A 47,855-nucleotide genomic window follows, 5' to 3' on the forward strand; every position below is an offset into this window, starting at 1 on the left:
CTTTGTGTCTTTCGCGTCTAATCTCACCAATCCCTCGGCAAACCCCGGGGCCCCCGACCCCCGGGTGCTGGGGGCCCTCGGTGTCGGCAGCACGGAGGGCCGCCGGCTTGGGAGCAAGGAAGGGCCCCTTGTCAACGCCTGAGGTGGAGAGGGCTTCCCTGCTCACCTCCCGCGCCGGCACCGGGTGCCGGCGGGTGCGACGCGACTGCGGGTCAGGGGCGCTGGCGGCGGGCGCTGGGCGTGGCGGGGCGGATACGGCGCGGCTCGATGCGTACCGGCTCGATGCGTACCGGACGGGTGGTGGCCTCCGGTGCGACCGGCGGCCAGGCCGGCGGGCCCGGTAGAGCCGACGATGCCGGCCCGGACCACGACGCCGAGCGGGCCGACGACGCCGAAGGGACCGGCGGGGACGGCGGCGGGGTCAGGTCCGCGAGGGTGGCCGGGCGCCGGGCCGGGGCCGGCCCCAGCGCGGGCCGGAGCCGGTCGGCCGACGCCCCCACCGCGACCAGCTGCCGGTCGGCGGGGACCTCCGGGGTGGGCTCGGGGCGCGCGCCCAGCCCGCCGAGCGAGGTCACCCCGAGCCGGCCGGCGAGCACCGGGACCTGGTCGGGCTCGACCACGAAGACCACCTCGCGCGGTCGCGCCGGGCGCAGGAGCAGCGCGGCGGAGGCCACCAGCAGGACGCCGAGGGCGGCCAGCAACCAGGCGGCCGCCGGGAACCAGTCGGCGGCCTCCCGCGCCTGGAGGGCGACCGCCCCGAATCCGACGGTGAACCCGCCGGCGGCGTCGGGCTGCCGGGACAGGACGCCGAGCGCGCCTGCGGCCAGTGTCGCCGGAATACCGATGGTGAGCAGCAGCATGCCGACGAGCGCGCGAGCGATCCGCATCCGTGTCGTCCCCTTCCGTGGCCTGAGTACCCGGCCGACCTTACCGGCGCAAAAGGAGCAATCAGCCCAATATCGTGAGCAACGGCGCAGGAGGGTGGCCGGAAACGGGCCGACCCGCCGGGTGGACCGGCGGGCCGACAAGCAGAGCAGGCCGACAGGCAGGGCGGACGGGGAGGCGACAGGCAAGGTGGCAGGGATCAGCTCGTCTCGGCCGGGCCCCGCCTCGTACGGGCGAACGCGAGCCCGCCGAGGACCAGCCCGGCCAGCCCGGCGACCAGCCCGGCGACTCCGAACGCGAGGCCCGCCCCGCCCTCGGAGTCGTCGTCATCGTCCGCCGCCGCGACCGGGGCGGCCGAGGCCGAGGCCGGGACGCCCGCCGACGGGGCGGCGGCGGTCAGGGTGAGCACCGGGGCCGGCTTCTCCGGCTCCTCGGCCCCGGCGGTCGGCTCCTCGATCCAGCGCACCACCGTGCCGTCGGAGTACGTCTGGAGCGCCTTGAACACCATCGTGTCCACCTGCGGCAGCGGCCCCATCGACACCGGGAACTCCTGGAACTGGCCCGGCTTCACCGCCGCGTCCCCGGTCGCCGTCCAGGTGATCTTCGCAACCGCCTCGGTGACCTCGCTGCCGTGCACCTGCACCGGTGGGTCGACCTTGCGCTTCTCCACCGCCACCGTCCAGCCCGGCACCGGCATCGTCGACACCGAACCGACCGGCGCGTTCTCCGGCAGCACCACCTCGATCTTCGTCGTCGAGGCCTCGTCGCTCTCGTTCGGCACCCGGAACGCGAACCGGCCGTAGCCGCCCTGCGTCGCCTCCTTCGGGTTGACCGAGACGTGCGCCGAGGCGGGCGCGGCCACACCGAGCACCACGGCGGCGACGGCACCGAGGGCCAGGGCGGCGGCGGTTACGGAACGCCGGTGACGGAGCATGGGTGGGACCACCTTTCGTTAACGGATCGGCACGGTGGCGCTCACCGTGGCCTGGTCGATGTCCGAAATCCGGACGGTGAAGCGGAACTGCCAGTCCCCCGAGGCGGGCAGGTTGATCTCCCCGGACGCGTGGTTGTCGGTCAGCGGCAGCAGCGGGATCTCGATCGGCTCGATCCCCGCCGACGGCAGCGCGGCGGTCGCCTTCCACTCGGCCACCGGCTGCGGCCGGTTGTCCGACGTGTACGCGTACAGGTGCATCGAGTTGTTGCCCCGCCCGGCCGGGTCCAGCTCGACCTGGAGCGAGTAGAGCGGACTGGACAGCGTGGTGGTGAAGAAGGTGTCCTGCGTACCGGCCACGTCGGCGGCGGTGGTGCGCGCCGGCGGGGTCTGCACCAGGGTCGCCGTCACGCCGAGCACCACGGCCGTGATCGCCAGCTCCACCCAGACCGCCCGCCGCACCGGGGCCGGCCGGGCCGCGGCGGTGCGCCGACGCACCAGCGCCCGGGAGTACGCGGCCACGGCGATCACCAGCGCGAACAGCCCGATCTTGGCCAGCACCAGCCGCCCGTACGTGGTGTCGAGCAGGGCCGCCGGGGTGGCCACCTCGATCAGCGCCTGCACGGTGCCGGCGAGCAGCAGCGCCGCGACCGACAGCGCCGCCCAGCGCGACCAGACGGGCAGGATCGCGCCCAGTTCCCGCTCGTCGGCCAGGCGCAGCAGGAAGCCGCCGAGCATCGCCAGCCCGCCCAGCCACACGGCCATGCTGCCCAGGTGCACCGCGTCGACCACCACCGACACCGCTGGCGCGGGCGAGGCCGCCGGGTGCCCGGCCAGCGGCCAGGTGAACAGCGCAGCCCCGCCGAGGACCGCCAGGATGATCGCGTCGGTGCGCCCCACCGGCCCGGCGAAGAGCGGGCGAAGCAGGAAGACAGCCGCCGCGAGCAGGCCCAGCCGGACCAGGTGCGTCGTCCCGTACGTGCTGCCGAGCACGTCGCCGAGGCCCGCGCCGGTCACGTCGAAGAGCCCCCCACCGGCGGTGTAGGGCACCTGGAGCCACAGCTCGGCCAGCGTGGCGAACGCCAGCACGCCGAGCCCCGTCCAGGCGAGCCGGGCCGGGCCCCGGCGCTCGAGCCGGCGCGGCCACAGCGCGCCGAGCACCAGCGCCGGGCCGACCAGCAGCAGCAGCCCCGCGTAGCCCAGGTACTTGGCGACCTTGACCCCGGTCTCCACCACCGGGTCGGCCCGGGTGTCCGTCCCGCTGTCCGTCGGCGGGGTCGACGGTGCGCCCACCGACCAGGTGAACGCGCCGGAGACCGGGTGGCTGTCCGCCGAGATCACCCGATAGCTGATCAGGTACGTCCCGCGCCCCGCGGACGGATCCACCGGCACGGTCACCACGGTGCCGGAGAAGGACGGCTCGCCCCGGTCGGCCCGCGCCCCGTCCGGGGCGATCACCCGGATCTTCCCGGCCACCTTTCGCACCGGCTCGCTGAACGTCAGCACCACCTCGGACGGCCCGCTCGGCACCACGGCGGAGGCGACCGGGCTGCTGCTCACCAGTACCGCGTGGGCGCTCGCGGGGGTGGCCGGGGCCAGCAGCAGGGCGACGACGGTGACCAGCAGACCGGCGAGCGCGCCGAGGCGCGCGAGGCCGCGGGGTGGCCGGAGATTGGCAGCAGTCATGCCGGCCATGCTCGCCGATGAACAGGTAGATCGGCGAGCCCGTCCCGCCCGCGCGCCTCCGAACTTCCGCCGTCGCCGGCCCGCTGCGGTCGGCCTCACCCGCGTCCCACCGGGAGAGCGGTTCGCGTCATCCGCGCCCCGCCGCGACGGCGAGCCCCAGCGGGCGGTCCGGCTCGCCGCCGGTGCGCCCCAGCGCCCAGAGCAGGCCCGCCTGCACCACTGCTGCCAGGTGCCCGGCCTCGTGCACGAGAGCGGTGGTCGAGTTGGCGATGTCCAGCGCGCTGGTGGCCGCCAGACAGATCGCCAGCACCAGCGCCACCGGCAGGAAGGCCCTGGCCCGCTCCGGCCGCCACGCGGCCAGCGCGAAGCCCACCGCGAGCGCCACGTCGAAGGAGGCCATCTCGCGGCCGGTGTGCGCGTCCGCGCCCACCCCGAACCCGCCGACCAGGACGGGCAGCGCGACGGCCAGCTGGGCGACCGCGGCCACCGCCACCGCCACCCGCAGCAGCTGGCGCCGGGCGCGCACGGTCGCGGCGGCGGTGGCCCGTGCCGTGGCCCGCTCGGCGGCGGCCGCCGCCAGCACGGACGCGGTGAGGTCGGGCACCCGCACCGGGCGTAGCCGGGTGAGCCGGGTGACCTGCTCGGCGCCGGCCAGCCAGGACCGGCAGCCCGGGCAGGAGCCGGTGTGCGCGTCCAGCGCCGCCGACGACGCCTGCGGGTCCTCGCCGTCCAGCCGCGCCGACAGCGCCACGCGGACGTCGTCGCATGTCATGCGGGGGTAGTCGGACAGCGCACCGGAAAAGTTCCCGGAGTGGGCCACGTCATGGCAAGGGTCGAAGGACCCTGCCCGCCGCCGGTACGCCGCGTACCGTGGTCTGACGTGATCCCCGCGCCGCGCGAGCCCGCCGCAGTCGGTCCCACCGACCCGGCGCACAGTCGTGCCCGCGGCCCGGCGGCCGGGCGTGAACCCGACCCGGCGACCGGCTGGGCGCTGGCCGCCCGCGACGGCGATCCCGCCGCCCAGGCGGCGTTCGTCCGGGCCACCCAGGCCGAGGTGTGGCGGTTCGCCGCCGCGCTGGTCGACCCCGACAACGCCGACGACCTCACCCAGGAGACCTACCTGCGGGCGTTCCGGGCGCTGCCCGCCTTCGCGGGGCGGTCCAGCGCCCGCACCTGGCTGCTCGGCATCGCCCGCCGCGCCTGCGCCGACCACCTGCGCGTCGTGGTCCGCCGGCGGCGGCTCGCCGAGCGGCTGGCGAGCCACGCCCACTCCGACGTTGCGCACCCGGACCCCGCCGGGCAGCTCGGCGCCGCCGACCTGGTACGCCGGCTGCCCGCCGAGCGGCGCGGGGCGTTCGTGCTCACCCAACTACTCGGCCTGTCGTACGCCGAGGCCGCCGCCGTGGAGCGGGTGCCGGTCGGCACCATCCGCTCGCGGGTGGCCCGGGCCCGCCACGACCTGGTCGAGGCGGCCGGCGACGCGCTGGCCGGATGACCGGGGACATCGCGCATGCATGACCGGGAAGACCGCGCATGACCGGGAACTTCTCCGCGACCGGGAACCTCCGTCGGGCGAGGGACGACCAATGACCGTGATCACATCGAACAGCGGCGCCGCCCGCTGGGCCGTCGTCCGGCCCTGGCTCGGCGTCGCCGCCCGGCTCGGCCTGGCCGCCGTCTGGCTGATCGCCGGCGGGGCCAAGGTCGGCGACCTGGCCGCCTCCGGGCGCGCCGTCAACGCGTACCAGGTCATGCCGTACGACGTCGCGACCGTGATCGGCGCGGCGCTGCCCTTCGTCGAGCTGGCCCTCGGGGCGCTGCTGCTGGTCGGCCTGGCCACCCGCCTGGCCGCCGGGATCTCGGCGGCCCTGCTGGTGGTCTTCGTCGCCGGCATCGCCTCGGCCTGGTCGCGCGGCCTGGCCATCGACTGCGGCTGCTTCGGCAGCGGCGGGCAGCTCGCCGCCGGGCAGTCACCGAGCTACCTCCCGGAGATCCTCCGGGACCTGGGATTCCTGGCCCTGGCCGGGTTCCTGCTGACCTGGCCCCGCACCCCCGTCTCCGTCGACGGCTGGCTCGCGGGCGCACCCGTGGAGGACGAGGATGAGTAGTCGCAAGGGGCAGAAGAACGCCGCCCGCGTGGTCCGGGAGCAGCTGGCCCGGGAGCGCCGGCGCAAGCGGACCCTCTGGACGTCGCTGGTGGCGGTCGCCGTGCTGGTCATCGCCGGTGGGATCGGCTGGGCCGTCTGGTCCGGCCAACGTTCCGACACCTTCACCGCCCCGCCGGGAGCGACCGAGGCCGGCACCGGCATCGCGTACGGGACCGGCCCGGTCACCATCGACCTGTACGAGGACTTCCTCTGCCCCGCCTGCAACCAGTTCCAGCAGGCCAGCGGCGCGACGATCGACCAGCTCGTCAGCGAGGGCAAGGCGCGGGTGGTGTTCCACCCCGTGGCCTACCTCAACCGCTACTCCACGACCGAATACTCCACCCGCTCCTCCGCCGCCTCCGGCTGCGCCGCGAAGGGCGGCAAGTTCCCGGAGTACGCGAAGGCGCTGTTCGCCAAGCAGCCGCCCGAGGGCGGCGCCGGGCTGAGCGACGACGAGCTGGTCGACATCGGTGCGGGGGTCGGGCTGGACCGGGACGACTTCGCCTCCTGCGTCTCCGACGGGACGTACAAGGCGTGGACCGAGCACGTCACCGAGGACGCGAGCCGGGCGGGGGTCACCGGCACCCCCACCGTCAAGGTCGACGGCGCGGAGGTCCAGGACCGCTCGCCTGCGGGCCTCACGGCGGCGGTGGCGGCGGCCGGCAAGTGATCCCCGCCCGGCTGGGCGGCGTCCTCGCCGGGCTGGTCGCCGTCCTCGCCACGGCGACACCGGCCGCCGCGCACGGCGGGGAGTCGCCCGACGGCACGGACTACCGGGCCGGGGTGACCGGCATCGCGCCGGCCCGGCCCGGGCTGACCGCCCGCGTCGTGGAGGGCGGGGCGCGGCTGGAGCTGGTCAACCGCACCGGGCGGCCGATCGAGGTGATCGGCTACACCGGCGAGCCGTACCTGCGCGTCGGCCCGGACGGGGTGTACGAGAACAGCCGCTCCCCCGCGACGTACCTCAACCGGACCCTCGCCGGGGACACGGCCCTGCCCGCCCAGGCGGACCCGGCCGCCGCGCCGGACTGGCGGCGCGTCGGCGACGGGCCGGTCGCCCGCTGGCACGACCGGCGCGCCCGCTGGCAGGAGCCCGCCCCACCGGCGGTGGTACGCGCCGACCCGACCCGCGAGCAGCGGGTCCGGAACTGGGCGGTGCCGCTGCGCGACGGTGCCGAGCCGGTGGAGATCCGGGGCACCCTCGACTGGGTGCCGCCGCCCGACGCGTACCCCTGGTGGGTGGCGGCCACGCTCGGCTTCCTGCTGATCGGCTCCGCCGGGCTGCTGGCGGCCGGCACGCCGCTCGGGGTGCGGACGCTGGCCGGGGCCGGCGCGGCGCTGGCGGCGGGCGGGGCGGCCGCGATCGTGTTCACCGTGGGCCGGGAGCTGGACGCGGGTGCCACGGGCGTCGGCGGGGTGCTGGTGGGCCTGCTCGGCGGGCAGGTCTGGGCGCTGCTCACCGGCCTCGGCGCGCTCGCCGCGGGCGGGTACGCGCTGGCCCGTCGCCCCGCCGCCGACTTCGCCCTCGCGCTTTCCGGTGCCTGCCTCGCCCTCTTCGCCGGGGTCACCAACGTCGCCGTCCTGGCCCGCTCGGTCCCCCCGGTCCCCTGGCCCGGTCCCCTGGCCCGCGCCCTGCTCGTCCTGATCCTGGCCACGGGCGCCGGTGCCACGGCGGCAGGCCTGCTCCGCCTCCGCGCCGCCGCCCACCCCGCCACCACCGCCCCGGCGGAGGCGGTCAGGGGGTGAAGCCCTGGGGGAGTTCCAGGCGGTGGGTGGACAGGAGGGGGGCGTTCCTCAGCAGGATGGGGGTGTCTGCGTCGGCGACGATGCGGCCGGCGTCGAGGATCACCGAGCGGTCGCACAGCTCCAGCGCGTAGGGCAGGTCGTGTGTGACCATCAACAGGGTCACCGGCAGGCCGCGCAGGATCTCGGCCAGCTCCCGGCGGGCCGCCGGGTCGAGGTTGGACGACGGCTCGTCCAGCACCAGGATCTCCGGATGCATCGCCAGCACGGTGGCCACCGCCACCCGGCGGCGCTGCCCGAACGACAGGTGGTGCGGGGCCCGGTCCCGGTGCTCGCCCATCCCCACCGCCGCGAGGGCCTCGTCCACCCGGGCGGCCAACTCGGCCCCGCGCAGCCCCAGAATGGCCGGGCCGAACGCCACGTCCTCGGCGACCGTGGGCAGGAAGAGCTGGTCGTCCGGGTCCTGGAAGACGATCCCGACGCGGCGGCGGATCTCCGCGAGGGTGTCCCGGTCCCGGCTCACCGTGAGACCGCCGACGTTCACCGAACCCGAGGCGGCGGTCAGGATGCCGTTGAGGTGCAGCACCAGGGTGGTCTTGCCCGCGCCGTTCGGCCCGAGCAGCGCCACCCGCTCGCCGCGTGCCACGGTCAGGTCCACCCCGTGCAGGGCGACGTGTCCATCCGGGTACGCGTACCGGACGCCGCGCACGTCCAGGGAGGGGGGAGCGGGATTCTGCACGTACCCGATCATGTCAGGGCGACGGCGGTCGCGGCGATGCCGGCCGCGACCAGCGGCACCGTCGCCCCGACGAGCCACTGCCCGGCGCTCGCCGCGCCCGCGCCCTGCCATACCGCCGGCATCCGGCCGGAGTAGCCGCGCGACAGCATCGCCAGGTAGACCCGCTCGCCGCGCTCGAACGCGCGCAGGAACAGCGCGCCGACCCCGGCTGCGAAGCCGCGCAGCTGCCACAGGAAGCGCGGGTCGTCGCCCCGGGAGACCCGGGCCACCCGCATCCGGCGGGCCTCGCCGACCAGCACGTCCAGGTAGCGGAGCATGAAGGTGGCGATCTGGGTGACGATCTGCGGGCAGCGCAGCCGGTCCAGGCCGACGATCAGGTCCCGCGTCGTCGTGGTCGCGGCCAGCAGGAGCGACGCGAGTACGCCCAGCGTGCCCTTCGCGACGATGTTCCAGCCGCCGAGCAGCCCGTCGACCGACAGGGCCAGCCCCGCCACCTCGACCCGCTCCCCCGCCCCGAGGAACGGCAGCGCGAACGCGAAGAGCACGAACGGCAGCTCGATCGCCGCACGGCTCAGCAGCCAGCCCGGAGCCACCCGGGCCAGCACCGCCACGGCGGCGACCAGCAGGGCGTACCCGCCGAACGCCCAGAACGCCGTGCGGGGGGTGGCCACCACGGCGAGGGTGAACAGCACCATCGCGGCGATCTTCACCTCCGGCGGCAGGCGGTGCACCGGGGAGGCGGCCTCCCGGTAGAGCACGTGCGCGTGACCGGCCCCCATCGTCGGGCCGCCTACCGGGACCGCGCCGCGCGCGACGCGTCGCCGGCCGGGCTCCCGGCAGCCCGCTCCTCCGGCTGGTCGGCGGCTGGCCCACCGCCGGACCGGTCGGAGTCCAGCCGTTGAGGATCAGCGGTCGACGGCTGCGGGCCACGGCGACGCAGCAGCCAGAAGACGCCGCCGCCCACGGCGAAGGTGAGCAGCACGCCGAGCACCCCGGACAGGCCGGTGGAGAGGAAGTCGTTGTCGAGGCCGCGCACGCCGTAGTCGGCCAGCGGGCTGTCGGCCAGCTCGTGGTCGCGCTCCCGCTGGGCGGGGCAGCTGCCGCCCGTGATCTCCCCCTCGGCGTCGACCGTGCAGCCCGTGAGCAGCGACGAGTCCAGCCCGTCGGGGTGCGCCGAGGCGTAGTTGCTCACCACGCCCGCCAGCAGCAGGGCGACCAGCAGCCCGCCGACGACGAAACCCCAGGGACGCTTGCTCATCGGGCACCTCCGGCGACCGGGACGACGGGAGCCGGCGCGGCCGGCTTCAGGGCGCGCAGCGCGTACACGAGATCGGGGCGCACCTTCGCGACGGTGACCACCGTGGTCGCGGTGATCAGGCCCTCGCCGATGCCGATGAGCAGGTGGACGCCGGCCATCGTGCCGGCCAGGCCGGCGAGGTTGCCGCCCAGGTCGGTGGTGCCGCCCAGCCAGTACTGGAGCACGAAGCCCTGGGACGCCACCACGACGCTGACCAGCGCCGAGACGAAGGCGGTCACGCCGAGACCGGCCGGGGTGCGGGGCAGCACCCGCAGCAGCAGGGCGATCAGCAGGTACGCCGCCGCGGTGCCGAGGACCGCCATGTTGGTGACGTTCAGGCCGAGCATCGCCACCCCACCGTCGCCGAAGACCAGCGCCTGCACGACCAGCACGACCGCCACGCAGAGCGCGCCGACCCACGGGCCGACCAGCAGCGCGGCGAGCGCGCCGCCGAGCAGGTGGCCGCTCACCCCGGCGGTGAGGATCGGGAAGTTGAGCATCTGGACGGCGAAGATGAAGGCGGCGACGAGGCCCGCCATCGGGGCGAGCCGGTCGTCGAGGTCGCGCCGGCCGCGCAGCGCGCAGAGGGTCAGCACGGCCAGGGCGAAGGCGGCGAAGACCGCGGCGACCGGGCCGTTCACGATCCCGTTGGAGATGTGCATCGCCAGGGTTTCCACTCGACCTCCCGGAGCCGGCGGGAGGGTCCACGCCGGCTCGGCCCAGCCTATTTCCAGCGACATGCTGTTGCCAATGGCTGGCAACAAGGCGGAGGCGTTGATCACTCGCGGGCGGGCCGTCGCGCGCGGCCGGGCCGCCATGTCGGCGACATGGGACCATCACCAACCCAGGATCCCGCGATGTCGCCGACATGGCGGGCGGCGTCGGCCCGGCTGCCCGGGGCAGCGGTAGGGTTCGGCCATGACCGCGCCCGCCCGCCTCAGCCCTGGTGACCCCGCGCCCGAGTTCACCCTGCCGACCGACACCGGCGAGACCCTCTCCCTGGCCGACCTGCGCAGCCGCACGGTGATCCTGTACGCCTACCCCGCCGCGATGACCCCCGGCTGCACCAAGCAGGCATGCGACTTCCGCGACTCGCTCGCCTCACTCCGGTCCGCCGGCTACGAGGTGGTCGGCATCTCCCCGGACAAGCCGGAGAAGCTGGCGAAGTTCCGCGAGCGGGACGCCATCACCTTCCCGCTGGTCGCCGACGCCGACCGGGCGGTGCTCACCGCCTACGGCGCGTACGGCGAGAAGCAGTCCTACGGGCGCACGGTGACCGGGGTGATCCGGTCCACCTTCGTCATCGACCCGGACGGGAAGATCGAGCGGGCGCTCTACAACGTCAAGGCCACGGGCCACGTCGCCAAGCTGCGCCGCGACCTCGGCCTCGACTGAGCAACCGGGCGAGCGGGCGAGCGGGCGACCGGCGACGGCTTCCCGCCCGAGACCCCGCACCGGGGCACAACGGCAAGCAGCGAGATAGCCGGGCGGTCACCCACTGCCGATACTTTCCTGGTAGCGATCAGACTACGGCCGGTGACGCCGAGGGTCGCGGGCCCCGTCGTGAGTGGGCACCGGGGCGAAACGGCTGCCGGCATCCGCGCAGGGAGGGGCAGCTGTGGACTACGCCGAGATCGTGCACCTGGTGAACACCGATCCGGTGGCGCAGACGTTGTTGGAGTCGCCGGTCGCGATGCGGCTCGGCTACGTGGGCCTGGACGGTCACCCGCGCACGGTGCCGGTCGCGTACCTGTGGAACGGCGAGGCGTTCCAGTTCGCCAGCCCGACGACCGCGTACAAGGTGCGGGCGATCACGGCACACCCGCAGGTGTCCTTCAGCGTCGACACGTACTCGGCCGAGGTGCGGCAGAAGATCGCGGCGAAGCTCGGCCCGACCGTCTCCGACTACACGCCCGTCGTCATGCTGGTCCGCGGCACGGCATCGATCGAGGTCCACCCCGGGGTCCCGGACGTGCACGTCAAGGCGTCCTGGCGGATGTTCGCGGACAAGAGCCTGGCCCCGGGCTGGGAGCAGCAGAAACGCGCGCACACGACCGACATGGCGGTGATCACCATCAAGCCGACCCACATCACGCTGTGCGACTTCGTGACCCGCTTCCCGCCGCCGGTCGAGATCAACGCACCCGCCCACAACCCGGCCCACGGCACGGGCGACAGCGCACCGGTCGGCGTCAGCTGACGCTGGCGCGTAGCCGGACGACCCGCCTGCCGGGCAGCGCTAACCCGAGGGCGGCCGGACCCTCTAGACTCCTCGGGCAGGCGGGAGTGGTGGAATCAGGTAGACACGCAGGATTTAGGTTCCTGTGTCCGTGAGGACGTGGGGGTTCGAGTCCCCTCTCCCGCACCAAAGTCTGATCGCACCTCAGCAACGGCAGCCGGCCGAGTAGTCGGCCGGCGCTGTCGTTCCTCCGGGGGGGGCTTGCGACCAGGATCAGCCATGTTCCATGCGGCTGTTGCGCGTATCACGATCATGAGGTCACCGGGGGGCGGCGGGGCCAGGATGGCGGCGTGAGCCTGCGTATCGTCCTCGACCCCGACCTCACCGCCGAGCTACGGGAACAGGTCGTCGCCCTGTGGGTGGACGTCACCAACGCCGGCGGTGCGGTCGGCTTCGTCGCGCCGGTCAGCTCAGCCGACGTCCGCCCCGTGGCCGAGGCGACGTTCGCCGGCATCGTCGACGGCCCGGACCGGCTGCTCGTCGGGTACGACGGCGAGCGTCCGGCCGCCGTGCTGGTCTTCGCCGACAACCGGTTCGACCTGAAGGCACACTGGTGCGTGCTCAAGCGGGTGATGGTGCACCCCGACGCCCAGGGCCGGGGGTACGGGGCGGCGCTGATGCGGGAGGCCGAACGGCTCGGCCGGAAGCTGGGCCGGGCGGCGCTGCACGTGACCGTGCGGGGCGGGTTGGGGCTGGAGCGGTTCTACGCGCGGCTCGGGTACCGGGAGGTGGGCCGGCTGCCGGGCGCCCTGCGGGTCGCCCCGGGCGACGACCGCGACGAGATCCTCATGTGGCTCGACCTCGCCCCCGGCAGCCCCGAACCTAGCCCAAAGACGTGACCCGCGGGTCAGTGGCCGCCGCAGCGGTCCGCGGGCGCGTCGACGGCGAGCGGCACCACGGCCGCATCCACCCCCGTCGCCTCGGCCGACGGGGCCCGCGACGGGGCGGCCGACGACGGGGGCGGTGACGCCGAGCCGGGCGTCGGTGAGGCGCTGGGCCGGGGCGACGCGGGACGCTTCGGGGCCGTCGGCCGGCCGCTGCCGGTCGCCGCGCCGCCGTACATCCTGACCGTGCTGCGCTGGACCTGCCCGGGGGCCAGCCGGATGCCGGCGGCCGTGACGCGGTGGCCGTAGACGTCGGTGACCCGGATCGAGTACGGGCCGGGGCCGGCACCGGACTCGATCAGCCAGTAGTTGTAGTCCTGCCGGGCGGCGGCGCGCCACCCGCCCGAACTGCCCTGCCGCACCTCCACCGCGCTCAGCGGGTTGCCGTGGTCGGCGACCAGCACGGCGAACCACCACTGCGAGGAGCCCTCCTTGATCCGGAACGTGAGCGGGCCGGGCAGCGGCGGGTCGACCACCGCCCGGTAGCTGACGGAGACGATGCCCTGCACCGGGTCGGCGATCCGCGCGAACGCCTCGCGGGAGAGGTCCAGGTGACCGGCCGCGCACTCGGGGCACTGGTCCATGACGAGGACGCGGACGGTGCCCTTCGGGCCCGTCACGTCGAGGTGGCCGCCGCAGGCCGCGCCGGCGGCGTACTCCGACGGGCCGAGCGCCACGTAGAGCCGGTTCGCCGGGGCGCTCGGGTAGGAGCAGTTGCCGCCGGCGCCCTTGGAGTCGTAGAAGGTCGCCTTGCCCTGGTGGACGGTCCCACCGACCGGCGGCGCGGCGGCGACCGGCGCGGCGACACCGAGGGGGGCTGCGACAGTGGGCGGGGCGGCGCAGGCGGGGGCGGCCCCGGCGCGCAGGGCCAGGGTCAGGCCGACCACGCCCGCGAGGGCGGCCACCCCGCCGGCGGCGAGCCAGCGGGACAGCCCGGGGCGCGGGGCGCGGCGGCGTCCCGGGCCGGCGGGGTGGAGGGCGTCCGTGGGTGCGCTTCCGTCGGTCACGCCGGTCGATGCTGCCGGACCCACGGCGTGCGGGACAAGCCGGCTAAGCCAAAGCTAAGACATGGTCGGGCCTCACCAGGCCGCCCCGATGCCGTCGCCCGGGTACCAGTGCCGGGCCGGGGTCTCCCGGTACGCGAGGAACCGCCGGCCGGTGCGTTCGGCGTGCTCGGCGAGGACGTTGGTGCTGGTGACGTTGTCGGTGAGCAGCAGCGCGCCGGGGGCGAGCCTCGGCTCGACGGCGTCGAACTCGCGCTTCTCGTGGCTGCGGCTGTGGTCGCTGTCGTGCAGGAATAGGTCGACGGGCCGGTCGAGCGCGCCGATCGAGGCGATGGAGTCCCCGACCACCAGGTCGACCACCCCGGACCAGGGCGCGGTGCCGGCCAGGTAGCCGGCCTCGGGGTTGATGTCCAGCGAGGTGACCCGGCCGGGGTGGCCCTCGGCGGCGTTGCGCAGCAGGGCCGCCGCCAGCACGCAGCTGCCCAGCCCTTTGTCGACGCCGGTCTCCACCACGTGGGCGGGGCGGGTGGCGCGGACCATGGCGTACCAGCCGATCCGGCGGGCGTAGCGGACCTGGCGGTCGGCCAGGCCCCGGCGGGACGCCTCGGCGGTGGCCCGCTCGATGTGCCGACGCAACTCGTCGTCGCCCTCGATCTCGGCGAACCAGCCGCGCACGCGGGCCACCGGCACGTCGCAGACGACGCTGACGAACCAGGACAGGTGGTGCCGGCTCAGCGTGGTCAGCTCGTACGTGTAGTTGTGGTGCTCCCGGGAGGTGACCAGCCAGCGGGCGGAGGCGCGCAGCACCTTGGCGTCGTGCCGGGCCACCCGGGCGAGCCGCTTGGGAAAGGCGGCGACCGGGGCGAGCCGGGTGCGGGCGATGGCCCGCCGCAGCTTCGTTGCGTCCACGGGAGGGTTGTACCAGTTCTCGGGAAACAACGGGTGGCGAACTTCACGGTCGCCCCGGCCCCGGCCGGCCGGTACGGGCACGTACGCGGCGCGGCGCGTCGATAGCATCGCCGCCATGTCTCGTCCCGATCAGGTCGCCGAACCGACCCAGGACGGCCCGCCCGCCGCCCCGTCCACACCGGAGGGTGCGGGGCCGCGCCCGAAGCGCCGCCGGTGGAGGCGGATCGCGTTGGTCGTGGTGCTGGCGGTGGCACTGCTGGGTGCTGGCGGCGCGGTCGCCGGAGGGCTGTGGCTGCGGTCGGTGGAGCGGGGCGTCGACCGGGTCGACGCGTTCGCCGAGGTGCCGGAGCAGGAGCGGCCGGCGGCGGTGGCCCGGGGCGCCCTGAACGTCATGGTCCTGGGCAGCGACTCGCGGGACCCGGACGGCACCGGGGGGTCGCGCGCCGACACCATCATCGTGGCGCACCTGCCGAAGGACCGGTCGAGCGCCGAGCTGATCTCGATCCCCCGGGACACCTGGGTCCCGGTCCCCCGGTCGGGCGACGGCCGGCACGGCGGCCGGGCGGCGAAGATCAACGCCGCGTACGCCTGGGGCGGGGTCCCGCTGATGGTACGGACGGTGGAGCAGTTCACCGGCGTCCGCATCGACCACGTGGTGCTGGTCGACTTCGCGGGATTCCGGGAGATCATCGACGCCCTCGGCGGGGTCGAGATCACGGCGGAGAAGACGTTCACCTCGATCCACCCCCCGTTCCGCACCTTCCGGCAGGGGTCGCAGCTGATGGACGGCGAGACGGCGCTGGACTACGCCCGGCAGCGCAAGCAGTTCGCCGACGGCGACTTCGCCCGGATCCGGCACCAGCAGCAGGTCATCAAGGCGATCCTCGACCGGGCCGCGTCCGGCGGCATCCTCGCCAACCCGGGCAGGCTCAACGCGTTCGTGCGGGCCACGTCCGACTCGGTCTCCGTCGACCGGGACATGTCGCTGCTGGACATGGCGACCCAGCTGCGCGGGCTGCGCGGCGGCAACCTGTTCTTCTTCACCTCGCCCACCCGGGGCACTGGCACCGTCGGCAGCGAGAGCGTGGTCTTCGCCGACGACCGCCGGGCGCACACCCTCTACGACGCGGTCCGCCGGGACGCCGTCAAGGAGATCATCGCCGCCGGCTCGTGACCGCCCCGCGTGAGGGCGGGGCCGAGCCGGGGCGCGGTCCAATCCCCGAGGACGTCGGACCCGGCCCGTAGGCTGCCCGCCGTGCCCGATGACCTGCGCCGGCTGCTGGACGCGCTTCCCGCCGGCAAGCTGCCACCCGGCCGCCTGATCACGCCACAGGCGGGCGGGCCGCCCCGATACTGGCTGAGCGACGGCCCGGTCGAGCCCATGCTCTGGGCGCGATTGCGGCGCGACCACCCCGGGACGGGGCTGTGGCCGCTGCTGCTGAGCGGCCTGCGTGGCGAGCCGCGCCGACCCTGGGTGGACGGGGAGGTGTCCCCGGCCCGCAGGTCGCCACGGGGCCGGCACGACCCGGCGGAGCTGCTCGCGCAGTGGTTTGACGACTGCGTGTCCGAGGAGGACGACGCCGAGCTGGCCGAGGCCACCGCCCCGTTCGGCCGGCGCTGGCCCGGCCTGGCTGCGCCCGGCGAGCCGAAGGAGCCAGCGGGTGACGTCGCCGACGGCCTCGTGGACTTCCTGCTCGGCGAGCCCGAATACCTCGGGGAGACCCGACTCGGGCTCGTGTCGGCCGCCCGCAGCGCGGACGCCCCGGCCGGCACCGGCTGGACCGGCCCGGTGCACCACCTCGACGACGGGGGTCAGCTCTCGGCGGTGCTGCGGAGCTGGGCGGAGCGCTTCGACGCGCTGGTGGTCGGGGTCGGCTTCGACACCCTCCAGCTCAGTGTGGCCGCCCCGCCGACCACCCCTGGGCACGCCCTGCGCGTCGCCGCCGAGCACCTCGCCTTCTGCCCCGACAACATCTGGCAGGGCAGCGGCTCGCTGGCCGCGTACGCGGAGGAGATCCGCGGTGCGCAGAACTGGGCGTTCTGGTGGGACTGACACCGACGGTCCACGTCCCGCGCGGCGTCAGCCGCCGGTGCGCCGCCGGGCCAGCAGCTCGTCGAGCAGCGCCGCGTGGGCCGGCTTCGGGCGGAAGTCGGCGTCGAAGAGGCAGGCGGCACCATAGCCGCGGTGGTAGCCGGGGATCCAGCTGCGGGCGTCGGTGAACCCCCACACGGTGACCGAGGCGCAGGCCGCCACGTCCAGGCAGGCGCGCAGCACCTCCCGGTACACCGCGGCCTGGCGGCGCAGCCCCTCCCCCGTCGCCGGGAGCCGCACCCGCACGTCCAGCTCCGTGACGGCGACGCGCACCCCCAGCGCGGCGAAGCGGCGCAGGTTGCCCCGCACGTCCTCGGGTGGCCGCTCGGCGTCCAGGTGCCCCTGGAAGCCCACCCCGTCGACCGGGACGCCGTCGGCGCGCAGCCGCCGCACCAGGTCCAGCAACGCGTCGGCCTTCGCGGTCCGCCCCTCGGTGCCGTACTCGTTGACGAACAGCTTGGCGTCGGGGTCGGCCTGCCGGGCCCAGCGGAACGCGTCGGCGACGTAGCCGGGGCCGAGCTTGCGCAGCCAGAGGGTGTCGCGCAGGGAGCCGTCCTCGGCGAGCACCTCGTTGACCACGTCCCAGGCCCACACCCGGCCCCGGTAGTGCGCGACGACGGCGGTCACGTGCCGGCGCAGTGCCTCCCGCAGCCGCTGCGCCGGCCAGTCCGGCGAAACCCACTCCGGCACGTCGTTGTGCCAGACCAGGGTGTGGCCGTAGACGGCCTGGCCGTTGCGGCGGGCCAGGTCGACGATCTGGTCGCCGCCGGCCCAGGCGTACACGCCGGGCGAGGGTTCGAGGTTGCGCCACTTCATCGCGTTCTCGGCGGTGACCGCGTTGAACTCGGCGGCGAGGACGCCCGGGTAGGCGGGGTCGAGGTTCAGGCCCCGGGGGTCGACCGCCGTGCCGATCAGCGTCCCGGCGGGGGCGAGCCCGCGCAGCGTCCCGCGCGCCGACGGGGCGTAGGCCGGCGCGGCATGGCCGGCGGGCGGGTCGCCGTCGCGGCCCGTGCCGAGGGCGGCCATCCCGGCGAGCAGGACCATCGCGACGACCAGCGGCGCCGCCACCAGCAGGCCGGCGGCGGTGAGCGGGCGCGGCCGGGTCACCGCCCCGACGGGCCCGGGCCGGGTGTGCGGGCCCAGGGCGCCGCCGTGAAGTTGCGCCGGGCGCGCTCGGCGTAGATCGCGCGCGGCAGCTCCGGCACGTCCTGAGTGGTGAGCAGGCCGGTCAGCGTGCGGGTCACCGCCGCCGCGTCGCCGGGCATCCGGGGCGTCCGCAGGGCCGGCGGCTGCCCGATCTCGTCGAGGAAGTCGTCGCACTTCTGCTGGTACGGCACGAGGGTGAACGGTACCCCCGCCAGGTACGCGAAGACGGCACCGTGCAGCCGCATGTGCAGCCCGAGGTCGCAACGCTTCATCTCGTCCCAGCAGGCCCGTACGCCGTCGCGGGCGGTGACCACCCGCACGTCGCAGTGCCCCGCGACGGCGGCCCGCAGCCGCTCGCCGACCCGCTCGTCGCCGTGCAGCGGGTGGGTGTTGAACACGAACACGGTGACGTCGACGGGCTCGGCGCGCACCAGCGCGCGTACCCCCTCGACCAGGGTGTCCTCGCGGCGGCGCAGGTCGGCGTCGGCGGCCTCGTGGTCGACGCCGAGCAGGGTCACGCCGAGGCGGGCCCGGCCGGTGGGGCGCGGCCGGCGCGGCGGGACCGGCTCGCCGAGCGCCTCGGGCAGCAGGCCGGCGAGGTCACCGGCGGGCACCAGCACCCCCGGGTAGCCGGCCCGTTCGAGGACCTCGGCGGAGGCGATGTCGCGTACCCCGATGAAGGCGACCCGGCGCAGGACGCGCAGCAACCGGCGCTCGGAGGCGGCGGAGACGAACGGGCCGACGGAGACCCCGACGGCGGCCATCGGGTGCCCGGACACCCCGGTGAAGAGCGAGAAGACCTTCTTCTCGCTCAGCGGGCCCATCTCGCGGAACACGGAGCCGCCGCCGAAGACCAGCATGGTGGAGCGGCGCAGCAGGGCGGCCTTGTTGAGCACCCAGCCGGCCCGGTCGGCGGTGCCGCGCGAGCGGTACCAGCGCGGGTCCATGCCGGTGCGCTCCGGCGGCAGGTCCACCATGGGCGGCGCCGCGAAGACGGGCTCCTCGGCTCCCCAGTAGACCCGGGTCGCCCAGTCCATGACCACGCAGAAGGCGTTGTCGCCGACGTTCTCCATGCCGTAGTAGCCGACGACCAGGGGTCGGCGGGCCACGGCGGCCGGCGCGGATGCTGGTGCGGGATGCGTGGGTGCCGGTTCAGGGTGCGTGGGGGTCGGTTCAGGACGCACGGGGAACCTCCCTGCTCAAGCGCCTGCGCAGGTCGCGCCAGGACGGCAGCGGGGCCGCGCCCACGACGCCCCGCCGGGCGGCGACCCAGAGCAGGCAGCAGAGTACCGCCTCCGCCAGCACGGTCGCCCCGGCGGCACCGCGCACGCCCCACGCCGGGACGGCCACCGCCAGCGCCGCCAGCAGCACCAGTGCGCCCACGGCCTGGTACACCACCTTGCGGCGCAGCAGCCCGCCGCTGGTCAGCAGCGCGGCCACGGCGGCGCCGCCGAACCGGAACGGCACCGCCAGCGCCAGCACCGCCAGCACCGGCGCGGCGTCCCGGTAGTCCGGGCCGAACACCAGCGGCAGGGCCACCAGGCCGCCGAGCGCCACCACCGCCGCGACGACCGCGCCGAGCAGCACCATCCCGGCGCTGCCCCAGCGGTACGCCAGCAGCACCGCCTCGGCGTCCGAGCCGGCCCAGCGGTGCAGCTTGCCCAGCAGATATTGCTGGTAGACGACCCGGGGCACCAGGTAGACGGCGGTGAGCACGGCCATCGGCACGGCGAGCAGGGCCGCCGCCGCCCCGCCGAGCAGCTCGGCGGCGAGCACCGTGCCGAGGTGGATGCCGAGCAGGTAGCAGACGTTGCCGAGCACGTACGGGGTGGCGGCCCCCACCAGTTCGCCCAGCCGGGGGCCGGGCTCGGCGGTGCGGGGCGGCGCGGGGGCCGGGTGCCCCTCCAGCGGCATCGCGCCGCGCCGGAACTCGCGCGACGCCAGCAGGCAGGCGGCGACGGTGGCCACGGCGACGACCGCGTACCCGGCCGCCGCGGCGACGACCGACAGCCCGGCCGCCCAGACCGCCACGGTGACCAGCACCCGGCCCAGGTGCGGGGCCAGCTGGAGCGCGGACAGGCCCCGGTAGTCACCGCGCAGCTGCCGCACGGAGCCGGCCAGAGCGAGGGCCGCCTGAGCCACCACGACGGTGGCGAGCAGGGCCCGCACCGCCGCCGCCGTGGTGTCGGGCAGCTCGGCGGCGCTCCAGGCCAGGATCCCGGCAAGCAGCACCGCGCAGGCCGCGCCGGCCAGCCGCAGCGACGGCCCCACCCAGCGGTACGCCCGCGCACCCTCCCGCCCGAACACCTGCAACCACAGCTCGGACACGCCGAAGACGGCCACCGGCGCGGTCAGCGACACCACGGCCAGCACGGCGGTGAACGAGCCGAAGTCGGGCCGCGACAGCGTGCGGGCGAGCAACACCTGGCTGCCGAAGGCGGCGAGGGTGACGCCGGCCTGGCTCAGCCCCAGCAGGCCGACCTGGGCCAGCATCGTGCCCGCCCGCCCGCGCCTCTTGCCCGGCCCGTGGCCGGAATCCGGCTCCGGCCCGCGCTGCGGTCCTCCGCCGGGCCCGGAGTCAACGGCCGAGGCTGACAAGCCACTTGCCCGTCTCGCTCAGGGTGCGCAGCGCCTTGATGCCCAGCGCCACGCCGGGCACCCGCGACGGGCGGTACGTGTCGATCAGCCGAAACCAGAAGACCAGCCCGCCGAGGCGGCCCCGGGTGATGTTGCCGTCGTGCCGGCGGAACCGGACCACCGGGTGGGCCAGGTGCCGGGGGTGCACGCCGGCGCGCAGCGCCCGCAGCATCAGCTCCACGTCCTCGAAGAGCCGGAAGCTCTCGTCGTATCCGCCGATGCGCTCCAGCACCCGGCGGTCGATGGTGGTGCCGGAGTGCTTGAACGGCAGCCGGGGGCGGGTCAGCACGCCCAGCAGCATGGTCCGCGCCGAGGCGTACTCGGGCAGCCGGATGCGCCGGGAGGCGTCGCCGCGTACCTCGTGGTAGTCGACGTACACCCAGCCGCCGCCGGTGGCGGTGAGCAGGTCGTGCAGCCGGCCCAGCGCGTCGGCGGAGAGCTCGTCGTCGGAGTCCAGCACCGTGATGTACCGGCCGGTCGCGGCGCGCAGGGCCACGTTGCGGGCCCGCGCGATGCCGCTCGGCGGCAGGCTGACCACCCGGATCCGCCGGTCGGCGGACACCCCCGCCTCCGCCAGCACCCGGGTCACCGGGACGGCCGAGCCGTCGTCGACGACGACCAGCTCGAAGTCGCGGTGGTGGTTGGCGAGCACGCTGCGCACGGCGTCGACCAGCAGGCCGGCGCGGTCGCGGACCACGATGCAGACCGAGAACGTCGGCACGACCGCCGCGTCGTCGCCCGCGTGCGCCGCCCCGGCGCTCTCACCCTGGACGGACGCCGGCAGTGGATGCCTCATCGAGCCGCCCCTCCTCCCCCCGTTCGACATCGGCCGTGACCGTGGCGCCGCCCGGCGGCGTGACCGCCGCGCCGCCCAGCGACAGGATCACCAGCTGCCCGAAGAGGAACAGCCACATGAAGTACGGGTACGCCATCGGCTTCTGCGTGAGCCCGAAGAGCACGAAGACCGCGTAGAGCACGCCGAGCGCCCAGCGCTGCGCCGGATCGGCGCACCGCCGCCGGACGACGACGTAGAGGGTGGCGACGACCCCGACGACCGCGACGAGGCCGACGACGCCCCAGACGACGAGGATGCGCAGCAGGTCGTTGTGCATGTCCCACGGCTCGTAGCCGAACCCGAAGAGCCAGACGTCCGGCGTGGACCGGTGCAGGACCCGGGCGAGGTCGTTCCAGATGGCGCCCCGGCCGTGCATGAACGTGTCGGAGCGTACGTCGAGCGAGCCGACCTCGGTCAGCGCCACCCCGGCCCGTTCCCGGACGGCGTCGCCCGCGAGCGCGACGGCGACCCCGCCGGCCGCGACCAGACCGGCGGACACGGCCACGGCCCGCCGCCGGCCGCCGCCGGTGCGCAGCGCGGCCCGCAGGACCCCCAGCCGCCGCGCCTCGAAGGCGACCACGATCACCAGCAGGCAGCCGATGGTGAGCCGGTGCAGCGACACCACGCCGGTGGCCACGAAGAAGCCGACCAGCGCGTACCGGCGCAGCGGGGTCAGGCGCAGCCGGTCGCCGAGCACCCGCAGCCGGTCGCCGAGCACATAGCAGAGGAAGACCGAGAACATCAGCAGCCGCCCGAGCGACATCGGGTGGAAGTAGCCCCCCGACGCCCGGCCGATCTTCTGGCCGGGCAGCTCGAAGTAGAACGAGTAGGGCACGACGCCGGCGACCTGGAGCCAGGCCAGCGCGCAGTGGACGACCGCGCCGGCCAGCACGACGGCGGCCACCACGGCCAGGCGGCGGGCGGGGAACCGGGCCGGGCGCATCAGCATCAACCCGACCAGCGCCACCGGGGCGAAGCTGACCAGCAGGCGCACCGCCTCGGCGGGGATCGCCGTCGCGGGGTCGAGACGCGGTCCGTAGATGGGGTAGCGGCGGATGTCGAACAGGGCCAGCAGGTCGGCGCGCGCCCCGGCCGCCAGGTAACTGAACCCGGAGACGACCAGCAGCAGGGCGAGGGCGAGCAGCATCGCCAGCACGGGGCGCGGCGGCAGCCGGCGGGCCGCGAGCACCGCCGCCGCGAGGGCCGCCACCATGCAGCCCGCCCCGACGGCACTGAGCAGGACGCCCACGTCGACGCCGCCGCCCGCGTCCCGCTCGCCGATGTCGAGCAGGGGCTTGACCGCGATCAGCGCCAGCGCGGCGGTGACGAGGTGGCCGGCGGCCCGGTCGAGCCGCTCCGGCGCGCCGCCCCCGGGCCGGGTGCCGGGAGTGGTGAGCGGCGCGCGACTGTCCACTTCGTCCAACCGTCGGTATGGGTGCAAAACACCAGGACGATACCAACGCGGGGCCCACGCCCGCTGGCCCCGCGACCGTCCGGCGGGGACCGCGGGCGACCCGACCCCGCCTTGCCGGTACGGTGCGCGGTCCGGCAAGCTGGTCAGCCGTGCCCAGCCCTCTGCCCCGACCCGGCCCGATCGGCGTGGTGATCGCCGCCCACGACGAGTCGAACGTCATCGGCGGCTGCCTGGACGCGCTGCTCGCCGACGCGGGCACCGACGCGGGCGTCGAACTGGACGTCGTGGTGGTGGCCAACGGCTGCACCGACGACACGGCGCGGGTGGCCGCCGCGCGGCCCGGCGTACGGGTGGTGGAGCTGGCCGAGGCGGGCAAGGCCGGCGCGCTGAACGCCGGGGACGCGGTGGTGCGCGGCTTCCCAAGGTTCTATCTGGACGCCGACGTGGTGCTCGGCCCCGGGGCGCTGCGCGCGATGGCCGCCGCGCTGACCGCTCCGGTGGACCCGCCGCTGGCTGTGACGCCCCGCCGGGAGATGGTCACCACCGGCCGGCCGCTGCTGGTCCGCGCCTACTACGCGATCAACACCCGGTTGCCGATCTTCGCGGACGCGCTGTTCGGCCGGGGCGTGCTGGGCGTGTCGGCGGCGGGACGGGAGCGCTTCGACCGGTTCCCGGCCGAGATCGCCGACGACCTCTTCCTGGACTCCCGCTTCGCCTCCGCCGAGAAGCACGAGGTGTCGGCGGTGGCGTCGGTCGTGCAGACCCCCCGTACGCTGCGGGACCTGGTCCGCACGCTGGCCCGGGTGCGGGCCGGCAACGCCATGCTGCGCGCCTCGCATCCCGGGATCCGCCCGTCGGTCCCGTCGTCCTGGCTGCGGGACGTGGTGCTGCCCCGCCCCTGGCTCGCGCCGGCCGCGGTGGTCTACGTGGCCGTCACGCTCGCCGCCGCGCTGCGCGCCCGCCGCCACCCGCGCGGCGCGTGGGGCCGGGACGCCTCGACCCGCTGACCGCCTGCGGGCAACGGGGCTGGCGGGCTGGGGCAACCGCGACGGGTCAGCGGCGCGGTCGACGCCTCGCCAGCAGCACCACGCCCATCGCGAGCGCGGCGAGCAGGGCGCCGCCGAGCCCCGAGAAGAGCACCGTGGGCAGGTTGGACTGCTCCGGTGCCGCCGCCGTGAGCTGCTGCCGGTCCGCCGCGCTGCGCCGGTACGCCTCGGCGAGCTCGTTGCCGTTGCCGCCCCGGGCGACGGCGTCCAGTTGGGACACCGCCGTGGCGTCCCGCCCGGTGAAGTACGCGTCCAGCCCGCGCCGGTAGAGCCGGTCGGAGTCGCCCAGGGCGGGCGTGACCCCGGCCTCGGCGAGCAACTCCCGGGCGGCGGTCACGGGCACGAGGGCCCGGTTCGCCCCGCCCGCCCCGGACCGGTCGTTGGTGAGCACGCCGACGACCCGGCCGGCCGGGTCGAGCGCGACGCCGCCGTGGGAGTAGATGCCGATGTCGTCGCCGATCCGGAACAGCGGCGCCGGGCCCTGGCCGGTGTCGGTCGCGGTGACCTGCACGGTCTTCGAGCGCAGCGTGTAGGTGGCGTCCCGGAAGTCGGTGTCGACGGTGTGGTAGCCGGCGACCACCACCACGCCGCCCGGTGCCAGCGCGGCCGGGTCGCCCAGCTCCACGCCGGGCAGGTCGGGCCGGGACACCCTGACCAGGGCGAGGTCCCCGGCGTCGGCGGCCCGGGTGCGCACCACCTCGCCGGCGATCGCGGGCGTGCCGGTCAGCCCGCCGGTGGCCTGGTTGAGCTGCACGAAGACCTGACTCGACGGGGGCCGGTCCGGCTCCTTGCCGGTGAACCGGGTGCTGGCCGTCCGCGACCGGACCCAGCCGTCCAGCGCGCCCGAGGTGAGCTTCTTGCCGGCGACGAGGATCCGGCCGAGCGTGTAGAGGGCCCGCTCCCGGGCGACCGGCTCGTCGGGGGCGACGCACTGGCCGTTGGTGAGCACGTGCCCGTCGGGGTGCACCACGAAGCCGCTGCACCGCCGCTGGAACGTGACGGGCGTCGGGTTGAGCAGCGCCCCGGTGCGCTCGTCGCGCAGGTAGCCGTTGAAGACCGCCTCGACGAAGACGAGCCCCGGCGCGGCGGTGGCGAGCGCCCGTTCCTGCGCGCTGTAGGGGGCCGCCTGGCTCCACGGGCGGAAGCCGGCGGCGGGGGTGACGGTCGGGAACGCCCCGGCGGGGCCGGCCGGCGGCGGCGCGTCCGGGCCCCGGGTGGCGGCCCACACGGCGAGCCCGCCCCCGGCGGCGAGCACGACCAGGACCAGCGCGGCGACGCCCAGCCGCAGCCCGGTGCGCGGGCGGGACGGCGGGGACGGCTGGATGCGCCGGGCGGGCGAGGCGAACGGGTCGTGCGGCGGGGCGGGTTCGGCCGGCCGGGGGTGGGCGGCCGACGGGTCCGCCGGTGCGGTCGCAACGACCGGCGACCCGGTGGCGTGCGCCGCCCAGACCGGCGGCGCCCCGGAGCTGGGTGCCCCGGACGCGGGCGCCCCCGAGCTGGGCACCCCGGAGCTGGGCACGCCCGAGATCGGGATGCCCGAGGCGGGCTGGCCGGAGGCGGGCACGGCCGAGCTGGGGAGGCCCGAGGTCGGGGTGATCACCGGCAACGCCTGGGTGGCCGCGTTGCCGACGGGCTCGATGCGGGGCGACCGCAGCGGCATGCCGAGCAGCCCGAAGAGCTTGTCGGCGGCGTTCTCCACCTCGGCCGGGTAGGCCACCCAGGGGCGGGCGGCGGCGAAGTCGGCGTTGACGTAGCGGGGGCCGCCGGGGGTCTGCGCGAGGGTGTCCGCCGCGTTGGTGAACGCCTCCCGCCAGGGCTGGTCGGCGGCGGCGGCGCCCTCCAGGACGGCGACGGTCATCAGCCGGTCCTGACCGTCCACCGCCCACCAGGCGCTGCCGACCTGGCAGACGCCGGACGCCTCGGTGAACCTGTACGGACCCTCCGGCTGCATGCCCCACTCCTCTGTTCACCCGCCGTGCGGATAGTACCGAGGCGGCACGACGCCGGAGGCCGTCGCGGGTTGCCCCTGAAAGTTTTCATGCATAGAGTCGCCGCATGAATGAAGGAGGCACCGTCGGGGCGTCCGCCGACCGGGTGCTCGACCTGTTCCAGGGCGTCCGGCTCACCCCGACGCAGCGGCGCATCGCGCACAGCCTGGTGCAGCACGCCGCCGCTGCGGCGTACCTGTCGGCGGCCGAGGTGGCCGAGCTGGCCGGCGTCAGCCAGCCGTCGGTGACCCGGTTCGCCGTCGCGCTCGGCCACGACGGCTACCCGGCGCTGCGCCGCCGGCTGCGCGAGCTGACCGGCACCGCCGCCACCGGCGAGCCCGCCGGCGTCGGCAACGAGCTGCAACGCGCCGTGCACACCGAGGTGGCCAACCTGGAGCGGCTCGCCGGCGAACTCGCCGACACCGAACGGATCGACGCCGTCGGCAAGCTGCTCGCCGCGAGCCGCCCCCTGCCGGTGCTCGGGCTGCGGGCCGCCGCGCCGCTGGCCGCGTACTTCGCGTTCTTCGCCGCGAAGGTGCACCCCGACGTGCGGGTGCTCGACGACGGCGGCAGCCTGCTCGCCGACCGCCTGGAGCAGGCCGCCGCAGCCGGGGCGACCGCGCTGCTGGCGTTCGTGCTGCCCCGCTACCCCCGGGAGACCCTCGACGCGCTGGCCGAGGCGCGGGCCGCCGGGCTGACGGTGGTGGCCATCACCGACTCGCCGGTCAGCCCGGCGGCCGAGCACGCCGAGGTGGTGCTCCCCGCCGCCGTCGGCACCGACCTCGTGTTCGACCTGCACACCGCACCGATGACCCTGGCGATGGTGGTCCTCCAGGCCATCTGCGACGCCGCGCCCGCCGAGACCCAGCGCCGGCTGGAGGCGTTCGAGTCCTCCGCCGCCCGTCGCCAGTTGTTCCTCGGCTGAGAGGAGAGACGAGATGCCCCAGCCCGTCCGCGCCGCCCGGGGGGCCGCGCTCACCGCCCGGGGGTGGCCGCAGGAGGCCGCCCTGCGGATGCTGATGAACAACCTCGACCCGGAGGTGGCCGAGCGCCCCGACGACCTGGTCGTCTACGGCGGCACCGGGCGGGCGGCGCGGGACTGGCCGTCGTACCACGCGCTGGTGCGCACGCTCACCGACCTGCGCGACGACGAGACGATGCTGGTGCAGTCCGGTCGCCCGGTCGGGGTCCTGCGCACCCACGAGTGGGCGCCCCGGGTGCTGCTGGCCAACTCCAACCTGGTCGGCGACTGGGCCACCTGGCCGGAGTTCCGCCGCCTGGAGTCGCTCGGCCTGACCATGTACGGGCAGATGACCGCCGGTTCGTGGATCTACATCGGCACCCAGGGCATCCTCCAGGGCACCTACGAGACGTTCGCGGCCGTCGCCGTCAAGCGCTTCGGTGGCACGCTCGCCGGGACGCTCACCCTCACCGCCGGCTGCGGCGGGATGGGCGGGGCGCAGCCCCTCGCGGTCACCATGAACGGCGGCGCGTGCCTGATCGTCGACGTGGACCGGTCCCGGCTGGACCGCCGGGTGCGTGACCGCTACCTCGACGAGGTCGCCGACTCCCTCGACGACGCCGTCGAGCGGGCGCTCGCCGCGAAGCGGGACCGCCGGGCGCTGTCGGTCGGCGTGGTCGGCAACGCGGCAACGATCTTCCCCGAGCTGCTGCGGCGGGGCGTGGCGATCGACGTCGTCACCGACCAGACCAGCGCGCACGACCCGCTGTCGTACGTGCCGGAGGGGGTGGAGCTCGCCGACGCCGGCGACTACGCGAGGGCGAAGCCGGCCGAGTTCACCGACCGGGCGCGGGCGTCGATGGCGAAGCACGTGGAGGCGATGGTCGGCTTCCTCGACGCGGGCGCGGAGGTCTTCGACTACGGCAACTCGATCCGGGGCGAGGCGCGCCTCGGCGGGTACGAGCGGGCGTTCGACTTCCCCGGCTTCGTGCCGGCCTACATCCGGCCGCTGTTCTGCGAGGGCAAGGGCCCGTTCCGCTGGGCGGCGCTCTCCGGCGACCCGGCCGACATCGCCGCCACCGACCGGGCCATCCTCGACCTGTTCCCCGAGAACGAGTCGCTGGCCCGGTGGATCCGGCTGGCCGGCGAGCGGGTCGCGTTCCAGGGCCTGCCGGCGCGGATCTGCTGGCTCGGCTACGGCGAGCGGGACCGCGCCGGGGTGCGGTTCAACGAGATGGTCGCCTCCGGCGAACTGAGCGCGCCGGTGGTGATCGGCCGGGACCACCTCGACTGCGGCAGCGTCGCCAGCCCCTACCGGGAGACCGAGGCGATGGCCGACGGCTCCGACGCGATCGCCGACTGGCCCCTGCTCAACGCGCTGGTCAACACGGCCAGCGGCGCGTCCTGGGTGTCCATCCACCACGGCGGCGGGGTCGGCATCGGCCGGTCGCTGCACGCCGGTCAGGTCTGCGTCGCCGACGGCACCGCCCTGGCCGGGCAGAAGATCGAGCGGGTGCTCACCAACGATCCGGCGATGGGCGTCATCCGGCACGTGGACGCCGGCTACGACGCCGCCCGCGAGGTCGCCGCCCGCACCGGCGTCCGCGTCCCGATGCAGGGAGGGGCCCCTTGTTAACGCATTCTGTAGGTGAAGGGCCCCCTCCTAACAACAGCAACAGCAACCAGCAGCGGTTCCGGCAGCTGTGGGACGAGATCGCGCCCGTCGGGCGCGACTCCGGCAGCGGCGGCTACCTGCGGTACGCGTTCACCGCCCCCGAGCTGGCGCTGCGCGACTGGTTCCGGGCGCAGGCCGACCGCCGGGGCATGCCGGTCACCGCCGACGGCAACGGCAACCTCTTCGCCCGCTGGGGCGAGCCCGACGCACCCGGGGCGGTGCTGACCGGCAGCCACTTCGACTCGGTGCCGCACGGCGGCGCGTACGACGGGCCGCTCGGCATCGTCAGCGCGTTCCTCGCCGTGGACGAGCTGCGCGCCGCCGGCGTCACCCCGTCCCGGCCCCTGGTGGTGGCCGCGTTCGCCGAGGAGGAGGGTGGCCGGTTCGGCGTACCCTGCCTGGGGTCGCGGCTGCTCACCGGCGCGCTCGACGCCGACCGCGCGGCCGGGCTGCGCGACGCCGACGGGGTGAGCCTGGCCGAGGCGCTGGGCGACCGGCCGGCGGGTGCCCGCCCCGACCTGCTCGGCGGCTTCGCGGCCTTCGTGGAGCTGCACGTCGAGCAGGGCCGCGCGCTGGTCGACCACGACGCGCCCGTCGCGGTCGCCAGCGCCATCTGGCCGCACGGCCGCTGGCGCTTCGACTTCCACGGCGAGGGCAACCACGCCGGTACGACCCGGATGGCCGACCGCCGCGACCCCATGCTCACGTACGCGTTCACGGTGCTCGCGGCCAACAAGGAGGCCCGGCTGCGCGGGGCGCACGCCACGGTGGGCCGGGTCCGGGTCGAGCCGAACGCCACCAACGCGATCCCGGCGCGGGTGACCGGCTGGCTGGACGCCCGCGCGGCCGACCCGGAGACCGTCGCCGGCCTGGTCGAGGCGGTCCGGGCCAGGGCCGCCGAGCGGGCCGGCCGCGACGGCACGGAGGTGACCGTGACCGAGGAGTCGGCGACGCCACTGGTCGGCTTCGACGGCGACCTCGGCGGGCGGCTCGCGGCGCTGCTCGACGCGCCGGTGCTGCCCACCGGGGCGGGCCACGACGCGGGCGTGCTCGCCGGGCACCTGCCCACGGCGATGCTGTTCGTGCGCAACCCGACGGGGGTGTCGCACTCCCCCGCCGAGGCGGCCACCGACGCCGACTGCGCCGCCGGGGTCGGGGCCCTGGCCCGGGTGCTGGCGGAGCTGACGTGCGCCTGACCCGACGCGACCCCCGCGCCCGGGACCGGACCCGCCCGGTCCCGGTCGGACGATGCCTTGCGGCCCCTACGGAGCTGCCCGCACAAACGGGGCCACAGCACGGGCCCTCCCGGACTACACAGCTGCCCGCACAAACGGGGCGGCGGCGTGGACCCGCTCCGGCGGCGGCAGCGCGTCCCTCGCCTGCGCCACCCGCCACAGACCCCCGCGCCCGCACAGCGGTAGCACAGACGGGGCAGCTCCCTAGGGGGTGGAAGAGGTGACCGCCACCCGCTGGCTCGCCGAACACGCGTGGCTGCCCGACCGGCCCGAGCCCACCGCCGACGTGCTGATCGAGGCCGAGGGCGGCCGGATCACCGCCGTCACCCCGCTGTCCGCCGCCGGCGCGCCCACCGCCGGGGTCGAGGTGCTGGCCGACGCCGTACGGCTGCCCGGGCTCACCCTGCCCGGCCTGGCCAACGCCCACTCGCACGCGTTCCACCGCGCCCTGCGCGGGCGGACTCACGGCGCGGACGGTGGGCGGGGGGACTTCTGGAGCTGGCGCGACCGGATGTACGAGGTGGCCGCCCGCCTCGACCCGGACAGCTACCTGGCCCTGGCCCGCGCCGCATACGCCGAGATGGTGCTGGCCGGGATCACCTGCGTGGGCGAGTTCCACTATCTGCACCACGGCCCCGACGGCACCCGCTACGCCGACCCGAACGCGATGGGTGCGGCCCTGGTCGAGGCCGCCGCGCAGGCCGGCATCCGGATCACCCTGCTCGACACGCTCTACCTGACCGCCGCGGTGGACGGCGCGCCGCTCGCCGGCCCGCAGCGGCGCTTCGGCGACGGCGACGTCGACGGGTGGTCCGACCGGCACGACCGGCTGACCGCCGCGCAGCAAGGCCGACCGCACGCCCTGATCGGGGCCGCGCTGCACTCGGTGCGGGCGGTGCCGGCCGACCAGATCGCCACCTTCGCGGCTCGCAACGAGGGGGTGCCGCTGCACGTGCACCTGTCCGAGCAGCCGGCCGAGAACGACGCCTGCCGGGCCGCGCACGGCTGCACGCCGACCCGGCTCCTGGCCGACCGGGGGCTGCTCACGCCGACCGCGACCGCCGTGCACGCCACCCACCTGACCAGCGCAGACGTGGCGCTGCTCGGCGCCGCCGGCACCGGCGTCTGCCTCTGCCCCACCACCGAGCGGGACCTGGCCGACGGGATCGGGCCGGCGCGGCGACTCGCCGACGCCGGCATCCCGCTCAGCCTGGGCAGCGACAGCCACGCCGTCGTCGACCTGTTCGAGGAGGCGCGGGCGGTGGAGCTGGACGAGCGGCTGCGCACCCGCCGGCGCGGCCACTTCGCCCCGGCGGAGCTGGCGAGAGCCGCGACCGCCACCGGGCACGCCGCGCTCGGCTGGGCCGACGCCGGCCGGCTCGCCGTCGGGGCCCACGCCGACCTGGTGACCGTACGCCTGGACAGCGCCCGCACGGCCGGGGTGCCGCCGGTGGGGGCGTTCTTCGCGGCGAGCGCCGCCGACGTCGCCTCGGTGGTCGTCGACGGCCGGCAGGTCGTCGCCGACGGGCGGCACCTGACCGTGGACGTGCCGGCCGAGCTGCGCGCCGCCATCGGGGCGGTGTCCCGGTGAGCGGCAGCCTGCTGGTCGACGACATCGGCGAGCTGGTCACCAACGTCGCCGGCACCGGCGACGGCGGCCCGCTCGGCCTGCGCCACGACGCGGCCGTGCTGATCGAGGACGGGCGGGTCGCCTGGGTCGGGCCGGCGCGCTACGCACCCGCCGCCGACCGCCGCATCGACGCCGAGGGCGGCGCGGTCCTGCCCGGCTTCGTGGACAGCCACGCCCACCTGGTCTTCGCCGGGGACCGGGCCGCCGAGTTCGCCGCCCGGATGGCCGGCGAGCCGTACACCGGCGGGGGCATCCGCACCACGGTCGGCGCGACCCGCGCCGCCACCGACGGCCAACTGCGGGCCACCGTGCGCCGGCTGGTCGGCGAGGCGATGCGGCAGGGCACCACCACGATCGAGACCAAGAGCGGGTACGGCCTCACCGTGGCCGACGAGGCCCGCTCGCTGCGGATCGCCGCCGAGGTGACCGGCGAGACCACGTTCCTCGGCGCGCACGTCGTCCCCGCCGAGTACGCCGGCCGCCCCGACGACTACGTGGGCCTGGTCTGCGGGCCGATGCTCGCCGCCGCCGCCCCGTACGCCCGCTGGGTCGACGTGTTCTGCGAGCGGGGCGCGTTCGACGCCGACCACGCCCGGGCGATCCTCACCGTCGGGCAGGCCGCCGGGCTCGGGGTGCGGCTGCACGCCAACCAGCTCGGCCCGGGGCCCGGGGTGCGGCTCGGGGTGGAGTTGGGCGCGGCCAGCGTCGACCACTGCACCCACCTGTCCGACGCCGACATCGACGCGCTCGCCGGCTCGGCGGTGGCCGACGGGCCGGGAACGGTGGCCACCCTGCTGCCCGGGGCGGAGTTCTCCACCCGGTCGCCGTACCCGGACGCGCGGCGGCTGCTCGCCGCGGGCGTGACCGTGGCGCTGGCCACCGACTGCAACCCCGGGTCGTCGTACACGTCGTCGATGCCGTTCTGCATCGCGCTCGCCGTACGCGAGATGCGGATGACCCCGGCGGAGGCCGTGTGGGCCGCGACGGCCGGGGGCGCGCGGGCGCTGCGCCGCGACGACGTCGGGGTGCTGCGGCCCGGCGCGCGGGCCGACCTGATGATCCTCGACGCCCCGTCCCACCTGCACCTGGCCTACCGGCCCGGTGTCCCCCTGATCCGCCAGGTCCTGCACAACGGAGTGCCGAAATGTCGATCGTGACCGTCCAGCCCACCGGGATCTCCCCCGCCGACGTGCTCGCCGTGGCGCGCGGCGCCGCGACGGTGCTCCTCGACCCGTCCACCGTGGCGGCGATGGCGACCAGCCGGTCCATCGTGGACGGCATCGAGGCCGCCGGCCGCCCCGTCTACGGCGTCTCCACCGGGTTCGGGGCGCTCGCGAACACCTTCGTGGCTCCCGGGCGGCGGGCCGAGTTGCAGCACGCGCTGATCCGCTCGCACGCCGCCGGGGTGGGCGCCCCGATGCCGCGCGAGGTGGTCCGGGCGATGATGCTGCTGCGGGTACGCTCGCTGGCGCTGGGCCACTCCGGGGTGCGCCCGCTGGTCGCCGAAGCGCTGGTCGACCTGCTCAACCACCAGGTCACCCCGTGGGTGCCGGAGCACGGCTCGCTCGGCGCGTCCGGCGACCTGGCCCCGCTCGCGCACTGCGCGCTGGTGCTGCTCGGCGAGGGCTGGGTGCTCGGCCCGACCGGCGAACGGGTCGACGCCGCCGAGGCGCTGGACGCGGCCGGGCTGGCCCCGGTCGAGCTGGCCGCCAAGGAGGGGCTGGCGCTGATCAACGGCACCGACGGCATGCTCGGCATGCTGCTGCTGGCGATCCGCGACGCGGCCCACCTGCTCACCATGGCCGACGTGACGGCGGCGCTGGCCATCGAGGCGATGCTCGGTTCGGAACGGCCGTTCCTGCCGGAGCTGCACGCGATCCGCCCGCACCCCGGCCAGTCGGTGTCGGCCGCGAACATCCACCGGCTGCTCCAGGGCTCCGCCGTGATGGACTCGCACCGCGACGACCTGGCGCACGCCGTGCAGGACGCGTACTCGATGCGCTGCGCGCCGCAGGTGGCCGGGGCGGCCCGGGACACCCTGGACTTCGTCCGGACCGTGGCCGACCGGGAACTGGTGTCCGTGGTGGACAACCCGGTGGTGCTGCCCGACGGCCGGGTCGAGTCGACCGGCAACTTCCACGGCGCGCCGCTCGGCTTCGCCGCGGACTTCCTGGCCATCGCCGCCGCCGAGGTCGGCGCGATCGCCGAGCGGCGGGTGGACCGGCTGCTCGACGTCACCCGCAACCGGGACCTGCCGGCGTTCCTCTCCCCGGACGCCGGGGTCAACTCGGGGCTGATGATCGCCCAGTACACGGCCGCCGGGATCGTCGCGGAGAACCGCCGCCTCGCCGCCCCCGCCTCGGTGGACTCGCTGCCGACCAGCGGCATGCAGGAGGACCACGTGTCGATGGGCTGGGCGGCGACGAAGAAGCTGCGCACGGTGCTGGACAACCTGACCAGCCTGCTCGCCGTGGAGCTGCTGGCCGCCGTGCGGGGCCTCCAGTTGCGCGCCCCGCTCACGCCGTCCCCGGCCGGACGGGCCGCCCTGGCCGCGCTCGGCGAGGTCGCCGGCCAGCCGGGGCCGGACGTCTTCCTCGCCCCGCTGCTGGAGGCCGCCCGGGCCGTGGTGGCCGGGCCGGGCCTGCGGGCGGCGATCGAGCGGGAGACCGGCCCGCTGGGCTGAGCGTCGCCCGGCCGCGCCGTCCGGCGTCCCGCCCGGCGCCGGTCAGCTGCCGAGGACCGCCACGCCGATCAGCACCGGCACCGCCGCCACGGTGGACAGCAGCACCGCGTCCCGGGCCAGCACGACGCCCCGGTCGTAGCGGACCGCGTAGACGAAGACGTTCTGCGCGGTCGGCAACGCGGCCGTGACCGTGCAGGCCAGCACCGTCGGCTGCGGCAGCCCCAGCGCGTGCCGCGCCACGAGGTACGCGACGACGGGCTGGGCCAGGGTCTTCAGCGCGACGGCCAGCCACACGTCCCGCCCGGTGTCCCCGGAGCCGGGCCGGGGCGCGCCGTGCAGCGACAGCCCGTACGCCAGCAGCCCGGCGGGCACGGCCATCGCCGCCACCATTTCCACCGGCCGCAGCACCGGCTCCGGCGGGAGCCAGCCGGTCAGGTTGGCGGTCAGGCCCAGGGCGCAGGCCACCGTGACCGGGTTGGCCAGCGGCGAGACCACCGACCGGGCCACCGACCGGGCCACCGACCGCCGCCCGCCGGTGGTCGTGTCCAGCACGGCGAAGGCGATCGGCGCCATCACGACGAGCTGGAACATGATGACCGGCGCGATGAACGACGCGTCGCCGAGGACGTAGACCGCGACGGGGATGCCGATGTTCGCCGCGTTCACGTACGACGACGTGAGCGCGCCGATCGTGGCCTCCGCCGCCGGACGCCGCCACAGCAGCCGCGCGACGAGCACGAACACCGTCGCCACGACGGTGGTACCCGCGACCGTGACCACCAGGGCGGCCGAGAAGACCTCGCGCAGGTCGGCGTGGGCGACCGTGTCGAACAGCAACGCCGGGGTCGCCACGAAGAACGCCACCCGGGAGAGCACGGTGGCCGCCCCCGGCCCGAGCACGCCGAGGCGGCCCACCAGGTAGCCGACGCCGATGACGGCACCGATGACGGCGAACCCCGTCAGCACACCGGGCATGTCGCTCCCTGGCCGACCGCCGCCCGCCCCGCCGTCAGGCAGCCGGCGGCAGCACCTTCGCGACCAGCTTCGCCAACTCGCGCAGCGCCTTGCCCCGGTGGCTGATCGCGTCCTTCTCCTGCGGGGTCAGCTCCGCGTTGGTGCGGTCCTGGCCGTCGCCGAGGAAGATCGGGTCGTACCCGAAGCCGCCCTCGCCGCGCGGCGCGCGCAGCAGCCGGCCAGCCTGGCGGCCGTCGACCAGGTGCTCCTTGCCGCCGGGCAGCACTAGGGCCACCGTGCAGACGAAGGACGCGCCCCGGTGCTCGTCGGGCAGGTCGGCGATCTGGTCCAACACCAGCTCCAGGTTGGCCCGGTCGTCGCCGTGCTTGCCGGACCAGCGGGCGCTGAACACCCCGGGCATGCCGTTCAGCGCGTCCACGGCGAGGCCGGAGTCGTCGGCGATGGTCGGCAGGCCGGTGCGCCGGCAGCCCTCCCGCGCCTTGATCAGCGCATTCTCGCCGAAGGTCAGGCCGGTCTCCGGCAGCTCCGGGTATTCCTCGACGTCGTCGAGGCCGAGCAGGGCGACCCGGTGCGCGCCGAGCGCGCCGTCGAGGATCCGCTGGAGCTCGACGAGCTTCTTACGGTTGCGGGTGGCGAGCAAGACCTTCGTCATGAGAGTGCCTTCCGCTGGGCCTCGGCCAGTTCCGCGCAGCCAGCGACGGCCAGGTCGAGCAGGGCGTCGAGCTGGTCGCGGGCGAAGACGCCGGACTCGCCCGTGCCCTGCACCTCGACGAACTCGCCGGCGGAGGTGCAGACCACGTTCATGTCGACCTCGGCGGCCACGTCCTCTTCGTAGCAGAGGTCCAGCCGGGCCTCGCCGGCGACGATGCCGACGCTCACCGCGGCGACGGAGCGGTGCATCACCTTCTCCGGCTTGCCGGCCAGCGCCTTGCGGCCGGCCAGCCAGGTCACCGCGTCGTGCAGCGCCACGTACGCCCCCGTGATGGCCGCGGTGCGCGTGCCCCCGTCGGCCTGGAGCACGTCGCAGTCGAGGACCACGGAGTTCTCGCCGAGGGCCTTGAGGTCGATGCTGGCCCGCAGGCTGCGGCCGATCAGCCGGGAGATCTCGTGGGTACGCCCGCCCACCCTGCCCCGGACGCTCTCCCGGTCCGAGCGGGTGTTCGTGGCGCGGGGCAGCATCGCGTACTCGGCGGTCACCCAGCCGAGCCCGGAACCCTTGCGCCAGCGGGGCACCCCTTCGGTGACGCTGGCGGTGCAGAGCACCCGCGTCCCGCCGAACTCGACGAGCACGGAGCCCTCCGGGTGGGTGCTCCAGCCCCGGCTCAGGGTCACCGGTCGGAGTTGGTCGGGCTGCCGCCCGTCAGGTCGCGCCATCCCTGCACCCTATGCGGTGCGGCGGACGGGGCCGCCGCGGGTCCCACCGTCGGCGCGACCGGCCCGGCGGTCAGGAGGGGCCCCTGTACAACAGAATGCGTTGACAGGGGCCCCTCCTTACCCCTCGGGCGGCGGGCCGGGGCCGGCGGCGTGCGCGGCGAGGAAGCCGGCCACGGCCGCCGGCCAGCCGAACCGTTCCGCCCGGGCCCGGGCGGTCGCCCGGCGGTGGGCCTCGGGGATCGCCAGCAGCCGGCTCACCGCCGCCGCGATCGCGCCCGGCGATCCCGCCGCCGCCACGCCCGCCGGGCCGAGCACCTCGGGCAGGGCGCTCGCCGCGTTGGCCACCACCGGGGTCCCGCAGGCCAGCGCCTCCAGCCCGGACAGGCCGAACGTCTCCACCGGCCCGGGCGCGAGCACCGCGTCCGCGCTGGCCAGCAGCGCGGCCACCGCGAGCCGACCGGGCAGGAACCCGGTGAAGTGCACGGGCAGGTCGGCGGCGCGGCGGGTCAGGGCCGGCCGCAGCGGCCCGTCGCCGGCCATCACCAGCACCGCCGGCACGCCACGGCGGCGCAGGGCGGCGAGCGCGTCGACGGCGAGGTGCGGGCGCTTCTCCGGGGACAACCGGGCGCAGTGGACCAGCAGTATCTCGGTGTGGTCGGCGTACCGCTCGCGCAGGACCGGGTCGGCCCGCGCGGGGTGGAAGGTCGCCAGGTCCACGCCGAGCGGCACCAGGGGCACGTCGGGCGCGCCGATGCGGCGGAACTCCTCCGCCGCCCACGCCGTGGTGCAGACCACCCGGTCGTACGCGCGGACCGTCGCCGCGTTCAGCCGGTCGGCGAGGGGGCGGACGGCGCGGCGGGGCACGCCCCACTGGGCCAGCAGGCCGGTGAGGCTCTCGTGCGACACCATCACCGACGGCACCCCGTTGACCCGCGCCCAGTCGCCGGCCCAGCGCAGGGTGGACCGGTCGGACACCTCCAGCCGATCGGGCGCGAGCGAGTCGAGCAGCCGGGCCACGTCGCGCCGGCCGGCGAGCACCCGGTAGCCGCCGCTGCCGGGCACCGTGGGGCCCGGCAGGGTGACGAGCCGCCCGTACGGGTGCCGACTGTCGGTGCGGCGCGCGTCGGGCACCACCAGCACCGGCTCGTGCCCGGCGGCGAGGTAGCCCGCGCCGAGCTGGTGCAGGGCGGTGCGCAGCCCACCAGACTGCTCGGCGACGAAGTTCGCCAGCCGGACGATCCGCAACCCGTGGCCGGCACCGGGCCGGGGCGGGGCGTTCGACCCGTCCACGGCGGTCCTCACGCGGCGGGCAGGGCGTCGGCCGGCTCCCCGGCGGACCGCACCGCCCGGTAGTGACCGATCAGCTCGTCCCCGACGGCCGACCAGCTCCGCCGCGCGACGAGGGCCCGCGCGGCAACGCCGTACGCGGCCCGGCGGGCGGGGTCGGCGGCCAGGTCCGCGACGGCGTCGGCCAGCGCCACCGGGTCGCCGGGCGGCACCAGCAGGCCGGTGACGCCGGGCTGGACGAGGTCCACCGGGCCGCCGCTGGCAGGAGCGACGACCGGCACCCCGCTGGCCGCCGCCTCCTGGATCGTCTGCCCGAAGGTCTCGTGCGGCCCGGTGTGCACGAACACGTCGAGGCTGGCGTAGAGCCGGGCCAGCGCCTCGCCCTGCTGCACGCCGAGGAAGGTCACCCCGGGCAGGGCCCGTTCGAGCTGCCGGCGGGCCGGGCCGTCCCCGGCCACCACCACCCGCACGCCGGGCAGCCGGGCGGTGGCCGCGAGCAGGTCCACCCGCTTCTCCGGGGCCAGCCGGCCGACGTACCCGACGAGGAGCCGGCCGTCCGGGGCGAGTGAGCGGCGCAGCGCCGGGCACCGGTGGTCCGGCCGGAAGCGCTCCGCGTCCACGCCGCGCCGCCACAGCCAGATCCGCTCGACGCCGTTGGCGATCAGGTCGGCGGCGGCCCGGGTGGACGGGGCGAGGGTCCGTCCGGCCGAATTGTGGATCTCCCGGAGCCGGCGCCAGGCCGCGGCCTCCCCCCAACCGACCCGGTACGCGCGGGCGTACGCGGCGACGTCGGTCTGGTAGACGGCGACGGTGGGCAGCCCGTGCCGGGCGGCCAGGGTGGCGGCGCGGGCCCCCAGCACGAACGGGCTGGCGAGGTGCACCACGTCCGGCCGGTGGGCCAGCAGCGCCTCCGCCAGCCGCCCGCCGGGCAACCCGAGCCGGAATCCCCGGTAGCGGGGCAGCGGCACGCTCGGGATGCGCACCACGGGGTACGGCTGGCGGCCGGCCGTCGTTCGGTGCGCGGCCGGCGGGGCCGGCGCGATGACCAGCGGCTGGTGCCCCCGGTGCAGCAGGTGCTCGGCGCTCCGCACGACCGAGTGCGCCACGCCGTTGACGTCCGGGGGAAACGACTCGGTCACGATGGCGATCCGCATGGCCTCACCGTGCGGGCGGCACGGATGCGCCAGGCGACGGGCCGCTGACGGCCCGGCGAACAGTACGGCACAACCCGGCGGCGGGACCGCCCGGCGGGTCAGACGTCGTAGCAGGCGCCCGCGCGGACCACTTCCAGCGGCCCCTCGTACGTCGTGCCGGCCGCCTCGACGGTGAGTGCCTCGCTGCCCCAGGCGGCGACCAGGTGGGTCAGCAGCAGCCGGCCCACGCCCGCCTTGGTGGCCGCCTCGCCGGCCTCCCGGCCGGTCAGGTGCAGGTCCGGCGGGTTCTCCACCCCGTCGAGGTAGCTGGCCTCGCAGAGGAAGAGGTCGGCGTCCTGGGCGAGCCGCAGCAGCGCCTCGCAGGGCGCGGTGTCGGAGGAGTAGCAGAGCACCCGGCCGTCGTGCTCCAGCCGCACGCCGTACGTCTCGATCGGGTGGTTCATCCGGTCGACGGTGACGGTGAACGGGCCGATCGGGAAGGTGCCGGGCTGGAGGCCGTAGAACTGGTAGACGTCCTCGACGGTGCTGTCCTCCTGGCCGTAGGCCAGGGCGAGCCGGTCCGGCGCGCCGGAGGGGGCGTACACCGGCAGGGCCGGGTACGGGCCGTCCGGGGCGTACCGGCGCACCACCACGTACGACGCGGCGTCGAGCATGTGGTCGCAGTGCAGGTGGGTGAGGATGATGGCGTCCGGGGCGTGCAGCCCGGCGTAGCGCTGGAGGGTGGAGAGAGCGCCGGAGCCGAAGTCGACCAGGAGCCGGAAACCCTCGGCCTCGACCAGGTAGGCCGAGCACGGGGAGTCGGGGCCGGGGAAGCTCCCGGCACAGCCGAGGACGGTCAGTCTCATGGAGTCGTCCCGCTGTCACGTACCGTAGTCGCCACGTCGGCCGCCGCTCCGTCGATGGTCTCTACCGACGCGTACGACACGCTGCGCAGCCTACGCTGACGCGCCCCGGGGCAAGAATCATCTGCTGGAAGTTGTCACGAACGTGACACCCTCGGCCTGCCTCCGGGTCAGCGTCAGCGACGACGAACGGGCCGCGCCGGTCACCCGGTCACGGCCCGTCAGCGTCGTCACGCCGTCAGCGCCCCGTCGTCAGGCCTGTCAGGCCTGCCGTCAGGCCTGTCGGGCCCGTCGTCAGGCCCAGAGCTGTCCCTCCAGGGCCTCCTCGGCGTCGGAGAGCGTGCCGCCGTACGCCCCGGTGCTCAGGTATTTCCAGCCGCCGTCGCAGACCACGAACGCGACGTCGGCACGGCGGCCGTCCCGGACCGCCTCGTGCGCCACCGCGAGGGCGGCGTGCAGGATCGCCCCGGTGGAGAAGCCGGCGAAGATCCCCTCCACCTCGACGAGCTGCCGGGTACGCAGCACGGCGTCCCTGGTGCCGACGGAGAACCGCCGGGTCAGCACGGTGGCGTCGTAGAGCTCCGGGACGTATCCCTCGTCGATGTTGCGCAGCCCGTAGACCAGCTCGCCGTAGCGCGGCTCGGCGGCGACGATCTGGATGCCGTCGACCTTCTCCCGCAGGTAGCGGCCGGTGCCCATGAGCGTGCCGGTGGTGCCCAGCCCGGCCACGAAGTGGGTGATCGTGGGCAGGTCCTGAAGCAGCTCCGGGCCGGTGGTCTCAAGGTGCGCCTGGGCGTTCGCCTCGTTGCCGTACTGGTAGAGCATCACCCAGTCGGGGTGCTCGGCGGAGATCTGCTTGGCGGTGGCGACGGCCTGGTTCGAGCCGCCGGCGGCCGGCGAGAAGATGATCTCCGCGCCGTACATCCGGAGCAGTTGGACCCGCTCGGTCGAGACGTTCTCCGGCATGACGCAGACCAGCCGGTATCCCCGCAGTTTGGCCACCATGGCCAGCGAGATGCCGGTGTTGCCGCTGGTCGGCTCCAGGATCGTGTCGCCGGGGCGCAGCCGGCCGTCGGACTCCGCCCGGCGGATCATGAACAGCGCCGCCCGGTCCTTGATGCTGCCGGTCGGGTTCCGGTCCTCCAGCTTCGCCCACAACCGCACCGGCGGCGCCCCCTCGGGCACCACCGGTGACAGCCTCGGCAGCCCCACCAGGGGCGTGCCGCCGCAGGCGTCCAGCAGGCTGTCGTAGCGCGCCATCGCCGGCCGCCTCAGCGAACGACGGCGCGCGCGGTCACCGCGGACGGGGCGACCGCCGCCACCGCGGCGCTGTGCGACGCGATCGCCGCCGCCGCCGCGAAGCCGAACGCGCCGCCGGCCACGGCCGGCAGGATGGTGACGCTGTCGCCGTCGTTGAGCTTGGCGTCGAGCGCGCCGAGGAAGCGGACGTCCTCGTCGTTGACGTAGACGTTGACGAACCGGTGCAGCACGCCGGCGTCGGTGACCAGGCGGGCCCGCAGGCCGCCGTGCCGGGAGTCCAGGTCGGTCAGCAGGTCGCCCAGCGTGTCACCCGCGCCCTCGACGACCTTCGCGCCGCCGGTGTACGTGCGCAGGATGGTGGGGATGCGAACCTCGATGGCCATGGTGTCGTACTCCTTGTTCGGGTGTGCGGTCTGCACGGTGACGGGAAGAGAAGGAATGTCGCGGGGCCGCTGGGTCAGCGGTCGGAACACTCGTAGTCGACCGTCGCCGGGCTCTGCCCGAACATGTAGGACTGGACGGCGTGCGGGTCCACGGCGGCGTCCACGATCTCCACCGGCTCCTCGGTCACCACGCCGTCGACGATCCGGAAGGAGCGGATCTCCTCCGTGCCGGGCTCGCGGGTGGAGACGAGCAGGTAGTGCGCCTCCGGCTCGCCGGCGAAGGAGATGTCGGTGCGGGAAGGGTAGGCCTCCGTGGCGGTGTGCGAGTGGTAGATCACCACCGGCTCCTCGTCACGGTCGTCCATCTCCCGCCACACCCGCAGGTGCTCCATCGAGTCGAACTCGTAGAACGTCATGGAGCGGGCGGCGTTCTCCATGGGGATGTGCCGGGTCGGGGTGTCGCTGCCGGCGGAACCGGCGACCACGCCGCACGCCTCGTCCGGGTGGTCCCGACGCGCGTGGGCGACGATCGCGTCGATGATCGACCGGTCGATGCTCAGCACGCCGCCCAGCGTAGCCCCTCGCTGACGCCCGCAGCGAGGTGGCGCCGGTCACCCTTAGTCGATCATGGCGTTGAGCAGGGACTCCTGGAGATAGCCGAGATAGGCGTAGACCGAAAGCTGGAACACCCGGCTCGACGACGAGTCGGCGGCGACCGCCTCGTCCAGCTCCGCGCCCAGGTCCGTGCCGTCCTTGATCTCCAGCCGGACGCCCATCGCCAGGCGGGCGTCGTTGAGGGCCCGCAGCCACGCCTCGGCCGCCTCGACGTCGAGCTGCACCTCGCCACCGGCGGAGTCGGGCAGCGCGGCGAGGATCGCCCCGGCCTGGTCGATCTTGCCGGTCTTCAGGTCACCCTCGGTGTACTTGCGGAACTCCGCCGTGCCGGCCGAGTCGTCCGGGTAGACCTCGGGGAAGAGCCGGCCGACCACCGGGTCGGTGTGGTCGAAGCCGTCGGTGAGCAGCCCCACCACCTCGGAGGCCACCTTGCGCAGCACCCGGACCTCGTCCACGGCCAGCGTGGCGACATACCGCTCGCCCCGGCGACGGAACATGCTCACGACCTCTCCACCGTGGCCCACAGCCCATACGCGTGCAGCTGCGCCGCGTCGTGCTCCATCCGCTCCCGGGCCCCACTGGAGACCACCGCCCGGCCCTTGTGGTGCACGTCCAGCATGAGCTTCTCGGCCCTCTCCCGGCTGTAGCCGAACAGCTTCTGGAAGACCCAGGTCACGTACGACATCAGGTTGACCGGGTCGTCCCACACGATCGTCACCCATGGCCGGTCGGAGACCGGCACCTCTTCGGTGTCCGGGTTCTCGACCGGCGCAACCTGCGGAGCCGCCATGCCCCCATCGTGCCACCGGTCGCGGGGAAGCGATGAACCGGAACGCCGGACGGGCCCGGATCAGCCGCCGGGCCGGCGCACCGGGCCCGCCCGGCGGGCCCCGGCGGCGCGCGGCGGGCCCGCCGTCAGGCGAGCAGGATGCCGTGGTCGAGCGCATCGGTCAGCACCGTGCCGAGCGAGAGGCGGATCGCCTCGAACCGCCGGGACACCTCCCCGGTCAGCTCCAGCTCGACCTCGCGCAGCGCCCGCTGTGCCCAGGACCGGGCACCGCCCGGGTCGTCGTTGCCGGGGCCGCGCCAGCGCTGCCAGCACCCGCCGGAGAGCGCCACGGCGACCGGCGGGAGCACCTCGGCGCGCTCCGCGCCCGGGTAGCCACACAGCGCGTCCACCGCACCGGGGCCGGTCAGCTCCGCCACCCCCGCGGTGCTGGTGACCAGCAGCACCCGGTCGAGGCCCCGGCCCGCCGGATGCTCGTCGAGCCCGAACCGCACGGCCTCGACGATCCGCCGCCGTACGCCGTCGGGGACCGGACCGCCGAGGACGCGCTCGGCGGCGGAGTCGCAGATGCGCCGCACGGCCCGGTCGCACTGCGCGGTGGCGAGCAGGGAGAGCGCCTCCAGCTCCCGGTCGAGCAGTTGCGGCAGCCCTGCGCACCCGACCCCGAAGACGATCTCCTGCACCACCCGCAGGTGCGCGTTGGCCAGCTCCAGGGCGAGGTGCTGCCGGATCCGTCGGGCGCAGGAGCGGGCCTGCCGGTCCAGCTGCCCGGCCCAGTCGGTCGCCTCCGCGCCGGGCAGCACCGGCACCCGGCCGTTCGCGCCGGGCAGCTCCGGCGGCTGGGCGCTGGCCCGGCGCAGCCCCTCGTCGGCGGCCCACCCCACGATGGCCCGGCGCAGCGCGTCGGTGCCGTCCGGGCGGGCCGGGTACCACCGCGCCCGGGCCAGCCCGGGCACGGCGGCGAGCAGCGTGGCGCGGTGCCCGGCGACCACCACCCCGGCCGGATCCACCGGGTCCACGGAGTCCACCGGGCCGGCCGGCGCGGCCCAGCCCGACAGCCCGGGGGTGACGACGAAGAAGACCTCGGCGGGCGAGCCGGCGACCTCGGCCAGCAGGTGCAGCTCGGCGGCGGTGAACGCCTGGTCGGCGGCGATCACGAAGAGCAGCGCCCCGGCCCGGCCGACCGCGTCGAGCAGGAGCCGCCCGCCGGCGACGCCGAGGGTTCCGCTGTCGGGCGTGTCGACCAGGGCGAAACGCCGCAGCAGCGGCTCGGCGACGGTCAGCTCGACCCGGCGCGGCGGTCGGGCCGGCGCCGGGCCCGCCGCCGCGCCGTCCGGTGTGTACGCGTGCGGCTGCCGGTGGCCCGGCACGTACGCGGCCCGCGTGGACACCCGGGCGTGGTCGACCAGCAGCCAGCTCCCGGGCGGCACGGTGAACAGCTCCGGGGCGAGCCCCAGCAGGGCGGCGAGGACGTCCCGGCGCGCGGCGCCGGCCGGGCCGGCGGCGACCACGGCGAGGGGCTCGCCCGTCGGTGGTTCGGTCACCCCGAGCCGGGTGGGCAGCGGGTCGCAGCCCGGCGAGGCGGCGGGACCGCCCGGCTCGTCGGGCACGTCGACCCCGGGGAGAGGGCCCGGTTTCATCAACGGCCTCCCAATGCGGGCGGCCGCGTCGGACCCGGCCGCGTGGATCGTCCGGCGGTGGCATCCAGGTGCGGGAAGAGTGCGTCCACGGGGGACTCGACCGCCCCGCCGGATACTCACCGGTAATCGGAAGGCTACTCAACTTCGCCGCGTGGCGATGCCCGCATGCAAGGATGACTGTCGATACACTGCCCGGCCGGCGACGTCCGGCCGCGGGCGGTCCTTCCCGGGCCAGGAGGGCGAGCCGGGAAGGTGAACTCTAGGCTGGGCGGGTGAGCACCTTTCGCCCCGCGCTGCTGACCGACCACTACGAGCTGACCATGGTCAGCGCCGCCCTGGCCGACGGCACCGCCGACCGCCCGTGCGTCTTCGAGGTCTTCAGCCGTCGGCTGCCCACCGGCCGCCGCTACGGGGTGGTGGCCGGCACCGCCCGGCTGATCGACATGATCCGCGACTTCCGCTTCTCGACCGACGAGGTCGACTTCCTGCGCCGCGCTGGCGTCGTCGACGACGCCGGCGCCGAGTGGCTGGCCCGCTACCGCTTCACCGGCGACATCGACGGCTACGCCGAGGGCGAGCTGTTCTTCCCCGGCTCGCCGATCCTCACCGTCTCCGGCGGCTTCGCCGAGTGCGTGGTGCTGGAGACGTTGGTGCTGTCGGTGCTCAACCACGACTGCGCGGTCGCCGCGGCCGCCGCCCGGATGGTCACCGCCGCCCGGGGCCGCGCGCTGATCGAGATGGGCTCCCGGCGGGCCCACGAGGAGGCGGCCGTCGCGGCGGCGCGGGCCGCGTACCTGGCCGGGTTCCGGTTCACCTCCAACCTGGCCGCCGGCCAGCGGTACGGCATCCCGACCGCCGGCACCGCCGCGCACGCGTTCACCCTGCTGCACGACGACGAGCGGGCCGCGTTCGCCTCGCAGGTCGCCACGCTGGGCAAGGACACCACGCTGCTGGTCGACACGTACGACATCAGCCAGGGCATCCGCAACGCCATCGCGGTGGCCGGGCCGGAGCTGCGGGCCGTCCGGATCGACTCCGGCGACCTCGCGGTGATCGCCCAGCAGTCCCGCGAGCTGCTCGACTCGCTCGGCGCCACCGAGACGAAGATCATCGTCTCCGGCGACCTAGACGAGTACGCCATCGCCGCGCTCGCCGCCGAGCCCGTCGACATGTACGGGGCGGGCACGGCCGTGGTCACCGGCTCCGGCGCACCCACCGCCGGCCTGGTCTACAAGCTGGTCGAGGTGGCCGGGCGGCCGGTGGTCAAGCGCTCCGAGCACAAGGCCACCATCGGCGGCCGGAAGGTCGCGGTGCGCCGGCACAAGCCGACCGGCACGGCGACCGAGGAGGTCATCGTGCCGCAGGGCGTACCGGACCGGCAGCCGCACGACCGGCTGCTCCAGCGGACGTACGTGGCCGGCGGCGAGCCGGTCGAGCCGCCGACGCTGGACGAGTCCCGGGAACACCTGCGGCAGTGCCTCATCTCGATCCCGTGGGAGGGCCTCAAGCTCTCCGCCGGCGACCCGGCGGTCCCGGTGACCGTCGTCCCCGCCGGCTGACCCGTCCACCCTGGCCCGCACCGCGAAGGAGCACCCTGGCATGACGAACGCGCTGATCATCGTCGACGTGCAGAACGACTTCTGCGAGGGCGGCTCCCTCGCGGTGGCCGGCGGTGCCGGCGTCGCGGCGGGGATCTCCCGGCTGCTCGCCGCCGAGCCCGACCGCTGGGACCACGTGGTGGCGACGAAGGACTACCACGTGGACCCGGGCACGCACTTCGGCAACCCGCCCGACTACGTCGACTCCTGGCCCGCGCACTGCGTCGTCGGCACGCCCGGCTCGGAGTTCCACCCCGGACTGGCCACCGGCCGGATCGAGGCGATCTTCCACAAGGGCGAGCACGCGGCGGCATACTCCGGCTTCGAGGGGCACGCCGCCGACGGCGAGCGCCTCGCCGACTGGCTGCGCGCCCGCAGGGTCGACCGGGTCGACGTCGTCGGCATCGCCACCGACCACTGCATCCGGGCCACCGCGCTGGACGCCGCCCGGGAGGGTTTCGCCACCACCGTGCTGCTCGACCTGACCGCCGCCGTGGCACCCGCGACGCTGGACGTGGCGTTGCGGGCGATGGAGGGCGCCGGGGTGGCGACGACCGGCGCGCCGGTGATCAGGGCCACCTGAGCGGATAAACCGCTGGCGGGTGTCACACCTCCGGTCGAGGATGTCGGGCGGAGGTGCCCCACCGTCGTGAACATGTCGCCCTACCGGCAGGCGCTCGCCCTGCCCGGCCTCCGGCCGCTGCTGCTGGTGTCCGTGCTCGCCCGCGTCCCGCTCACCGCGACCGGCGTGACCATCACCTTCCACGTCGTGCTCGACCTCGGCCGGGGCTACGGCGCGGCCGGCCTGGTCGGGGCGGCGATGACCGTCGGCGCCGCGCTCGGCGGCCCGCTGCTCGGCCGGCTCGTCGACCGGCGCGGCCTGCGGCCGGTGCTCGCCCTGACCGCCGTCGCCGAGGCGATCTTCTGGTCCACCGCACCGGCGCTGCCGTACCCGGTGCTGCTGCCGGCCGCGTTCGTCGCCGGCCTGCTCGCCCTGCCGATCTTCTCGGTCATCCGGCAGTCCATCGCCGCGCTCGCGCCGCCGGAGCACCGCCGCCCGGCGTACGCGCTGGACTCGATGTCGGTGGAGCTGTCGTTCATGGTCGGCCCGGCCCTCGCCGTGGCGATGTCCACCGCCGTGTCCGCCCGGGTCACCCTCTACGCGGTGGGCGCGGGCGTCGTCGCCGCCGGCATCACCCTCTGGCTGCTGAACCCGCCCACCCGCGCCGCCGACGAGCCGGCCCGGCAGCCGCGGCGGGTGCCCCGCCGGGAGTGGCTGACCCCCAGGCTGGTCGCCGTCTTCGCCGTGAGCCTCGCCGCGACCCTGGTGCTCGGGGGCACCGACGTCGCGGTGGTCGCCGTGCTGCGCGCCGGCGGCGAGGTCGGCTGGACCGGCGCGGTGCTCGCCGCGTGGGCGGTCGCGTCGCTGGTCGGCGGCTTCGCGTACGGCGCGGTCAGCCGCCCGGTCTCGCCCCTGGCCCTGGTCGCCGCGCTCAGCCTGTGCACCATCCCCGTCGGGCTCGGCGGCGCGCACTGGTGGCTGCTCTGCCTCGCCCTGATCCCGGCCGGGATGCTCTGCGCGCCGACGCTCGCCGCGACGGCCGACGCGGTCAGCCGGCTCGTCCCCGCCGAGGTGCGGGGTGAGGCGATGGGCCTGCACGGCTCGGCGGTGACCGTCGGCATCGCCCTCGGCGCGCCGCTGGCCGGCGCGGTCATCGACGCCTCCGCCCCGCCGTGGGGCTTCGTGGTCACCGGCGCGATCGGGCTGCTGGTCGCCGCCGCCGTGCTCCCCGCCGAGCTACGCCGCCGCGCCACCCCGGCCCCGGCGGCCCCGCTCCCCGCGTCGGACCCGATCCCGCCGGCACCCACCGCGCCGGCCACCACCGCGCCGGCACCCACCGCGCCGGGTTCCGCCGACCCGGCCGCCGCCGCACCGGCATCCGCTGCCAGCGGCGTCACCGGTTGACCCGTGGCGGGCGGGTTCGCGGGGTGCGGTGCGGGGTCGGGGCCGCGCCATGTCGGTGACTGGCGGTATCCCGGCCCTCCAGACCCCGCTATGTCGCCGACACGGCGGGCCCCACCCGGCCCGCCACTCGCCGAACGGCGCCGGGCGCCGCGCCCCGGTGGGGTGCGG

47 protein-coding genes and 1 tRNA gene are annotated in these 47,855 nt (G+C 75.7%); 20 read left to right on the top strand and 28 right to left on the bottom strand.

The window, feature by feature from the left end:
• Window positions 1-212: 212 nt before the first annotated feature.
• The 4 genes from ACFT41_RS06005 to ACFT41_RS06020 form a co-directional block, all read right to left on the bottom strand.
• Window positions 213-887, bottom strand: coding sequence for a hypothetical protein (locus ACFT41_RS06005; protein WP_377587014.1), 675 nt, complete (start codon window positions 885-887; stop codon window positions 213-215).
• 197 nt (window positions 888-1,084) lie between these two features.
• Window positions 1,085-1,819 carry a YcnI family protein gene (locus ACFT41_RS06010; protein WP_377587013.1) on the bottom strand — a complete coding sequence of 245 codons (735 nt, stop codon included), beginning with the start codon at window positions 1,817-1,819 and terminating at the stop codon, window positions 1,085-1,087.
• Window positions 1,820-1,837: 18 nt separating this feature from the next.
• Window positions 1,838-3,511, bottom strand: a complete 1,674-nt coding sequence (locus ACFT41_RS06015; RefSeq protein WP_377587012.1) for a copper resistance CopC/CopD family protein — start codon at window positions 3,509-3,511, stop codon at window positions 1,838-1,840.
• A 118-nt stretch (window positions 3,512-3,629) separates the two neighbouring features.
• A complete protein-coding gene (locus ACFT41_RS06020; RefSeq protein ID WP_377587011.1) occupies window positions 3,630-4,274 on the bottom strand; it encodes a zf-HC2 domain-containing protein in 645 nt (214 codons plus the stop codon).
• Between the two features lie 108 nt (window positions 4,275-4,382).
• On the opposite strand from ACFT41_RS06020, the gene ACFT41_RS06025 reads away from it, so the two are divergent.
• The 4 genes from ACFT41_RS06025 to ACFT41_RS06040 all read left to right on the top strand — a co-directional run bounded on the left by ACFT41_RS06025 (window position 4,383) and on the right by ACFT41_RS06040 (window position 7,395).
• Window positions 4,383-4,997 carry a sigma-70 family RNA polymerase sigma factor gene (locus ACFT41_RS06025; protein ID WP_377587010.1) on the top strand — a complete coding sequence of 205 codons (615 nt, stop codon included), beginning with the start codon at window positions 4,383-4,385 and terminating at the stop codon, window positions 4,995-4,997.
• A gap of 91 nt (window positions 4,998-5,088) precedes the next feature.
• A complete protein-coding gene (locus tag ACFT41_RS06030; protein ID WP_377587009.1) occupies window positions 5,089-5,610 on the top strand; it encodes a MauE/DoxX family redox-associated membrane protein in 522 nt (173 codons plus the stop codon).
• Window positions 5,603-6,319 (top strand): DsbA family protein, encoded by a 717-nt coding sequence (locus ACFT41_RS06035; RefSeq protein ID WP_377587008.1) that lies wholly within the window; start codon window positions 5,603-5,605, stop codon window positions 6,317-6,319. Before ACFT41_RS06030 ends, ACFT41_RS06035 begins: the two co-directional genes overlap by 8 nt.
• Complete coding sequence (locus tag ACFT41_RS06040; protein WP_377587007.1) at window positions 6,316-7,395, top strand: hypothetical protein; 1,080 nt, start codon at window positions 6,316-6,318, stop codon at window positions 7,393-7,395. The genes ACFT41_RS06035 and ACFT41_RS06040 overlap by 4 nt, the downstream gene beginning before the upstream one ends.
• Here the strand turns inward: ACFT41_RS06040 and ACFT41_RS06045 are convergent.
• The 4 genes from ACFT41_RS06045 to ACFT41_RS06060 are packed head-to-tail and all read right to left on the bottom strand — an operon-like array spanning window position 7,385 to window position 10,105.
• Window positions 7,385-8,143 (bottom strand): energy-coupling factor ABC transporter ATP-binding protein, encoded by a 759-nt coding sequence (locus ACFT41_RS06045; protein ID WP_377587006.1) that lies wholly within the window; start codon window positions 8,141-8,143, stop codon window positions 7,385-7,387. The two genes, ACFT41_RS06040 and ACFT41_RS06045, sit on opposite strands and share 11 nt — an antisense overlap.
• Window positions 8,140-8,910, bottom strand: a complete 771-nt coding sequence (gene cbiQ, locus ACFT41_RS06050) for a cobalt ECF transporter T component CbiQ (protein WP_377587005.1) — start codon at window positions 8,908-8,910, stop codon at window positions 8,140-8,142. The genes ACFT41_RS06045 and cbiQ overlap by 4 nt, the downstream gene beginning before the upstream one ends.
• Window positions 8,911-8,921: 11 nt before the next feature.
• Window positions 8,922-9,389, bottom strand: coding sequence for a PDGLE domain-containing protein (locus ACFT41_RS06055; protein ID WP_377587004.1), 468 nt, complete (start codon window positions 9,387-9,389; stop codon window positions 8,922-8,924).
• Window positions 9,386-10,105: an energy-coupling factor ABC transporter permease gene (locus ACFT41_RS06060; protein WP_377587003.1), complete on the bottom strand. Its 720-nt coding sequence runs from the start codon at window positions 10,103-10,105 to the stop codon at window positions 9,386-9,388. The genes ACFT41_RS06055 and ACFT41_RS06060 overlap by 4 nt, the downstream gene beginning before the upstream one ends.
• Before the next feature lie 241 nt (window positions 10,106-10,346).
• On the opposite strand from ACFT41_RS06060, the gene bcp reads away from it, so the two are divergent.
• The 4 genes from bcp to ACFT41_RS06080 all read left to right on the top strand — a co-directional run bounded on the left by bcp (window position 10,347) and on the right by ACFT41_RS06080 (window position 12,506).
• Window positions 10,347-10,823, top strand: a complete 477-nt coding sequence (gene bcp, locus ACFT41_RS06065; RefSeq protein WP_377587002.1) for a thioredoxin-dependent thiol peroxidase — start codon at window positions 10,347-10,349, stop codon at window positions 10,821-10,823.
• Between the two features lie 223 nt (window positions 10,824-11,046).
• Window positions 11,047-11,628, top strand: coding sequence for a pyridoxamine 5'-phosphate oxidase family protein (locus ACFT41_RS06070; RefSeq protein WP_377587001.1), 582 nt, complete (start codon window positions 11,047-11,049; stop codon window positions 11,626-11,628).
• An 80-nt stretch (window positions 11,629-11,708) separates the two neighbouring features.
• Window positions 11,709-11,796: transfer RNA gene (locus ACFT41_RS06075), tRNA-Leu, on the top strand.
• Window positions 11,797-11,957: 161 nt separating this feature from the next.
• Window positions 11,958-12,506 carry a GNAT family N-acetyltransferase gene (locus tag ACFT41_RS06080; RefSeq protein WP_377587000.1) on the top strand — a complete coding sequence of 183 codons (549 nt, stop codon included), beginning with the start codon at window positions 11,958-11,960 and terminating at the stop codon, window positions 12,504-12,506.
• 8 nt (window positions 12,507-12,514) lie between these two features.
• Here the strand turns inward: ACFT41_RS06080 and ACFT41_RS06085 are convergent, their stop codons facing one another.
• Window positions 12,515-13,558, bottom strand: a complete 1,044-nt coding sequence (locus tag ACFT41_RS06085; protein WP_377586999.1) for an expansin EXLX1 family cellulose-binding protein — start codon at window positions 13,556-13,558, stop codon at window positions 12,515-12,517.
• A gap of 72 nt (window positions 13,559-13,630) precedes the next feature.
• A complete protein-coding gene (locus ACFT41_RS06090; protein WP_377586998.1) occupies window positions 13,631-14,464 on the bottom strand; it encodes a class I SAM-dependent methyltransferase in 834 nt (277 codons plus the stop codon).
• A gap of 115 nt (window positions 14,465-14,579) precedes the next feature.
• On the opposite strand from ACFT41_RS06090, the gene ACFT41_RS06095 reads away from it, so the two are divergent.
• Both ACFT41_RS06095 and ACFT41_RS06100 read left to right on the top strand, forming a co-directional pair.
• Window positions 14,580-15,638: an LCP family protein gene (locus ACFT41_RS06095; RefSeq protein WP_377586997.1), complete on the top strand. Its 1,059-nt coding sequence runs from the start codon at window positions 14,580-14,582 to the stop codon at window positions 15,636-15,638.
• Between the two features lie 81 nt (window positions 15,639-15,719).
• Window positions 15,720-16,517: a DUF4253 domain-containing protein gene (locus ACFT41_RS06100; RefSeq protein ID WP_377586996.1), complete on the top strand. Its 798-nt coding sequence runs from the start codon at window positions 15,720-15,722 to the stop codon at window positions 16,515-16,517.
• A gap of 27 nt (window positions 16,518-16,544) precedes the next feature.
• Here ACFT41_RS06100 and ACFT41_RS06105 read toward each other — a convergent pair whose 3' ends face one another.
• The 5 genes from ACFT41_RS06105 to ACFT41_RS06125 all read right to left on the bottom strand — a co-directional run bounded on the left by ACFT41_RS06105 (window position 16,545) and on the right by ACFT41_RS06125 (window position 22,588).
• Complete coding sequence (locus tag ACFT41_RS06105) at window positions 16,545-17,663, bottom strand: endo-1,4-beta-xylanase (protein ID WP_377586995.1); 1,119 nt, start codon at window positions 17,661-17,663, stop codon at window positions 16,545-16,547.
• A complete protein-coding gene (locus ACFT41_RS06110) occupies window positions 17,660-18,886 on the bottom strand; it encodes a polysaccharide pyruvyl transferase family protein (RefSeq protein WP_377586994.1) in 1,227 nt (408 codons plus the stop codon). The genes ACFT41_RS06105 and ACFT41_RS06110 overlap by 4 nt, the downstream gene beginning before the upstream one ends.
• A complete protein-coding gene (locus ACFT41_RS06115; protein ID WP_377586993.1) occupies window positions 18,876-20,195 on the bottom strand; it encodes a lipopolysaccharide biosynthesis protein in 1,320 nt (439 codons plus the stop codon). Before ACFT41_RS06115 ends, ACFT41_RS06110 begins: the two co-directional genes overlap by 11 nt.
• Before the next feature lie 85 nt (window positions 20,196-20,280).
• Entirely contained in the window at window positions 20,281-21,135 is an 855-nt protein-coding gene (locus ACFT41_RS06120; protein ID WP_377586992.1) for a glycosyltransferase family 2 protein, read from the bottom strand.
• Complete coding sequence (locus ACFT41_RS06125; protein WP_377586991.1) at window positions 21,101-22,588, bottom strand: hypothetical protein; 1,488 nt, start codon at window positions 22,586-22,588, stop codon at window positions 21,101-21,103. Before ACFT41_RS06125 ends, ACFT41_RS06120 begins: the two co-directional genes overlap by 35 nt.
• A gap of 149 nt (window positions 22,589-22,737) precedes the next feature.
• Here ACFT41_RS06125 and ACFT41_RS06130 point away from each other — a divergent pair, with 149 nt between their 5' ends.
• Complete coding sequence (locus tag ACFT41_RS06130; RefSeq protein ID WP_377586990.1) at window positions 22,738-23,595, top strand: glycosyltransferase; 858 nt, start codon at window positions 22,738-22,740, stop codon at window positions 23,593-23,595.
• 46 nt (window positions 23,596-23,641) lie between these two features.
• On the opposite strand, the gene ACFT41_RS06135 is transcribed toward ACFT41_RS06130, so the two are convergent.
• On the bottom strand, window positions 23,642-25,585 hold the full coding sequence (locus ACFT41_RS06135) for a trypsin-like peptidase domain-containing protein (RefSeq protein ID WP_377586989.1): 1,944 nt from the start codon (window positions 25,583-25,585) through the stop codon (window positions 23,642-23,644).
• Window positions 25,586-25,689: 104 nt separating this feature from the next.
• Here ACFT41_RS06135 and ACFT41_RS06140 point away from each other — a divergent pair, with 104 nt between their 5' ends.
• The 6 genes from ACFT41_RS06140 to hutH all read left to right on the top strand — a co-directional run bounded on the left by ACFT41_RS06140 (window position 25,690) and on the right by hutH (window position 33,806).
• Window positions 25,690-26,547 carry a MurR/RpiR family transcriptional regulator gene (locus ACFT41_RS06140; protein ID WP_377586988.1) on the top strand — a complete coding sequence of 286 codons (858 nt, stop codon included), beginning with the start codon at window positions 25,690-25,692 and terminating at the stop codon, window positions 26,545-26,547.
• Window positions 26,548-26,560: 13 nt separating this feature from the next.
• Window positions 26,561-28,219, top strand: a complete 1,659-nt coding sequence (hutU, locus tag ACFT41_RS06145) for a urocanate hydratase (protein ID WP_377586987.1) — start codon at window positions 26,561-26,563, stop codon at window positions 28,217-28,219.
• Window positions 28,213-29,454 (top strand): allantoate amidohydrolase, encoded by a 1,242-nt coding sequence (locus ACFT41_RS06150; protein ID WP_377586986.1) that lies wholly within the window; start codon window positions 28,213-28,215, stop codon window positions 29,452-29,454. The genes hutU and ACFT41_RS06150 overlap by 7 nt, the downstream gene beginning before the upstream one ends.
• A gap of 259 nt (window positions 29,455-29,713) precedes the next feature.
• Window positions 29,714-31,084 (top strand): formimidoylglutamate deiminase, encoded by a 1,371-nt coding sequence (locus tag ACFT41_RS06155; protein WP_377586985.1) that lies wholly within the window; start codon window positions 29,714-29,716, stop codon window positions 31,082-31,084.
• Window positions 31,081-32,280, top strand: coding sequence for an imidazolonepropionase (gene hutI, locus ACFT41_RS06160; protein WP_377586984.1), 1,200 nt, complete (start codon window positions 31,081-31,083; stop codon window positions 32,278-32,280). The genes ACFT41_RS06155 and hutI overlap by 4 nt, the downstream gene beginning before the upstream one ends.
• On the top strand, window positions 32,268-33,806 hold the full coding sequence (hutH, locus tag ACFT41_RS06165) for a histidine ammonia-lyase (protein ID WP_377586983.1): 1,539 nt from the start codon (window positions 32,268-32,270) through the stop codon (window positions 33,804-33,806). Before hutI ends, hutH begins: the two co-directional genes overlap by 13 nt.
• A gap of 42 nt (window positions 33,807-33,848) precedes the next feature.
• Here hutH and ACFT41_RS06170 read toward each other — a convergent pair whose 3' ends face one another.
• The 12 genes from ACFT41_RS06170 to ACFT41_RS06225 form a co-directional block, all read right to left on the bottom strand.
• Entirely contained in the window at window positions 33,849-34,781 is a 933-nt protein-coding gene (locus ACFT41_RS06170; RefSeq protein WP_377586982.1) for an AEC family transporter, read from the bottom strand.
• A 34-nt stretch (window positions 34,782-34,815) separates the two neighbouring features.
• On the bottom strand, window positions 34,816-35,433 hold the full coding sequence (gene rdgB, locus ACFT41_RS06175) for an RdgB/HAM1 family non-canonical purine NTP pyrophosphatase (RefSeq protein ID WP_043962179.1): 618 nt from the start codon (window positions 35,431-35,433) through the stop codon (window positions 34,816-34,818).
• A complete protein-coding gene (rph, locus tag ACFT41_RS06180; RefSeq protein WP_377586981.1) occupies window positions 35,430-36,155 on the bottom strand; it encodes a ribonuclease PH in 726 nt (241 codons plus the stop codon). Before rph ends, rdgB begins: the two co-directional genes overlap by 4 nt.
• A 117-nt stretch (window positions 36,156-36,272) precedes the next feature.
• Window positions 36,273-37,400, bottom strand: coding sequence for a glycosyltransferase (locus ACFT41_RS06185; RefSeq protein WP_377587018.1), 1,128 nt, complete (start codon window positions 37,398-37,400; stop codon window positions 36,273-36,275).
• Between the two features lie 53 nt (window positions 37,401-37,453).
• The gene (locus ACFT41_RS06190; protein WP_377586980.1) at window positions 37,454-38,596 is read right to left on the bottom strand and encodes a glycosyltransferase family 4 protein; all 1,143 of its coding nucleotides are present in this window, start codon (window positions 38,594-38,596) and stop codon (window positions 37,454-37,456) included.
• A 98-nt stretch (window positions 38,597-38,694) separates the two neighbouring features.
• Window positions 38,695-39,441, bottom strand: a complete 747-nt coding sequence (locus ACFT41_RS06195; protein ID WP_377586979.1) for an MBL fold metallo-hydrolase — start codon at window positions 39,439-39,441, stop codon at window positions 38,695-38,697.
• A 291-nt stretch (window positions 39,442-39,732) separates the two neighbouring features.
• Window positions 39,733-40,698, bottom strand: coding sequence for a PLP-dependent cysteine synthase family protein (locus ACFT41_RS06200; RefSeq protein WP_377586978.1), 966 nt, complete (start codon window positions 40,696-40,698; stop codon window positions 39,733-39,735).
• An 11-nt stretch (window positions 40,699-40,709) separates the two neighbouring features.
• Entirely contained in the window at window positions 40,710-41,081 is a 372-nt protein-coding gene (locus ACFT41_RS06205; RefSeq protein WP_377587017.1) for a MoaD family protein, read from the bottom strand.
• A gap of 74 nt (window positions 41,082-41,155) precedes the next feature.
• Window positions 41,156-41,644, bottom strand: coding sequence for a Mov34/MPN/PAD-1 family protein (locus tag ACFT41_RS06210; protein WP_377586977.1), 489 nt, complete (start codon window positions 41,642-41,644; stop codon window positions 41,156-41,158).
• 54 nt (window positions 41,645-41,698) lie between these two features.
• On the bottom strand, window positions 41,699-42,193 hold the full coding sequence (locus ACFT41_RS06215) for a DUF2017 domain-containing protein (RefSeq protein WP_377587016.1): 495 nt from the start codon (window positions 42,191-42,193) through the stop codon (window positions 41,699-41,701).
• A gap of 2 nt (window positions 42,194-42,195) precedes the next feature.
• Complete coding sequence (gene clpS / locus ACFT41_RS06220; RefSeq protein ID WP_377586976.1) at window positions 42,196-42,486, bottom strand: ATP-dependent Clp protease adapter ClpS; 291 nt, start codon at window positions 42,484-42,486, stop codon at window positions 42,196-42,198.
• 125 nt (window positions 42,487-42,611) lie between these two features.
• Window positions 42,612-44,123: a hypothetical protein gene (locus tag ACFT41_RS06225; RefSeq protein WP_377586975.1), complete on the bottom strand. Its 1,512-nt coding sequence runs from the start codon at window positions 44,121-44,123 to the stop codon at window positions 42,612-42,614.
• A gap of 272 nt (window positions 44,124-44,395) precedes the next feature.
• Here ACFT41_RS06225 and ACFT41_RS06230 point away from each other — a divergent pair, with 272 nt between their 5' ends.
• From ACFT41_RS06230 to ACFT41_RS06240, 3 genes are all read left to right on the top strand, one after another.
• Window positions 44,396-45,682 (top strand): nicotinate phosphoribosyltransferase, encoded by a 1,287-nt coding sequence (locus tag ACFT41_RS06230; RefSeq protein WP_377586974.1) that lies wholly within the window; start codon window positions 44,396-44,398, stop codon window positions 45,680-45,682.
• 40 nt (window positions 45,683-45,722) lie between these two features.
• A complete protein-coding gene (locus tag ACFT41_RS06235; RefSeq protein ID WP_377586973.1) occupies window positions 45,723-46,304 on the top strand; it encodes an isochorismatase family protein in 582 nt (193 codons plus the stop codon).
• Window positions 46,305-46,376: 72 nt separating this feature from the next.
• Complete coding sequence (locus ACFT41_RS06240) at window positions 46,377-47,687, top strand: MFS transporter (protein WP_377587015.1); 1,311 nt, start codon at window positions 46,377-46,379, stop codon at window positions 47,685-47,687.
• Window positions 47,688-47,855 lie beyond the last annotated feature (168 nt).

Origin of the sequence: Micromonospora sp. NPDC057141, assembly GCF_042670805.1 — a bacterium.
Classification (GTDB): Bacteria; Actinomycetota; Actinomycetes; order Mycobacteriales; family Micromonosporaceae; genus Micromonospora.

Excerpts from the sequence above, each read along its gene's own strand:
- ACFT41_RS06095 (WP_377586997.1), top strand. The coding sequence starts at position 14,580 with ATGTCTCGTCCCGATCAGGTCGCCGAACCGACCCAGGACGGCCCGCCC.
- ACFT41_RS06115 (WP_377586993.1), bottom strand. The coding sequence starts at position 20,195 with ATGCTGGCCCAGGTCGGCCTGCTGGGGCTGAGCCAGGCCGGCGTCACC.
- ACFT41_RS06200 (WP_377586978.1), bottom strand. The coding sequence starts at position 40,698 with ATGGCGCGCTACGACAGCCTGCTGGACGCCTGCGGCGGCACGCCCCTG.
- ACFT41_RS06135 (WP_377586989.1), bottom strand. The coding sequence starts at position 25,585 with ATGCAGCCGGAGGGTCCGTACAGGTTCACCGAGGCGTCCGGCGTCTGC.
- ACFT41_RS06120 (WP_377586992.1), bottom strand. The coding sequence starts at position 21,135 with ATGAGGCATCCACTGCCGGCGTCCGTCCAGGGTGAGAGCGCCGGGGCG.
- ACFT41_RS06240 (WP_377587015.1), top strand. The coding sequence starts at position 46,377 with ATGTCGCCCTACCGGCAGGCGCTCGCCCTGCCCGGCCTCCGGCCGCTG.
- ACFT41_RS06225 (WP_377586975.1), bottom strand. The coding sequence starts at position 44,123 with ATGAAACCGGGCCCTCTCCCCGGGGTCGACGTGCCCGACGAGCCGGGC.
- ACFT41_RS06045 (WP_377587006.1), bottom strand. The coding sequence starts at position 8,143 with ATGATCGGGTACGTGCAGAATCCCGCTCCCCCCTCCCTGGACGTGCGC.
- ACFT41_RS06235 (WP_377586973.1), top strand. The coding sequence starts at position 45,723 with ATGACGAACGCGCTGATCATCGTCGACGTGCAGAACGACTTCTGCGAG.
- cbiQ (WP_377587005.1), bottom strand. The coding sequence starts at position 8,910 with ATGGGGGCCGGTCACGCGCACGTGCTCTACCGGGAGGCCGCCTCCCCG.
- hutH (WP_377586983.1), top strand. The coding sequence starts at position 32,268 with ATGTCGATCGTGACCGTCCAGCCCACCGGGATCTCCCCCGCCGACGTG.
- ACFT41_RS06195 (WP_377586979.1), bottom strand. The coding sequence starts at position 39,441 with ATGAGACTGACCGTCCTCGGCTGTGCCGGGAGCTTCCCCGGCCCCGAC.
- hutU (WP_377586987.1), top strand. The coding sequence starts at position 26,561 with ATGCCCCAGCCCGTCCGCGCCGCCCGGGGGGCCGCGCTCACCGCCCGG.
- ACFT41_RS06205 (WP_377587017.1), bottom strand. The coding sequence starts at position 41,081 with ATGGCCATCGAGGTTCGCATCCCCACCATCCTGCGCACGTACACCGGC.
- ACFT41_RS06190 (WP_377586980.1), bottom strand. The coding sequence starts at position 38,596 with ATGCGGATCGCCATCGTGACCGAGTCGTTTCCCCCGGACGTCAACGGC.
- ACFT41_RS06035 (WP_377587008.1), top strand. The coding sequence starts at position 5,603 with ATGAGTAGTCGCAAGGGGCAGAAGAACGCCGCCCGCGTGGTCCGGGAG.
- clpS (WP_377586976.1), bottom strand. The coding sequence starts at position 42,486 with ATGGCGGCTCCGCAGGTTGCGCCGGTCGAGAACCCGGACACCGAAGAG.
- ACFT41_RS06215 (WP_377587016.1), bottom strand. The coding sequence starts at position 42,193 with ATGTTCCGTCGCCGGGGCGAGCGGTATGTCGCCACGCTGGCCGTGGAC.
- ACFT41_RS06015 (WP_377587012.1), bottom strand. The coding sequence starts at position 3,511 with ATGGCCGGCATGACTGCTGCCAATCTCCGGCCACCCCGCGGCCTCGCG.
- bcp (WP_377587002.1), top strand. The coding sequence starts at position 10,347 with ATGACCGCGCCCGCCCGCCTCAGCCCTGGTGACCCCGCGCCCGAGTTC.
- ACFT41_RS06140 (WP_377586988.1), top strand. The coding sequence starts at position 25,690 with ATGAATGAAGGAGGCACCGTCGGGGCGTCCGCCGACCGGGTGCTCGAC.
- ACFT41_RS06030 (WP_377587009.1), top strand. The coding sequence starts at position 5,089 with ATGACCGTGATCACATCGAACAGCGGCGCCGCCCGCTGGGCCGTCGTC.
- rdgB (WP_043962179.1), bottom strand. The coding sequence starts at position 35,433 with ATGACGAAGGTCTTGCTCGCCACCCGCAACCGTAAGAAGCTCGTCGAG.
- ACFT41_RS06020 (WP_377587011.1), bottom strand. The coding sequence starts at position 4,274 with ATGACATGCGACGACGTCCGCGTGGCGCTGTCGGCGCGGCTGGACGGC.
- ACFT41_RS06170 (WP_377586982.1), bottom strand. The coding sequence starts at position 34,781 with ATGCCCGGTGTGCTGACGGGGTTCGCCGTCATCGGTGCCGTCATCGGC.
- rph (WP_377586981.1), bottom strand. The coding sequence starts at position 36,155 with ATGGCGCGACCTGACGGGCGGCAGCCCGACCAACTCCGACCGGTGACC.
- ACFT41_RS06055 (WP_377587004.1), bottom strand. The coding sequence starts at position 9,389 with ATGAGCAAGCGTCCCTGGGGTTTCGTCGTCGGCGGGCTGCTGGTCGCC.
- ACFT41_RS06010 (WP_377587013.1), bottom strand. The coding sequence starts at position 1,819 with ATGCTCCGTCACCGGCGTTCCGTAACCGCCGCCGCCCTGGCCCTCGGT.
- ACFT41_RS06005 (WP_377587014.1), bottom strand. The coding sequence starts at position 887 with ATGCGGATCGCTCGCGCGCTCGTCGGCATGCTGCTGCTCACCATCGGT.